This window comes from Pseudomonadales bacterium, from assembly GCA_024234615.1.
GTDB lineage: Bacteria > Pseudomonadota > Gammaproteobacteria > Pseudomonadales > IMCC2047 > JAJFKB01.
This window is the reverse complement of record JACKNY010000003.1, coordinates 633,704-680,787: the sequence shown is the minus strand read 5'-3', so window position 1 is coordinate 680,787 and position 47,084 is coordinate 633,704. Positions and strand designations below refer to the sequence as shown.

Here is a 47,084-nt window from a genome sequence, read left to right as displayed (position 1 = left end):
GTTTTTCAAAATGGTGCCCAGGAGAGGACTTGAACCTCCACGACCTTGCGATCACTAGCACCTGAAGCTAGCGTGTCTACCAATTTCACCACCTGGGCATTTTGAGGCATAGATAGAGGCGCGCACTTTACTGCCGAGAGGCAAAATTGTCAATGGATTTTGCTACTGTTAGCAAGCTAATCCCGCTACAATGCAGGCGTTCACCCAAAAGAGACGACTGATGCCTCGATCCAAAAAACCAGCTTCCGATCCCTTCGCTAAACGCGAAGCCGCAAACTACGATAAACCAATCCCCAGTCGCGAGTTTATTCTTACTCATCTAAAAGAACGTGCCGGTCCAGCGACCCATGAGTTACTCTGCGTTGAGCTCGCTTTAGAGGACGAAGCTTCGATGGAAGCGTTGCGGCGACGCCTGAACGCCATGCAACGCGATGGCCAGTTGATGCAAAACCGGCGCGGGGCGTTCGGCTTGATTGATAAGATGAATTTGTTGAAGGGCCGGGTGCAGGGAATGAAAGACGGCTATGGCTTCTTTATTCCCGATGGCGGCGGCGATGATCTTTATATTAGTAGCCGCCAAATGAACAAGGTATTGGATGGCGACAGGGTGCTGGTGCGCCCCTCCGAGTTTGAGCACCGCGGCAAAAAAGAAGCGGTCATTGTAGAAGTGTTGGAGCGCGCTCACCAATATCTGGTCGGGCGCTACTTCAAAGACAATGGCGTTGGCTTTGTGGTACCGGAAAATCCACGTATTAACCAGGATATATTAGTGTCGGAGGACTCTCCCTGCAAAGCCCGCAAAGGCCAGATGGTGAGTGTTGAAATCACTGTCTATCCGAGCAAACGCAATAATGCAGTTGGGCGAGTGGTTGAGATTCTGGGTGAGCATATGGCTCCCGGTATGGAAATCGATGTGGCGTTGCGTACTCATTCAATTCCTTTTGAGTGGCCCCAAGAAGTTACCCAATCTTTGCAAAAGATTGACAAGCAAATCACAGCCTCGGAATTACAGCAGCGCATCGATCTGCGAAAACTTCCTTTTGTCACTATTGATGGTGAAGATGCGCGTGATTTTGACGATGCGGTTTATGCTAAAACTGATAAAAACGGCTGGTTGCTCTACGTTGCCATTGCGGATGTCTCCCACTACGTCACCCTAGGATCGCCCCTGGACCAGGAGGCGCACCTGCGCGGCACCTCGGTGTATTTCCCCGCTCAGGTGATCCCGATGTTGCCGGAGCTGCTCTCCAATGATCTGTGTTCATTAAATCCCCATGTCGATCGCCCGGTTATGGTCTGCGAGATGAAGCTCAATTCCCAGGGGGTGATGACCGACTATTGCTTTTTTGAAGGGGTGATTCAGTCGCAAGCACGGTTGACCTATACCAAAGTCAGCCAAATGCTCGAACATCAAGACAGTTCAGAAGGACAGCAACTACGAGACCAATATCAAACCGTAGTGCCCGCCCTGGAAACGCTATATAACCTATACAAAACCTTACGCGCAGCGCGCGAACTGCGTGGCGCGATAGATTTTGAAAGCGTGGAACAGCGCATTATCTTTGGTACGGAGCGTAAAATTGAGCGCATCGTCCCCGTGCAACGAAACGAAGCGCATAAGTTGATCGAAGAATGCATGCTCTGTGCTAATGTCGCCGCGGCTACCTTTTTACAGCAGCATAAGCTGCCTGGGTTGTATCGTATTCACGAGACCCCCAGCGCCGAAAAACTAGCCAAGCTCCGCGAATTCATCGGCGAATTGGGCCTAAGCCTGAGCGGTGCCGACAAACCCAGCGCTAAAGATTATCAAAATTTAGTGTTACAAATTACCGAGCGGCCAGATGCCCATCTGATCCAAACAGTGTTGTTGCGCTCGATGATGCAAGCAGTCTACAGCCCTGATAATGTGGGGCATTTTGGTCTCGCCTATGAAGCTTACGCACACTTCACCTCCCCCATTCGGCGCTATCCAGATTTGTTGGTGCATCGTGCGATTCGCTCCGTGATTCGCAGTAAAATGACCTCCTCCCATGTACGCCGGGTTGAAGGCGCAAAGGCAATTCAACGTGCCCGTATTTATCCCTATCAGCAACCGGACATGATTCATCTTGGCGAACACTGCTCACTTACTGAGCGGCGTGCCGACGAAGCCGTGCGTGATGTCGTGCTCTGGTTGAAATGCGAGTATATGCTCGATCATGTTGGCGATACCTTTGCTGGAGTCATCAGCGGCGTCACCGCCTTTGGTTTGTTTATCGAGCTGCAAGATATCTATGTGGAGGGCTTGCTGCATGTCAGCGCCCTGGATAACGACTACTATCATTTCGACCCTGCCAAACACCGACTCACTGGCGAGCGCACGCATTTTAGCTATCGCTTGGGCGATAGCATTGAGATCAGAGTAGCGCGCGTCGATCTCGACGAACGTAAAATTGATTTTGAACTATTACCCCAGGAAAAGAAAAATTCTGGTAAACCAAAAAAAGGCGGTAAACGCACCTCTAAAGGCAAGGGCTATAAAGGTAAACGCAAAGGTAATTAGCGGACTAACCAAAACCTATGACGAACGACCCCGAAACCAAGAGCCTAGTTTACGGCTTTCATCCAGTGCAAGCCTTGCTGCAACGCAGCCCGGAACGCATAGAACAATTATGGGTGCAAAATGACAAGTTTAATTCGCGCATTAGACAGCTATTAAAAGTCGCAAATCACAAACAAGTTCCCGTGCTCCAAGTCGAACGTGAAGAGCTGGATACTTTGGTGGATGGTAATCATCAGGGTGTTGCAGCACGTTGCGCTGCCCGCCAAGAGTTCGACGAAGGCTATCTGGAAGATTTGTTAGATAACCTAGAACTAGCGCCGCTATTGCTCGTATTAGATGGTGTTACCGACCCACATAACTTAGGCGCTTGCCTGCGCACAGCTGATGCGGCTGGCGTCAACGCCGTAATCGTTCCCAAGGACAATAGTGCTCCCATCACCTCCACCGTGAGTAAAGTTTCATCAGGGGCGGCGGAAACATTGCCCTTTGTTCGTGTTACTAACCTCGCCAGAACATTAAAATGGCTTCAGGCACGGGGGCTATGGATTACTGGCGCCGCCGTCGATGAAAGTGCACAAGTACTGTATTGCGCTGACCTCACCGGCCCCCGAGTACTGGTGATGGGCTCCGAGGGGAAAGGTATGCGCCGACTGACACGAGAAACTTGCGATGAGCTGGTCTATATCCCAATGGCGGGGGAGGTGAGCAGCCTCAATGTTTCTGTCGCCACTGGCGTATGCCTGTTCGAAGCGGTACGGCAAAGATCACAACCACAAAAGTAGCGCTTTCCCCGCCGCTTCTAATTAAAACAAATGATAAATTGTTTCAAGCGCTTGCATCTGGCTGGCTGGTTGTCTAGAATGCGCCGTTCTGAAAAATATACCCTATTAACTCCTTGCCTCACTAACCTTATGTTGGGAGGCTGCCTAATCCGTAAGGAGAGACAATGCGACACTACGAAGTAGTATTCCTCGTGCACCCTGACCAAAGTGATCAGGTGTCGGCCATGATTGACCGTTACACCTCTATCGTCAAGGACAGTGGCGGACAAGTTCACCGCCTGGAAGACTGGGGGCGAAGACAGCTTGCCTACCCCATCAATAAAATTCACAAGGCACATTATGTGCTGATGAATATCGAATGCAACACCGAAGCACTGAACGAACTAAACTATTCCTTCAGATTTAACGATGCAGTGATTCGCAATCTGGTTATCACCTGCAAAGAAGCTGTCACCGGCATTTCGCCAATCAAAGCCAATGAAAGCCGAGAAGACCGCTCCGAAACTAGGCATAAGCCTCGATCCGTCGAAGACAATAACGAGGACTCTATAGATTCCTCAGACAACGTAGAGACGGATGATGATGCAGAAGAGGAAGAAGGTTCCCTAGAAAAAAGCTAGGTTTTTCTTTTATCGAGCAGGTACTCTTTTATTTAGGTTGATACCAGACCCACAAGTTTCAGGAGAATTCAAATGGCCCGTTATTTTCGTCGCCGTAAGTACTGCCGCTTTACTGCGGAAGGCATTAAAGAAATAGATTACAAAGATTTAGAAACGTTAAAAGCATTTGTGACCGAGACCGGGAAAATTGTACCCAGTCGTATTACTGGCACTAATGCACGCTACCAGCGCCAGTTGGCAACCGCCATCAAGCGGGCAAGGTATCTCGCCCTGCTGCCATATACGGATGCGCACGAGTAGCAACCAAATATAGCCGTGCGTGCACTCGCTGAATACGCAATGCGTGGCCGCACTCAGGCCGTTACTGTTGCTACCCTAAGCGCCGCCGTACCTTTATTTTTTTGGCTAAGTGCTGGCATTGTTGCTCTGACGGTTCTGCGCAAAGGTGTCACAGAAGGATCTAATTTATTTTTGTGGGCGAGCTTCCCTACTATTGTTTGGGTCGTACTGCAAAAGGATCCAACACCGCTGATCGTCATCGCAGGCAGCGGACTACTAGCCATTGTGTTAAGAACGACGGTATCCTGGGCTTACACTCTGTTAGCGGGAGTATTGTTAGGAATAGGACTGAGCGCGTTGATGCCGATCCTGTTACCAGAAGTGGTAGCGGAAACTATTAAAATCAGCAAACAGGTATTAGCGGAGTTAGCCGCTGAAATCAGCGCCGAAACTGGGCGACATTTGGACGATTGGCTGTATCGCTTATTTGCTGGAATATTAGGCAGCGTCCATCTGTTTGCCATGACCGGTTGTTTGATACTTGCGCGTTGGTGGCAAGCATCACTGTACAATCCTGGTGGATTTCGGACCGAGTTTCACCAGCTAGTGTTGCCGAAGGTGATTGCGCTACCCATGATCTTGATCATGGTTTTCGGCGGCGGTATACATCCTATAGTTTTGGGTTGGATACCGGTGATGTCGGTGCCCTTTATTATTGCCGGGATTGCACTCGTGCATGGCGTTTTGGGTATTCGCAAACTGCCAGCACAATGGTTGCTGGCTTTTTATATTTTAGTGTTTTTTATGGGGCCATACCTTTATCCCTTATTAATTGTCATGGCCTTTTTAGACAGTATGCTGGATTTTCGGCAGCGTATTCGGCCTAGTGCTGAGTAGTTATTGCAACATTGAGCTCGCCTTAATCCAGCAAAGAGGCTTATAGAGGAAATCACGATGGAAGTTATATTGTTAGAAAAAGTTGGTAAATTGGGCAATCTGGGCGATAAAGTCGCAGTAAAATCAGGTTACGGCCGCAACTACCTTATCCCCTACGGGAAAGCAGTGTCTGCCACGGAGCAGAACTTGGCAGACTTCGAAACTCGTCGTGCCGAGCTTGAAAAAGCTGCTGCTGAAGCTAAAGCCTCTGCGGACTCACGCTCACAAGGGCTTGAAGGCAAGGAAATCGTTATCACTGCGAAAGCTGGTGAAGAAGGTAAACTCTTTGGTTCCGTCGGTACCAAAGATATTGCAGACGCAGTTTCAGCCGCTGGTAATTTGGTAGAAAAGCGTGAAGTTCGCATGCCAGAAGGTCCTATTCGACAGGTCGGCATGTACGACATCAACATACAGTTACATACTGATGTAATGGTCGCTGTAAAAATTATTGTTGAAGCAGAATAACGCTTAGCAACCTCTTTCTTTCGGAAAAGAGGTTGATAGTGACAGTCCTCCAGTTGACTATTCAGACTGGAGGATGTTCCCTATCTGCCATCAGGCACGCATTCAGTGCCCATCATTATTAGCTGTATGCCCCTATGCTCCCGTAAATACACTTCCGTAAAACAGCCGTCATAAATGCCGCTGCTTGAGGTGTTTTAGGCTTCACCCCTTTTTATCCAAAAGATTGCTTGTCGGGAGACATTAATGGACAATAAACCTTTAGCGGTTTTGCCTTTTTGTTGGCGCTGATCACTCAACCTTAAGTACAAGGTGACTCCATTTTCGTCATTCTTATCACCACCAAAAAGACAACTCCCCAAACCAACGTCATCCAATTAATGGCCCCTTAACAGCCGTATGACTAAACCAGCCCTAATCGACCGCGAAACCTCTGCGCTCAAACTGCCGCCTCATTCTATTGAGGCGGAACAGTCCGTGCTCGGTGGTCTGATGCTAGATAATAATGCCTGGGATGCCGTATCTGAGGTAGTGGTCGATAAGGACTTCTACCGGCAGGAACATCGGTTGATCTTTCGAATGATGTCCAAACTGGTCGAAAATACCAGCCCTCTGGATGTCATCACGCTCTCGGAGGCGCTCAGCAAAACCAATGAGCTTGAAGCTGTCGGTGGCCTCTCTTATTTGGGTGAGCTCGCCAAAAACACCCCCAGCGTTTCAAATATTAAAGCCTATGCGGACATCGTACGCGAACGCTCAATTTTACGTCAGTTAATTTCTGTCGCCAATGAAATTGCTGGAGATGCCTTCGATACTGGTGGCCGTAGTAGCACCGAAATATTGGATGATGCTGAGCGCAAGGTCTTCCAGATTGCTGAGGAGCGCCCCAATACTGTCGGACCAAAGGAAGTAAACCCTCTCTTAACGAAGGCCATTGAAAGGATCGACGAGCTCTACCATTCCGATAATGCCATTACCGGATTGAGCACTGGCTACAGCGATATAGACACTATGACTGCCGGTCTTCAGCCTTCAGATTTGATCATTATTGCAGGCCGCCCTTCGATGGGGAAAACTACTTTCGCGATGAATATCGTTGAACACGCGGTTATCCAAGGAGACAAACCGGTCATTGTTTTCAGCATGGAAATGCCAGGAGAGTCGCTCATTATGCGTATGCTTTCTTCTCTTGGCCGAATTGATCAAACCAAAATACGTACCGGCCAACTAGATGATGATGATTGGCCAAGACTCACTTCGGCTGTTAGCCTGCTCAAGGATAAAAAACTCTTTATTGACGACACGCCTTCATTGTCACCGACAGATGTACGTTCACGAGCCCGTCGTATTGCCAGAGAGCACGGCCAGCCTGCCCTTATCATGATCGATTATTTACAGTTGATGCAAGTTAAAGAACGGAGTGAAAACCGAGTTGGTGAAATTTCCGAAATATCCCGCTCTTTAAAAGCGTTAGCCAAGGAGCTGCATGTCCCGGTGGTTTCTTTATCACAGCTCAATCGAAGCCTGGAACAACGCCCCAATAAACGCCCGGTGATGTCCGACTTGCGCGAGTCAGGCTCGATTGAGCAGGACGCTGATGTTATCGCCTTTATCTATCGTGATGAAGTTTACAACGAAGATAGCCCAGATAAAGGTATCGCAGAAATCATCATTGGCAAACAACGTAATGGCCCCATCGGTACAAGGCGCCTAGCCTTTATTGGCAAATACACTCGCTTTGAAGATTTGGCACATGGCAATTATGATGAGTATTAGAAATACGCCCACACAACTCGTACACTAACTTACCCTAATTCAAATTTCCCTCGGATATGCATCTGTGACTCGAGCTACCCAGGCGCTCATTAATCTAGCGGCATTACGCCATAATTTTGAACTGGTTAAGCAGTACGCACCCAACCAGAAAATAATGCCCGTCATTAAGGCCAACGCCTATGGCCACGGCATGGTTCAGGTAGCACAGGCACTTGCTCAGGCCGATGCCTTCGCTGTCGCCATTATTGATGAGGCAGTTGAGCTACGCGAAGCTGGCATCCGCTCACCGATTACCGTACTTCACGGGGTAGCCAACCTTGAAGAGCTTAAACTGGCAGAACAGCTGCACTTAGACCTGGTGGTACACCAGCTTAACCAGATTAAATTGCTGGAAAGCATCACCTGCACGAAACCCTTTACCATTTGGCTCAAACTGGACTCCGGTATGCACCGTATCGGTATAACACCAGCACAGTTTCAAGCTGCCTACCAGAGGTTACATGCTTCACCCAATGTGACGCAGGTTCGTTTAATGAGTCACTTCGCCTGTGCTGACGATCCCGATAACCCCATGACAGACAAGCAATGCCAACTGTTTGACCAGCTCACCGGCGGTATAGATGCCACTAAGAGTTTAGCAAATTCAGCGGCTATCATGGCTTGGCCAACAACTCATAAAGATTGGGTCCGACCTGGTGTGATGCTTTTTGGCGCATCTCCACTACTTAATTGGCGCCAACACAATAGCGCATTAAAACCGGTAATGACGCTAAAATCGACCATTATTGCAATACAAGAATTGAACGTCGGCGAAACCGTTGGTTACGGGGCAAACTGGGTTACCAAGCGACCTAGCCGTATCGCAGTGGTCGCTATCGGTTACGGAGATGGCTATCCACGCGCTTTGCCGAACGGAGCCCCCATACTGTTAAACGGAAAAGTTGCAGGCATAGTTGGGCGCATATCAATGGATAGTTTTAGCATCGACATTACCGATTTCCCCGACACTCAGGTTGGGGCATCAGTTACGCTTTGGGGCCAGGGGTTAGCGGTAGAAAATATTGCCGAACTCGCAAATACTATTCCTTATGAACTGCTCTGCCAAATATCCCTGCGGGTACCTAGAGCCTACGTGGAAATTTAAAATTATTCTGCTATCCTCAGCATAATAGATTTAAAAATAATAATGCTGGAAGGGAGCCCTGTTTCGGGTCGTGTTTTTCAATACTTGCTCGGGTAGAGCATCAAGAAGGTACACTATGGTCAGCGCCGCTGAACTTGCTCAAAAATCTAGCCAACTATTTTCTTTACCTGATATTTATCTGAAGCTTTCAAGCATGATAAAAGACGGGCACTCCACCGTTGATCAAATGGCGGAGCTCATCTCATTAGATGCAGGCCTTGCTGCCAGACTACTGAAAATCGCTAACAGTCCGTTTTATAATTTTCCAGCACAAATTGAAACGATTCCCCGGGCCATTACCCTGATCGGCTCGAACGAACTAAGTAATTTGGTGCTAGCGACATCAGTGGCTTCATCCTTTGCGAATATCGACCCTAACTTGGTGGATATGGACAGTTTTTGGCGGCATAACGTCGATACCGGCTTAGTCATGCGGTTCTTAGGTAAAACCGCACAAGTAAGAGATGTCGAGCGTCTGTTCGTAATTGGCCTACTACATAATTTGGGCAAACTAATGGTGCTGGCAGGCGTACCGGACGCTGCGCGCCAAATTCTCGAAGTGACCGTGGAAGATTGTCCACAGCGACAGGAGCAAGCTGTGCTTGGTTTTACCTTCGCCGAATGCGGTGCCGAATTGCTTAAAATATGGCAACTGCCGGAGACACTGGTAGACGCAGTGCGCTATCAGCACGAACCGCAAAATGCACAAATCGATCTACAGGCTGCGGCCTTACTGCATATCGCTAGTCGCGCGGCAAGCTGGATGGAACAGGAAACCAAGAATACAGAGGGGGTCGATCACATTCAACTCATCGATCCTTGGGTATGGGGTTATACCGAGCTGAACTTGGAAGATATGGATGAAGCCATCGAGTTTGCTCAGATCGAAGCTTGGAATCTATTAGGCTTGATTAGTTCTTCACTACACTAGTACCAGCCAATCTTCGAGCATCTAGCGGCTCTTCCTCATCAAGAAACACCTAACTCATGTAGGATTGCAACAAGTGTCTCCAGCTTGCTTTCAGCAATAGCGCCGAACCCTTTGTACGACTCGTCAGTACTCTTAAACCAATACCAAAGCATATCGATATAAATATAGATCGCATAATTATTAAGAAAACGTTGGTGCGTAATCACATCCGTTGGACCACCCAGGTAATATCTCAACAGTTGCTGCAATTGCTCCTCATTGAACTTTAAATTGTGCACCACCACGGCTATATCAAAAAGCGGATCCCCCATTGCCGCATATTCCCAATCAATCAAAAATAGCTGCTTTCCGTTATCGATAATATTTCCTAATACCGGATCATTATGGCAGAGGCAGCGAGTAGTAAACTTCCTGGCAGATTCACGCATCAGCCTGTTCATGGTTTCCTCTAGCGCTTGGAAGCGTTGAGGAACTACTAAAAATTGGGCTTTAATGCCGCGGAGATAACGCTCCGTCACATCCGTTGGGATAAAGTATTTACCAATGCCGGGCAGCGCATGAACGCGCTTTAACAGTTGCGCAAGACGCTCAATATTCCGTTCCGTTTTCGCTTCTTCTACACACCAGTGATTACCTTCAAGATATTTGGTTACCAGTACTCCTTGACTGGGCGCACAATAAACGACCAACGGACCAAGTCCAGCCTGCTCAGCTATTCTTAGTGCAACTTGCTCATTCACACGATCCAAACCCATCGCTCGGCTATTACGGGCGTTTAAACGCAATATACAACGCTCAGCACCAGCCTGAACCAGAAAGCAATCGTTAGTTAAGCCGGCATCCAGCGGTTCTAGTACGAAGGGGGGAGTAGAGCAGTCAATGTGTTTCCAGTGCGGGTAGGTTTGAAGCGCTTGCTCCAGCTCTACGCGTGGTGCCTGATAATGCTCTTTCCCTGAGTTTGGTAGTGTCGTGTCCATGCGATTAGCCCGAAAATTACTATGACAATATAGACCATAAACAACAATGCGTACAAATAGAGTTGTCGATCGAGATATAAAAAAATCGATATACTGTCAATTGCTAACCAATAAATCCAGTTTTCAAGTACTTTTTTGGCTACCATGTAGGTGGTGACAATACTACCCCAGGTGGTGAAAGAATCCAGGTAGGGCCAGGCTGCTTGCGAGTTTTCTGTGAGTAAGTAGCCGGAAATTGCCGAACAGCCAAGCACCCCGGCAATCGCCATCAGATGTATAGGTAGCGACCAGGTACTAATAGATAGCTGACCCTGATGGCGAGCGCCATACTTCCACTGATACCACCCATACACAGCCATCATCAAATAATAAATTTGTAACGCCGACTCCATCAGTAAATTGACGTTCCAAAATATGTAAATGGATAATGCCGTGCCTAGAAATGCTGCATACCAACACAAGATTTTTTCCTTCATCGCCAGCAACAGATAAGCCACGCCCAAAGCAACAGCACTCAACTCCAATAATGACATAGCCTGCACTGCGGCATTTATTGCCGCCAGATCATCACTCATAACCGCTTGCGAGCCGGGTATCGCCGTGTAGGAATTTAGTTGCAAACACTACTTTACCGTAACGTTCAAAGGAGTATTTGATTGCTGCCTGAAGCAACGCCATTACCTGATCAAATTCACCAAATAACTGCGTACTCATGCTGTTAGTCTTCACTTCCACCGCATCGCTGCGATTGAGCATCTCAATAAAATCACTGATCGCCGGTAAAAACTCATCCCGCAAGGGGTACATACTGATTTCTACTGAAATTTGCATTCCCTACCTCAACACTAGTAACCGAGTGTTTGCGCAAACAACCACTCGGTATTTTAGAAAATTAAAAACGATATTTACCCGTCACCCCGAAAACCCGCGGCTCACCCAACTGCACATAGGTATGAGTGGCATAAAAATCACGCGGGTCATTACCAAAGCGGAAGCCACGTACGCCGTAGTCCTTGTCTAGCAGATTGCGACTCCACAAGGATAAATCAAAATGCTCTCCACGATACCCCAGGGTTAAATTAACCAATTCAAAAGCCTCTGACTTGGTGTCATGGCTGTTGGAATAGTAAAACTCATCTTTCCCCTCCACCTCTAACCGAGTAAAGAAGCGCTGTGTAAAATCCAATTGAGCTCCCAAATTAAACTGGTACTTCGGCGCATGCGCTTGCTCGCGACCTTTTTTGTTCACTAGGCCTAAGTCTACATCATCGACAAGAAAAGTATCTCCCAGCTCCGTTTCCAACAGCCCAACACTGACAAATAATTGTAGGCCTTCCGTTGCTTGCCAAGTCGTTTCAATTTCCAGCCCATAGTTTTCGCCCTGTTTAACGTTGTCGATATAACCGGCAAATTGCACCCCATCGACAACCCAGGCTTTGAGCTGCATATCGCTGCGATCCATACGGAATAACGACAGCCTTGTCTGTAGACGATCCTCGAAATAGCTGCCCTTCAAACCTAATTCAAAATTAAGCAGTGTTTCCGTATCAAATGCCAAGTGGTCTGTCAGAAAATTAACCAGGGTCGGCGTCCAACCACGCAATAAGGCCTTACCTAAAGCGTTGCCATTAACTGAGCCTGCCTTATAACCTCTCGACACCAACGCATAGAGCATACTATTGTCATTGAGTTGATACTCCAGACTGATTTGCCCCCCCCAGAGATCTTCATCAGGAGTGCTGTTAATACCAATATTATCCTGATAGTCATGCTCAAACTGCTCCACACGCGCCCCGACCTTCAAAATCAAATTGTCCGCCAATTGTGATTCTAGCTCACCATAGAGCGCCAGCGTTTGCATTTCAGAATCACTTTCAAACAGCGGTACATCACCATAGGTATAGGCTCTTTCAAGTTGTTCTTCCTGATCCTCAAAATAGAGCCCAATCACCCAGCTAGTTGAACCATTGAAGATTGAGCTTGACTCCTGTGACAGCAACCGTAAGTCAAAACTCAACTGATCACGGTCGCGCACATAGTTATCCACCGAATGATATTCCCAGGGATGAATGCCGACAAAGCTCCAATCTTCATCGTAACCGTATTTCAGATCGGAGTCCTGGTAGGCCAGCACCGTTTCCAGTGTGACACCTGCCTGCATTTCCCAAACGGCCTTGATTGAAACAGCCGTGCTTTCTTGGCAGTCTTCGCCTGGCTCATCCGATAAGGTATTACGGTTATTATCTAATGAGAAGGCATCGTAGCCGTTATCGATATCAGCATAAAACAGTGACAAATCAAAGCTGATGTTATCCGTTGCCAGCCAGCGTAATTTACCACGCACCGTCAGCTCGTCCCGGTTGTTGGTATCCTCTTTGTTGAGATATTTATTGTCGATAAACCCATCACTTTGATATTGCTGAATCGCAACCCTTCCGAGCAAAGTTTCAGTTAGTGGACCACTGATAACTGCCCCAGTACTCCAAGTATCATAATTTGCCGCACTCCCTTCCAACACTCCCTCAAATGTCTCGGTGGGTTGATTTGACGTTAAATAAACCAGCCCCGCCAAGGCATTATTACCAAAGCGCGTGCCTTGCGGACCACGTAGTATTTCGACTTGCTTGATATCAAACAGAGTACCCGCATTGCCAATACCACTGAAATCCATATCGTCAATCATCACACCAACTGATGGATTGACCGGATCCACAAACTGACTGCGTTCACCGATCCCGCGCAATTGAATGTAGCGGCCACGGGAAGCACCAGCAGCATAATTAACGTTGGGTGCGGCGTTGAGTATTTCATCAAAATGTCGCGCATTCCGAGCGGCGATAGTCTCACTGGACACAACACTCAAACTGGCGGGAATTTGCATCAACTTGACATCGCGGAAATCCGCATTGACGATAATTTCTTCGATAGCGCCATCCGCTAGGGCCAGCGCAGGCAGAAAGGCTGCAGGCAAGAGCAGCTTAGTTCTCAATAAAGGTTTAAGTTTCATCTCTGTGTCTCCTTAAAATTGCTAAAAGAGACCCGGAGTGCGAAGCGCAGAATGTATCTATTGAAAAGATCCCTATCCCTACGCCGGCATTAACCGGATCAGGTTCAAAGGGTTTATGTCGCACTCAAACGCTTACGCTTTTGCTGACGACAAATCTCAGGCTGGAAGCCACCCCTAGGACTGTTTGTTTATCTTACGTCGATACGCAAGATAAACGAGCGCATGCTAATATTTTTTGCGCAACCCGCATTATCAGCGATAGCACACCATTAAGTAAATAATCAAATGTATTAAAATTTTGGCTTTCTATGGTCTTAACTTGCGCCAAGTAGCCGATCCTGATCTTTACGCTGGACATCTGGAAAGTGGACTTATATTCTTCCTTCACACCCTTTTTTCGGGCCAGGATTAGACTCTAATCACCCTTTTTGCGAATTTTTATCGGAAATCTAATGACCAGTAAAACACAAACGATCTATTACACATTGACTGATGAAGCGCCATCTCTCGCAACCTGTTCACTACTTCCTATCGTGAGGAAGTTTACATCTGCCGCTGGCATCGAAATAAAATTGAGTGACATTTCTCTGGCCAGCAGAATCCTTTCGCTCTTTCCTGAAAGATTGACTGAGGATCAGAAAGTAGCTGATGGTCTCGCTTTTTTAGGTGCGCTAACTCAGGATCCAGATGCAAACATCATCAAGCTGCCCAATATCAGCGCTTCTATTCCGCAGCTGAAAGACTGTATAGCCGAGTTACAATCACAGGGCTACAACATTCCCGATTATCCGGAAGCACCCAGCAGCGAAACTGACCTGGAGATTCAAGCAAGATACGCCAAAGCGCTCGGTAGTGCGGTAAATCCGGTTTTACGTGAAGGTAATTCGGATCGCCGCGCTCCAGCAGCAGTCAAAGATTATGTCCGCAAATTCCCCCACTCGATGGGCAAGTGGCGAAAATCCTCCTCTTCTCATGCTGATTACATGCGCGGAGGTGATTTCTTTTCCAGCGAAAAGTCCATCACCATGGAGCAAGCGACCGATGTTCGCATTGAGTTCGTTGCTAAAGATGGCACCATAGAACTAAAAAAAGAATTATCTCTGGAGCAGGGCGAAATCCTCGATGCCATGTTTATGAGCAGCAAAGCACTACGACGATTCTTCGAGGAAACCCTGGAGGACGCCAAAGAGTCCGGGGTGATGTGGTCTTTGCATGTAAAAGCAACCATGATGAAAGTATCCCACCCCATAGTATTTGGCCATGCGGTAACTGTTTTCTACAAAGACATATTTAAAAAATATGGCGAGCTATTCGCCGAACTAGGCGTAAATCCAAACAATGGTTTGAGCAGTGTTTATGACAAAATCGCTAGCCTACCCCGATCAAAGCGCGAAGAGATTGAAGCCGATATTCAAGCAGTTTATGCCTCTCGCCCAGAAATGGCGATGGTTGACTCGGTAAAGGGCATCTCCAATCTACATGTACCCAGTGACGTTATTGTCGATGCCTCAATGCCTGCTATGATTCGCAGTTCAGGCCAAATGTGGGGGCCGGATGGCAAACTCAAAGACACCAAAGCCGTCATGCCAGAAAGCACCTACGCACGTATTTATCAGGAGGTGATTAACTTCTGCAAGACCAACGGCGCGTTTGACCCAACCACTATGGGCAGCGTACCTAACGTGGGCTTAATGGCAAAAAAAGCGGAAGAGTACGGTTCCCACGACAAGACCTTCGAAATTAAGCAAGATGGCACGATGCGTATCGTTGATAGCACCGGCAAGGTTTTGATGCAACACGAGGTGGAAAAGGGTGATATATGGCGCGCCTGCCAGACCAAGGATGAACCCGTACGTGATTGGGTTAAACTCGCAGTCAGTCGTGCGCGTTTGTCCGACACTCCCGCCGTATTTTGGCTCGATGCAGAGCGGGCCCATGACATGGAACTGGCGAAGAAGGTGAAAGAATACCTCAAAACTCATGATACTGAGGGCCTGGATATTCATATCATGTCCTACGACTACGCCATTCGCTATTCAATGGAGCGTTTGATCCGCGGCAAGAACACCATTTCCGTTACTGGTAATGTTCTACGTGACTATCTAACCGACCTATTCCCAATTTTGGAGTTAGGCACCTCTGCGAAAATGCTCTCCATTGTGCCAATGTTGGCGGGTGGCGGCATGTATGAGACCGGCGCGGGCGGCTCCGCTCCGAAACACGTGCAGCAGGTTGAAGAAGAAAACCATTTGCGCTGGGACTCCTTGGGTGAGTTTTTAGCGCTAGCTGTTTCCCTGGAAGATATGGGAATGAAGCAGAATAACCCCAGAGCAAAAATCCTAGCCAAAACCCTGGACACCGCTACCGGAAAATTACTCACCAATAACAAATCGCCATCTCGCAAGACTGGTGAATTGGATAATCGTGGCAGCCACTTTTATCTGGGCATGTATTGGGCTCAGGAGTTAGCAACTCAAACCGACGATTCGGAACTTGCCGCTCAATTTGCTCCCTTCGCAAAAGAGCTCGCTGAAAATGAAGAACAGATTATCCGGGAGTTAAGTGAAGCTCAGGGCCACCCGGCTGAATTAGGCGGCTACTACCACGCGAAAAGAGAGACGGTTAAAAAGGTGATGCGCCCTAGCGCTACCTTGAACGCGATATTGAATGAGGCATTAATTCAGTAGCACTATGGGCAGGTGATGGTCGCTTAGTTATTCCAACGATCATCGCCTGATGCCATAGCTATTCTTCCAGCTTGATATCCACCATCAACTCATTCGCCAAATTTTCCAGCTCATCTTGTACAGCACTGAGCGAGGTGGTGGATGGCACCAATAAGCGGGCATTGGCAATAAAGAGGCTCTCACCTGACATCGATGCATCCTGACATTCGGTGTCCAACTCTTCGACATTAATATGATGCTTCGCCAATATCCGGGTAATATCCCGCACAATCCCAGGGCGGTCCTGACCTACTAATTCCAGAGAAAACTCGCGCGCACCTTCAGGTCGTGGTAACGCCGTAGTTCGCTCCACCACAATCTGCAGTCCGGTTAAGCTCAATGATTTTAGGTCAGCAATCAAATCATCCACTTGGCCATCCGGTACATTTGCCATCAAAATTCCAGCAAACTTTCCAGCCAATGACAGCATACTGCTCTCTGTCCAATTACCACCGTGTGACGCCAAGGTTTGCGATAAGGTTTCTACTATGCCCGGGCGGTCATTGGTGATCACAGTTAATACGATGGACGTCGACATAGGCAGATACGCTTGGTTAGGGTGTCTCAATTAGCAGGCTTCTTGGTTACCCATTATAAATAGAGCCTTGTTAATTTACCATCATCCCTGCGTATTCGGTTTACCTCAACAAGTATTTAATCAGATGACAAAATCGCTGGAAATTTTATCTGCCTCTGGAACGTAATACCATTCCGCCAAACCAACTGCTCAGGTCTCTGGCAAACTTGACTTGACCAAGGGCAATCACAACAGCCCCGGTCAAAATGCCCGGCAACCCTTCATAAACCGCATGATGCCAACCCATATACCGCCAAAATAGCGCGACAGATAAGCCCAAAATGGCTGCCGCAATGCTCAATCCCTGTCCAGGCTTCCAGCCCACACAAAGGGCTAAGAGCAATGGTGCGAAGGCACTAGCAAGCCCAGACCAGGACATAATCACCAAGCTAAAAACACTTTGATTATTGGTTAGCGCCAATAGTAACGCACAGCCGGTAATGGCAATGGTGGTGAGTTTAATCAAGAGAGGTCGTTCAATGTTCTTCGGTAATAAATCATGGGTAACGGCAGCAGAGCAACTCAACACCAGTGAATCTGCAGTAGACATAGTCGCGGCGAAGATTCCTGCCAGAATCAGCCCAACCAATATCGGCGGCAGTAGTTCAAGCGCCATTGTGGGTAAGGCAAGTTCTGCATCAAAACTGCCAGTATCCACCAAATACAGACGCGACAGCAGACCAACGCCGGTTGCCAGACAGTAGAATCCAGAAAACCATAAGTAATACCAAATGCGTGCTTTGCGCATATTATTGTCATCATCAAGCGCCATAAAACGAACCATCACATGCGGCTGTCCGATAACTGATAATCCTGCAAATAACCAGCTGACAGCAAACAACACTCCTCCGGCCACCCCTGGCAGTGCTAAATCTTTAGGGAACCAATCAAGAAAACCATCCACTTTTCCCATGCTGACAATAACACTATCAACGCCACCTAGTGCCACTACGCTAACAACTAACAATAGCGCCATAGCGATAAGCATCACACCCGATTGCGCAGCATCAGTCCAGATGGAAGCCCGAATACCACCCGCGAAACAGTAAAGCGCAACCATTATTGCCCCAATGACCGCCCCGGCCCAAAGCGGCCAATTGAACAACACATGCAGCGCTTTACCACCCGCAATCAACTGCGCACCGGCATAGGCCATCAAAAAAATCAAAGAAATAATCCCGATGAGGCGCTGAAGCTTATCGTGATTTCCTCCATACCAATGACTAAGCACACCGGCATAACTGACTTCCCCGCTACTGGCCGTTGCTTGGCGCAGGCGTGAGTGAACAAACAACGATGCTAAAAAATCACCAACAATCCACCCTATCATCAACCAAATTGAAGCTAGCCCGGTCGCATAGGTATAACCGATAACCCCGATAAACATGTAGCCGCTATTGTTGGTCGCCACCGCAGATAAACCAACCAGCCACGGCTGAACAGTGCTATCCGCAAGATAATAATCATGCCGAGTTCCCCGACTTTTAAAAATTGACGATAGACCAATCGTCGTAAACATCAGCATGAACCCAAGAAAGGAAAAGATAATCTGTATCGAGGCGGATTTATCTATCATAGACTTAACCTTGAGTTCGGATTGGGCTAGGTTTTTTGATTTGTTAGTTTGGCGTCATTTGAACCAAATTTATCAAATAGTGGCTGTATAGCTTTAACGGCAGTAATACCTTTCTTGCCCCTGTTTTTCAGCAGGCAAGGGTGTTTGATGCAATGACAATCCATCGAACAATCTGGTCTGATCACGCAAGGCAAATCGCTTTTCCGTGTTCGTGCACCTCAACCAGACATTGATGAAGACTTTTAATCGCTAGCTCATAATCATTTTCGTCGACGACAAATTGCATATCTACCTGCCGCATAGACTGATGCATGGCTTGCACATTAATTTTCTGTTCAGCCAAAGCAGTAACCGCCTGGGCGAGAATTCCTGTCACCTGCATATCACTGCCGATAGCCGAGACGATAGCCGACTTTCGCTGATTAAGCTCAGCATCGGGATAGATTTCTTCCAGCACTTTTTGTAATCGTTTCATGGTTTTCAAGTTAGTCGAAAGGTAGTGCGTAATCGTATTGGCATTAATATCTTTCGCCAAAAGATGCACTTTAAAACGACGCAATACCGCTAAAATTTCACGGTCATAAAGATCGATTTGTCCGACCATATCCTGATCAAACAGCTCCAAGGCATAGACGCCCTTGCACCCGGCTATGATTTCAACACAGGGACTATTACTCACATAATCGGAGGTAATTAACGTGCCGGCATGCTCAGGCTCAAAGGTGCTCTTAACTCTCAGTGGAATATTATTCTGCCGCAATCCTTTCGCTGCTTTCGGGTGAATGGCCTCCATTCCAAGATTAGCCAGTTGATCGGCCACATCGTAATTGGTACGCCCGATCGGCACCGCATTCTTTTCTCCCACTAGCCGGGGATCAGCACTGCTCAGGTGAAACTCCTTGTGGATGACCGCTTCCGCAGCACCGGTGAGCACGGCAATTCGACTAAAGGTCATTTCGCTATAACCACGATTGAAGCTTGTCATCAGGCCTTCTTTACAATGTGTATATCCGGTCACAATAGGAAGCTGTTTTGATAAATCAATCTCCCTAAATGCCTCCTGAATACGCTCATCTAATGAGATGTGGCGATCTGAATTCCAGCCACTTAAATCGACAAAACAGGCATTGATCCCGTCACGCTGTAACAATATCGCGGTGTTCCAGGCACTATGAACCTCGCCAATACTCGCCAGCAGCTCTCTGACGGTTCCTAAGTGCTGGTTTAAAGAAAAATGGCCATGGCCACACAGTCGTTGCAAATTGTCTAAACAGGCTTCGGCGGCATCAAGACGCTCACCAATAAATTGGTTAGCACGTTGCAATGCCATTTCATCGTGAAATAAACCGGCATTAATAGCCTGGAATTTCTCCCTTAACTTTTGTAAAGCAACAAGCCAACTTTCATCCTTCTCACTACCCGCGAACAGGGCATAAAGTCCAGGCTGACCTGATTTTTTATGCTCCAATAATGCATCGGTGATACCGGCATAGGCAGATACCACAAATATTCTCTGATAGTTGGTGTTTTTCCGAGTAGGTTTAAGCACAATATTATCGCGCACAGCCCGATAGTTACTCATCGAGGTGCCGCCAATTTTTTCTACACTATGACAATTCATACATTCCCTTCTATTATTCCGCGCAACCAATGCACAAGCGCGTCACAGGCACTGCCTGGAGGCGGGCGATAGGAATGACACAGCCACACTCGCTACAAAAACCCGCTTCCTCGGTATCAAGCCATTGCAAATTTTCTTTTAATTGCGCCAGTTCTAAGTGTTCACTATCGGTAACTTGGGAATTGACGGCTGAGGTTATTTTTATATCCATCGTTGCTGATTCATCATCCGATTGACTAACCAGTTTTTGTTGGCTGTGCTTTAAATCCGCTAGTTGCACCTCCAAATTGGTAATACGAGCGCAAATTTGTCGTTTGAGCGCATTACTCTCTCGGCTATTCATGGCCAGCCTCATCAATAGTTTTTGTCACGACGTCAATATGTTTTCGACTGCAAATATATTCCGGACGAGGTGGTTGATCGCAGTAAGGTTCCGTCACGCGATTACTGATGGCGTTATATACAAAAAAGGCGTTTGAGCGTGGATAAGGTGTAATATTACCGTTCGAGCCATGCATAATATTGCAGTCGAAAACAATGACGCTACCGGGCTTCCCTGTTGCCGCGACAATACCACCTGAGGCGGCAAGTTGACTTAGGCTTTTATCGTCTGGTATGCCGTACTCCTGTTTCTTCAGCGAGGCTTTAAAATGCTGTTTGGGTGTTTCACCTTCACAGACCACGTACTTTTTATGGGAACCGGGGATCAGCATTAACGGGCCATTATTTTCATCGTTTTCGGTCAACGTGATGGACATACTTAAGGCGCGCATCGCGGGCATACCATCTTCTACATGCCAGGTTTCAAAGTCCGAATGCCAATAAAACTCCTTACCGCGAAATCCCGGTTTGTAATTAAGGCGCGATTGATGGATATATATTTGATCATTGAGTAAATATTCAGCCAACCCCAGCAACCGAATATCCCTCGAGAGTTTATTGAAGAGAGGGCTGACTTCATGCACCCTGAACACAGAGCGTACTTCACCACTGTCTGACTCAGTGATCGTCTCTCCTGACGCTTTGACCGCCTCATCTTTTCTAAGTCGATCGAGCTCTTCCTGAAAAGCACTGACTTCTTCAGGAGTAAAAACATTTTCCAAAACAATAAAGCCCTGGTCGTTATATTGCTCAACGAGGCTTTTATCAATGGGCGCTGGTTTTGTTTCTGGCGCATAAACGGTAGGGTCCCGGCGGTCGAGAAGTTGAGCCTTCTGTACACCTCGGGAAGGGTAGCGATCACTTGGCTTACTATACCGATTTTCTGCTGTAGCGGTCATCACTGTCATTTCTCCCTATTCCTCTAACGCTGCGGCGGCCAACTCGTAGGCACCTTCTGCGTTATGCACTTCTTTACCGTTGAGCGGTGGATTGAATACGCAGGCCAATTTCATTTCCTTAAACGCACGCAATATATGCTTATCGTGTTGATCCAGGTTGTACAGGGTGCCGGGGTTAATAGGGTATTTCCTGCCATCTTCAACCGTCTCAATCTCACCCTCCCCGGAAATACAATACACAGATTCCAGATGGTGCTTATAATGCATCTGAAAATCTGCACCTTCATAAATGGTGGTAATATGAAAAGAAAAGCCCATATTGTCGCTTTTAAGCAACAAGCGAGTACTTTCCCAGTTACCGTCGGGGGAAATAATGCGGCGCTCAGTTTGTTCGGCTTTTTTTAGATCTCTCACTATCACAGTTACATTTCCTCATGTGCTAGATATTCAATTTCAATAATCATTTTTTGGATACCACTGACGGTGGCAATTTCACCATCATTAATGAGCCGTTGATCGCCTTGCTTTAAAATCTGACGTTCTGGCTCTGACATCAATCTTAGGTATCCTTTACCCACCACGCAGCACAGCAACAAACAACAACCTTCCACCCCTTGTGGCAGCAATTGCCGTTCACCAGGCCAAATTCGTATGGTTTCTTTTTCCCGTACCATGCTTTGATGGTGAGTTACAGGCAGCTTATTTCTCTATCTTCTTCGAAATAATCAATTTCTTCCGGAATTGAATCCTCTTTGGCACAGATTTCCTTGATCGCCCGCTCGACAATATCAATGCCTTTCTTTAGGTTTTCATCGCTAATAATTAACGGACAGAGAAACTTAACGACCTGATCATCTGCGCCACTGGTTTCAATAATCAAACCATTTTTAAACGCGTTATGCGTAATGGCTCCCGCTAGCTCACCATTAACGCAATTGAGCCCCTGAAACATTCCCCGGCCACGGGTTGTAAAATTTCCTTCACCATATTTTTCAGCAATGCTGTTAAGTCGCTCTGACATATATTGCCCTTTGCGCTTGATTTCTTTCGTAAAATTCTCGTCTGACCAATAACAGTCAATTGCTGCTTTGGCCGTCACAAAGGCAAAATTATTTCCCCGGAATGTACCGTTATGCTCACCAGGCTTCCAATGGTCCAGCTCTGGCCTGAACAACACCACGGCAAAGGGTAATCCGTAACCACCCAATGATTTGGACAGGGTAACCATATCAGGCTGAATCCCAGCCTCTTCAAAACTAAAATAGGTTCCCGTACGTCCACACCCCGCCTGAATATCATCAACAATCAAAAAGACCTTGTGCTTTTTGCAAACCTGTTCCAGCCTTTGTAACCATTCATTCGAGGCGACATTGATACCACCTTCGCCCTGAACAGTTTCGACAATAACCGCAGCAGGCAAATCAACCCCGCTACTGGAATCGGATAGCACCTTGTCCAGATAATCCGTCGTATCAATATTCTCCCCAAGGTAACCATCATAAGGCATCCGGCTGGTTCCATTGAGCGAAACCCCAGCGGCTCCTCGATGATGAGAATTACCGGTTGCAGCCAAAGCACCTAAACTGACGCCATGAAATCCATTCGTAAAGGAGATGACGTTCTCTCTGCCACTAATATTGCGTGCCAATTTAAGTGCTGCTTCGACGGCATTTGTGCCTGTCGGGCCGGTAAACTGCATCACATAATCCATACCACGCGGCTTTAATATTTTCTCATTGAATGTTTCAAGAAACTCACCTTTGGCCCGGGTATGCAAATCCAGGCCATGGGTGATACCGTCACTATTGACGTAATCGAGTAACTTTTTCTTAAATAACGGGTTGTTGTGTCCATAGTTCAAAGTGCCGGCGCCGGCCAAAAAGTCAAGGTACTGATTACCCTCCTCATCATAGAGAAACTCCCCCTGCGCCTTATTAAATACACGGGGAAATGACCGTGCATAGCTCTGTACTTCCGATTCGATCTCTTCAAAAATTTTCATGTGTTATTTTCCTTTAAATAGCTTTCCATAAGTTACCCATAGTGAACGTCTACCCGCTTTTAGAAACGAATTGGGCCAATTCGCGCCAATAACTCGGTATCGTGCTTACCCTCAAAATGTTTTTGCCGATCAAACATAACCGTACGCTCCAGTTCAGTGCCAAGTTCCACCGCTAACCGCTCAAATAAGGCCCAAGATGCCTGATTTGATTCAGTCACGGTAGTTTCCAGCCAGCGCACCTGAGCACATTGAGGTCGGTCAAGAATATGCTTTAGCATCCGGGTGGCTAAGCCCTGTCCTCGGCAACCTTTGTCTACCGCCACCTGCCAAATAAACAAGGTATCCGATCGTTCAGGAATAAAATGTGCGGAGATAAAGCCGACAAGAGCATCCTCCTTTTCGGCCGCAACGGAGGTGCCTGCAAAATGAGTACATTGCAGTAGGTTGCAATATCTTGAGTTCTTATCAAGTGGTTGGCATTGCGCCACAAGTTGGTAAAGCTTTGAACCATCCTCACTGCGGGGAAATCGAAGGTCAATATCATTTAAACCGATTGTCATTTATCCTTTTTTATTTAGCTTACTAAATATAAATTTTAAATTATTAAGAAAATAGTATAAAAAAACGCCATATATCATACAATAATGGCGTTTTTATTAAAACTGTTTATATTGTACACTAAGTATTTTTACATTGATACTGCTTGCTCAGGTTTATACACTATCGGCTGTCTTTACCTATATCGACACAGAAATCAAAGTGCTGACTCCATTGGTGACGAAGAAACCACACGGGTGATCAATATTCCGGTTTATAATACCCCTCTAATTTTACAAAGGGCTTTACTTTGCATCGAATTGAAGACGTATTAGTTGCTTTGCGACGAGTCATCAGAGCGACCGATCTACATTCAAAATATCTGGTCAAAACAACCGGCCTGACAACACCACAAATTTTACTTTTGCAAGCCATTAGGGATAAAGGCCAAGTGACTATCGGCGAACTGGCGAACGAGGTTAATCTTAGCCAGGCTACAGTAACTGCCATTCTTGACCGACTGGAAAAACGTCACCTCGTTTATCGGAAACGCTCTGAGCAAGATAAGCGAAAGGTTCACGCGAACCTAACAGACAAGGCGACACACATTTTAAAAAATTCCCCTATCCCTCTTCAAGATCACTTTGCTCGTCAGTTTGCAGAGCTTGAGGAATGGGAACAAAACATGATCATTTCTGCCGTACAACGGATTGCACAAATGATGGATGCTAACAATATTGACGCATCCCCGGTACTGGATGTGGGGACTTTGGATCGAACGGGGATTCAAACAGAATAACCACTTAATACAAACTGCGGAGGCATGCAGAGCACACTGCCTAGCATTATATGGCCTGCTAGAAACAGGGGTAAACACCCCCGGGAACTCACCACCATAAAATGGCCGGTTATCCTTGAAATTGTACCCAAAAGGCCTAACCCACCATTTCAACCCTGCTTCTGATGGAGAAAGTATGCGTTTATTGGTTATCTCTCTGTTGGCATTATTTCTTAGCCTAATGCTGATTACCGCTGGCAATGCCTATTTACTCACTCTATTGGGGGTTCGACTCGGAGACACCGGCATTAATCCGTTAAATGTAGGCCTCATTATGGCCTGCTATTCGATTGGATTTGCCGTCGGCGCACTTTACGCCGTCCCGTTGGTCAGGCGGGTTGGCCATATCCGGACATTTTCTGCACTTGCCAGCGCCTGCGCAATGGCCGCCGCAAGCTACCCTCTCATCGAAAATATTTATGTTTGGGCAGGATTACGGGCGATTGGTGGTTTCACTGTTGCTGGCATGCTCATCACCATTGAAAGTTGGTTTAGTGCTGTGGCGACCAATCAAAATCGTGCCACACTATTCTCTTTCTACTTAATTGCCTCCTATTCAGCCTCCGCCATGGCTCAACTTTTAGTTGGTGTCAGTGGCGCTGGCGGGGCAGCGCCATTTGTACTGGCCACTCTGCTTCTCATTGCGGCAGTGATCCCTCTATCTCTGTCCCGCCTGCAATCGCCAGAATTAGAGCAAGAGACACGTATGCCGCTTATCCGTCTTTGGCAAATAGCGCCGCTGGGGCTTACTTCAGCTTTTTGTGCCGGGTTGCTACTCGGCTCCTTCTATGCGCTGGCCCCTCTTTTTAGCAAAATGACTCAGTTAAGTACCGCCGAAGTTTCACAGTTAATGTTCGCGGCAGTCACCTTCGCCATGCTGCTGGCTTGGCCGCTTGGCTGGATCTGTGATCGCATGCAGCGCAGCACCATCATGCTCTTGGTCTGCCTGCTAGCAGCTCTTTTCAGCATGTTATCTGGCCTTGGAACTACCTGGGGGTTTTTGCTACGGGCGTTACTTGCCTCGCTAGTGCTCGGCTTAAGTGCCAGCATCTATTCAATTTCTGTCGCAATTACAAATGATTTAGTCGATAGCTCAGAGCGGGTAGCCGCCAGTTCGGCCCTGATGCTTAGCTATGGGCTTGGCAGTATCCTTGGGCCACTGGGAGGCTCTGTCTTAATGGAAAAAATTTCAGCTGCTGCATTTTTCTATGGTTTTTCCCTAATACTGATTCTGTTAGCCCTGTTTATCCGTTACCGTCAAACCCAGGTCTCCCCACTACCTGTTACAGAACAGGCACAGTTCATCGCTGCCGTTCCAGAAAACCAAGTTGCTGTTGATTTTGATCCGCGTTATGAACACACACCAGACATTCCGATTGAAGCACTTTTCCCTGAGGAAACAACATTGGAATAAATATCGAAGCCCGGCACCCAGACTAATCATTTCTCGCTCAAATAACCCGCGAAAACCGCTGCTCTTTTGTTGGCTGTTGATAGGCGTCAAATACCATAGCGATATTACGCAGCAATAAACGACCAAAAGGCTGAACGCTTATTTGTTGATCACTCAGCGTTACCAAATCATCCTCTTCCAAAGGCAGCAAGCGGTTTAATTCCTCTGCAAAATAAGATTTGAAATCAATTTGGTACTGCTTTTCTATGTCTTCAAAATTAACAACGCCCTGGCACATCAACCCCTGAATAACTGTGCGTCGCAATTTATCGTCATCGCTTAAACGGTAACCCTGGAACACCGCCAAGCGCCCAGCATCTATCGCTTTAAAATAACCTTTCTCAAACCGTTCATTCTGGCTATAAGCATTGTTAACTTTACCAATAGAAGTTACACCCATACCAATCATATCGGTATCCGCATGAGTGGAGTAGCCCTGGAAATTCCGCTGCAATGTGCCTTTTTCTTTTGCTCGCACCAGCTCATCATCAGGTAAGGCAAAATGATCCATACCGATATAAACATAGCCTGCTTCCTGTAAGCGATTAATGGTCAGCTCCAACAGGCCAAGTTTTGTCACAGCATCCGGCAGATTCTCAGCTTTAATCAGGCTTTGTGCTTTAACTCGATGCGGCAGATGGGCATAACTATAGATTGCCAAACGCTCTGGGCGCATGGTGATGATAGTATCGAGAGTCCGATTAAAACTGGCCACTGTTTGATGCGGCAAACCATAAATAAGGTCCATATTGATGGATTGATAGCCTGACTGTCGTGCGGCATCCAACACGGACTGAGTCTGCTCAATCGATTGTTGGCGATTAACCGCTTTCTGTACCTTTTCATCAAAATCCTGAACCCCAAGGCTGACACGATTAAAGCCAAACTCGCGCAACATAGCGATAGTATTTCCTCGTACCGCACGAGGGTCGATTTCAATTGAAAACTCTCGCTGATCCACCGGCGCCATATTAAAATGCTGCTCTGTCACCAACATCAATTGCTGTAATTGCTCATCGCTTAGAAAAGTAGGGGTGCCGCCACCAAAGTGAAGCTGGTTCACTAGGCGCTGATCGCTCACTAAAGCCGCCTGCATAGCAACTTCTTTGTGCAGGCGCTCAAGATAAGGAATAGCCCTATCAAAGGTATGGGTAATTATTTTGTTACAAGCGCAATAGAAACAGAGCGACTCACAATAGGGGATATGATAGTAAAGCGATAACGGGTTGCGCTGCAGGTTACTTTCCGCCAGCTCAGCAAGATAACCCTGTTCGTTAAACTCTGGGGAAAATTGAATGGCGGTTGGATAGGATGTATACCGCGGCCCAAAAGTATCATATTTTTTGAGCATATCCGCATCAAACCGGATCGCTTGGGACTTACTTTCTTTCATTTTTACCACTCTCTAGCAAAGCTGAAGTGCGACATCATCAACAGCAATGGGTGATTATCTAGCTTTCATCATGAATGACGCAACCTCTATTTCAATGGCCGCAATCCTTTAATCCTGTATTTTCAACAAAAGCTTACCTGGCAACAGCTCTCCTCACTTAATCTATCAGCGCCATTTCATCTGCTCAAGATGAATGATTTTTTCTGAATTCGGATAGTTTTCATTACTATTAGGATGTCAAATAGATGTGCTTGAAAAGCATAGCTATCAGATAATGCTAAAACGCAGGTAAAACACCATGAAAACGAAACAACTCATTCTTGGCGGGCGGGCACAAGTTAAGGTTGCCATTGCACAAATCTCCAGCCAATTCCTAAATCGTGAAGCCTGTATTACGCGCGCCGTGGAAGCCATTAGAGAAGCCGCCAGCAACGGTGCCGAGCTGGTCGTCTTTCCTGAAGTCTGGTTGGCCGGCTACCCCTATTGGACCGAAGGCTGGGACTCGAATATGCCGGAATGGGTTAACGGCAGAGTACGTTTTCATGATGCTGCTGTATTGATCCCCAGCGAAGATACCGAAAGACTTGCCAATGCCGCTCGTGATAACAACACTCATGTCGTGATGGGGTGTAACGAAATGGATTCAAGGCCTGGCGCTCAAACCATCTACAATACCCTTCTGTTTATCGGGCGCGAGGGAAATTTGCTGGGCAAACATCGTAAACTCATCCCAACATTTACGGAACGAATGTTTTGGGGGCAGGGCGATGGTCGCGACCTCGTTGTCTTTGAAACGGATATTGGCCGGATCGGTGGCTTAATCTGCGGTGAAAATTTAATGACAACCGCTCGAGCCGCTATGGCCGCTCAAGGTGAGCATATTCACATTGCGGTATTTCCCGGCTCTTTTGCCCTGCATACCGGGCCGCAGCTGGAAGAACCGGATAAAGCGGGGTACTTCTGGGGAAATTTCGCCGCCCGAGCCCATGCCATGGAAGCCGGAACTTTTGTGATTCAGGCGTGCAGCTTCATTGACGAGAAAGATATCCCTGACGACTTCCCCTACAAAGGAAAAATGAATACCAGTTATGCCCATGGTGGCAGCGCTATTATTTCTCCCTTAGGCGTACCGCTGGTCGAACCACAGTATGGCTCCCAAATTATCTATGGAGAACTACAGGCAGACATGATTAAAGCCGTGAAAGCCATTCTTGATAGCGTGGGTCATTATGACCGCCCGGACGTGCTTCGCCTGCTCGTCAGACGGGAGCGAGGCTGGGAAAGCGCCGATACCCCTGTTAATCCGCAGAATATTCGATGGAATGACAATGACTTACGTCGCGCCGCTGATCAGTATGATATCGATGAAAGCCTAGTTTACAAGGTAGTGGAGGATATCCAAAAATAATTCTTTACTCTACTCAGGTTGATCAATATTAGTGCTGACTCAGACTTAAGCTGTTAAAAAGATTCTCTAGCATTTACTGACCCAAACCCCCACCTCAAGGCTCGAATCCGCCGTCCCAATAAATGAACCCGCTATGGGGGGTACTGATTCGGGCAGCCTTGCTACCGCAACGGCGATATGATCCGTTCCGACGATTTTGCCAATCGTGGGGTCAAAACCCTTCCAACCTGCTCCGGGTAAATACACCTCAGCCCAAGCATGGGTTGACCCAATTTCATTGACTAATAGAGGCGCGTGCAGATAGCCGCTAACAAAGCGCGAAGCGAGCCCTAAACACCTCGCCGCCTGCATAAAAAGTAATGCAAAATCTCGACAAGAACCACTGCCGCAGGATAGTGTTTGAGGCGCCGTTTGTACGCCGGGCTCTTCCCGCGCACAGTAGGCCAAGGTTTGATAAATATATTCAGCAAGGCGCTGCAACAGCGTGTAGGATTGAATCTGTTCGTTGGTTTGCCAAAAATTTGTAATCCATTGATTGACCATTGCGATGGTGGCTTGCTCGGGTAACGCCATATAGGGAGACAGCAAGACTTTATCATCCGACTGATAGGAAAAAGGATAATTAATCGCGTAATCAGCCACTAAAAAATCGAGCGGTGCCTCATTGTACTGTTGGATAATAACCTCGCTCTCCACCACCAATTGGTTGGCAGGCAAATCAAATGTTGCTATAGCGACTGAATTCCCTTCCACGTCCCGATGCCAAAGCAAAGTTGCAGGAGGTGTGATCTTTAACTTTAAGGACTCGATCCGCAACTCATGGTCTTCCCTGGGGCGCAAGCGTAGGTTGTGCGGCCCTAGAGTCACATCTCCAGAATAATTGTAGTAAGTACGATGAATAATTTTATAGCGTTGCATGTTTCATTCCTGATTCTTAGCTCCTAATACCCTAGTACAATCGACATTACCGCCCTACCGATGCGTTCTGTCTTCATGAATTCGAGATACGCATACCTTCTGTGTGGTGGGGTACAAAGCAGGTCCAAACTGGTTGTACACAGCAACATCCGCTGCATCACGGCCATAACCAATAGCGACGTAACCGCCTTTCATTTCAGCTTGCGTCGCATCAAATGAATACCAGCGGCCTCCGACATAGGCTTCAAACCAAGCATGCAGGTCCATAGGCTCCAGTTCATACAGATAACCAACCACCATGCGCGCAGGAATACTAAGACTACGACACAAGGTGATTCCAAGATGAGACAAATCCCGGCAAACGCCCCATTGTCTGGAGTTGACTTCCATCGCTGATACCAGAATATCACTGCTCATCGGCTCGTAACGAATCGTTGTACGCAACCAATTTTCAATAGTCGCCACCTGATCATAACCCAACTGTTGCCCTGCGGTGATAGCGGTCGCCATCTGGCTGAACCGATCCGACTCACAATAACGACTGGGCAAGAGATAGCATAGAACAGCATCAGGCAAATACTGGATTTCCACAAACGGCGCGCCTGGCGCCTGATCCACATAGTCGGACGTCATTACCTCTGCTGCGGTGTGTACGACAAAAGTGCCGGAAGGTGCGATGAGGCGTTGACAGAGATTCCCATAACCATCCGTGAATTCAAAAGCGGGTACGCTCGGATCGAGTTTATATTCCTCACTTGCAATCCATTGCTGTGCCCCGCTGCGCGGGCGCAACATGAGAACAAAGGGTGTCGGTACAGTAATGTCAAATACCAAATCACAGCTTGTTCGCAACCACATGTGATAACTCCTGTGAGAGAAGACAAACAACTTGGACGGTACAGAAACAAAATGTTTCGGGCCGTGGATACACTTATAGAGAAGCAACCCCTTTTCAGCTTAACCGATTAATATTGTTAGACCCAAGAAGAATTGATAACAACAATTGAAGCTGAAAGCCATTCAAGATGAACAAAAATCAGGTTATTTCAGTATTATCACGTATTGAAAAAGTCTTCAGTTTGACTTTATTTTTTTACTAGGTAGACTCAGTTTTACTAGGTCACCAATCAGGCAAATTACGCTCAGAGTTTTTGTGATGTATAAGTTGGTTCGATTTTTTTCTTGGAGAGTTACTCTCACCTTCCCCATCTAACGGGCGCTCTCTTGCGCCCGCCGTAAGCCTTTAATTTTTTTACTCATCTAAATTTGACGGCCATTTGCTGGTCGTGAAGGAGTACTGTCTTGAACAGGGGAATCAGGCAACGCATTCAATCATCACTGAATCGCTGCATACAAAACTATTTTATCTCTACACCGCTGGATTTTACGTTATCACCAGTGCAACTAGCGGATGCTTTTTCTGCACTCGAGTACCCGTTACGCTCTATTCTAGAGCAAGCCCCACGGGTTTCTCTGCAATCGACTGTCACAGTGGAAAACCTGCTGACCGGAGAAATCACAGATTTCATACTGGTCGATCCGAAACAGCGTAAATTGGAGAAAGGACAACTGTCGTGCTTATCGCCTCTAGGTAGACGCCTTATGGGATGTGGCATTGGCGACAAGGTAAGGGTGAACTTTCTGGGCTCCCGGTTACAGGTTCGTATTCTCGCGATCGCTTAACCTTAATCATTCCCGAAATAGGAAGGAGGATATCGACATGCATGTTTCGCCAGAGTTTGTGAAATAAATATTAGATAAGATTGAATAGAGTGGTCAGCCGCAGTGCTTACCCCGAGAGAATTATCCAAGGAGTAATGACATGTCAAAGCTCAAAGAAAAGAAACAGCCGAAAAAAACCCTAAAAGAAAAACGCCTTGAGAAAAAAGATAAAAGGCGTCAACAGGCATAAACCTGTTATTTTTCCGACGGGGGTTCTGTCAGAGCCCCCGTTTCGATAATAGAGGATAACCAAAGAGCCTCGGATCAAACAGACTTTCGCATATGGACAGATTTGATAAAGCCATTCTCGCAATCCTTCAGCAAGACGCTACTTTGCCTGTAACGGTTGTCGCCAACCGCGTTGGGCTTTCAAAAAGTGCTTGCGGACAGAGAATTCAAAAACTGGAGAAGAGTGGAGTCATTACAGCACGACTTACGCTGCTTGATTCCTCAAAACTAAATTTACCCTTGACTACATTCTTAGTGGTACGTACCAACCGCCACGACCCGCATGGTTTAGATAAATTTGAGCGGGTCGTAAAAGAAATACCTGAAGTATTAGAAATACATCGGCTGCTTGGCGATATGGATTACTTAATTAAAGCGGTAGTCACTGATATGGACGGCTATAGTCGACTTTACAAACAACTGAACGAAGAGGCTAGCCTATACAGTCTCAATAGCAACTTTGTTATGGAAACCGTCAAAAATACAACGAATCTCCCACTCAAATACGTTTAAATCTATAGTCTGTTGATTTACAACGAGTTAATGGTCAGTATAAATTCGTGGTGCGCGTTTAGGCATGCGTGTCAGCAGTTCATAACCACTAGCTCCAGTCCATTTCGCGACTTCATTAACCGGCAATTGTTTGCCCCAAAGAATCACCTCATCACCAATTTCAACATCTGCCAACTCGGTGACATCAAGGGTTATCATATCCATGGAAACACATCCGATTAAAGGTACGCGTTGCCCATTAACCAATACGGGTGTGCCATTGGGGGCATTTCGTGGGTAGCCATCCCCATAACCAACCGCGACAGTGGCAACCTTTGTGGTTCGATCGGCTTGCCACTGTAAACCGTAACCTACCGACTCGCCCGCTTCAATCTCTCTGATATTGATGACAGCGGATTGAAATGTCATTGCAGGCTTAAGTTGATCACTCGCTGCATGACTGTATGGAAAGGGAGAATTACCATAGAGCATATAACCAGGACGATTCCAGTCTGCCCTGGCTTTTTCCCAACCCAGTATAGCCGCTGAATTAGCCATACTGATCGGCGCATGAAGCCCTGCTACCGCTCCTTGAAAGCGGTTTATTTGCTCATAGGTGAAATGACTGTCTAGCTCATCGCTGCAAGCAAAGTGCGTGGCTATCACCATTTCTGAATTGACATTGGCGCTATTGGCTAAGTTTGCGTAAACCTTTTTCACATCGACCGGAGATACGCCTAGTCGATGCATGCCCGTATCTACTTTAATCCAAACAACCACCGGTTTGGAAATTTTGGCACTAACGACCGCATCGACCTGTTGTTGGTTTCCAACCATCATCCAGAAATTGTACATAGATGCCAGATTTACTTCATCGGCCGAGAAAATACCCTCAAGTAATAAAATCGGTTTTTTAATTCCTGCTTCCCGCAACGCTATTGCTTCTTCGATACAAGCAACCGCAAAGGCCGGTACCTGTGGCTCGAGGGCCTTACTTATTACTGTCGCCCCATGACCATAGGCATCCGCTTTGACGACCGCTATCGATTTTGACAACGGCGCCAGCCTAACGGCAAATGTATAGTTATGACGAATTGCCTCAAGGCTAATCGATACTCTTGTAGGACGTGCCATTTAGGTTAGTTATTCCGAAGTTTAGGAAAAATTTTTAGCGCTGTGCAAAGCGAATAGCTCTGTATAAGGCCGGGATACCGTATTCTTAATAAGCGTACAATTTTAAGATTTTTTCAGCACCCCAACCTTTTTTCATATCCAAGACTATTAAGCTGCATAGCGATGAATGGAAAGCCCATCAGTATCAATCTCAGGCTTCTTGCCGGATATAAGGTCGCTCAACAGACGGCCCGAGCCACAAGCCATCGTCCAACCCAGTGTACCGTGACCAGTATTAAGATAAAGATTGGGAATGGTTGTCGAGCCCACACAAGGTGTGCCATCCGGCGTCATAGGGCGCAGGCCACACCAAAATTCGGCTTTGGATAAATCCCCAGCCTTGGGGAATAGATCTGACACCACATGCTCAACGGTTTCACGTCGGCGTTCTTTGAGTTCGTTGTTGTAACCAGTAATCTCTGCTGTACCGGCAACACGGACACGATTTCCTAATCGGGTTATCGCCACTTTATGCGTTTCATCCATAATGGTAGATACGGGCGCCGCACTCGCATCTACGATAGGTAATGTGATGGAGTAGCCTTTTACTGGATAAATTGGTGCCTTGATGCCTACCGCCTTAAGTAAAAGAGAAGAATAACTGCCGAGTGCCATTACATAGGCGTCACCCCTCACAACCCCTGTATCCGTTTCGACACCGCTGATCCTTCCACCCTCTGCTTGTAAACGGCGGATATTGATACCCATACGGAATTGAACCCCCATCTGTTGCGCCATTTTGGCAAGCGCCTGGGTAAACATAAAACAATCGCCTGTCTCGTCATTAACCAGCCTCAAACCACCGGCTACTTTCTCTTTTACATGTACGAGTCCAGGCTCCGCAGTAATACATCCTTGCCGATCTAATAATTCGTAGGGCACTGCGAATCTGTCCAGAATAGCCATATCGGTTGCAGCCGAATCCAATTGTTTCTGGTAGCGGAACAATTGTAAGGTGCCTTGACTGCGTTCATCGTACTGAATCCCAGTTTCAGCACGCAACGCTTTGAGGGAATCCCGGCTGTACTCAGCTAGACGCACCATACGGCTTTTATTGATTTCGTACCGTGCAGTAGTGCAGTTGCGGAGCATCTGAAGACTCCATGACCACATGGAGGGGTCCAGAGAAGGGCGTATGATCAAAGGGCTGTGCTTCATCATCAGCCATTTAACTGCTTTTAACGGAATACCGGGGGCCGCCCAAGGCGCCGAATATCCGGGCGAAACCTCTCCCGCATTAGCAAAGCTGGTCTCCATCGCGGGTTCAAGCTGACGATCGATTACGGTAACCTCATGTCCTTCCTTCGCGAGATAATAGGCATTCGTCACACCGATTACACCACTGCCAAGAACGATAATTTTCATTGAAGATTGCTCCATTAATGGATGACCAAAACTGTTGCAAAGCATACTGGAAATTGATTTATAGGTGATTGCAAATTCCACTAATTTTATGTATAAAAAAACAACTTATTACCTAATATATTAAATTAATTCGCATAAAATTCTATTTATGAAACTAGACTCAACTGATCGCAAGATACTGCGGGCTCTCCAGAATGATGGCAGACTAAGTAATTCGGAGTTAGCAGAGCGAATAAACCTATCCCCTTCCGCCTGTCTGCGGCGGGTCAAACAACTGGAGGAGCAAGGAGTTATTGCTGGTTATGTAATGTTGGTAAATCCAGCGGCCATCGGCAGACCAACAATCATCTTTGTAGAAATCACACTGAATAGCCAGAGCGTCCAGTGCCAGGAAGCTTTCGAGGCAGCGGTACGCAAGAACCCAGAGATTATGGAATGCTATTTAATGACCGGAGAGGCTGATTACCTGTTAAGAGTGGCGGCTGGCGGCACCAGTGATTATGAACGACTGCATAAAAATCACCTTTCCAACCTACCCGGTGTGGCAAGAATCAAGACCGCTTTTGGCATTCGTACCGTATGTACTAGTACTGCATATCCAATCGATTAATCTGACCAGATTCGTTCTAAAAAGATTGAAACAGAAAGTTTTGGAATATGGCATTAATGTAATAAACCGCCCCACCCACATCGCTAAGTATTTACCTTCTTACAGCTTTGCATTCAAATTGGAAGGCTTTAGGATGGGGAATTGGCGACTTTTAACAAAACCATAGCACCATCTAAAGAAACCATATCAACATACTTGATATTAAGATCATAGAGATTCGCTTCATGTCTACCACAATCAGGGCTGGCTTAACCCCCAGGACTGTGACTGCAAATCTATGCGGATTACCGCCCTCCTGCCTCTTTAAACTGCAGCCGTGCCGACAGATACCTCTCCTCGAAACATCGGATTTTGGTTTTCTCCAGAACCTCATTGTTACGGACTTTTCGCCGTTTTTCTCTACAAACTCATAAATTTTCCGTATATGGTATCCTCCCTTTTGTAAGACATTAGGCGAAAATAACAGGGGCCGGTTGTTATCCTATATTCCGCCTGTTAATAAAGCTTTTACTGAATAACGATTGAGCTTATCTGAAGAGCAGCCTGCATAGCTGAATGCTATCATCATCTCAACAGTTCAGCGCAAATGAGGCTACAAATCCATGAGTAAAATAGACGAGTACACTCCCCCCCGTGTATGGACCTGGGATAAATCGAGCGGCGGGAAATTTGCCAGCATCAACAGACCTATAGCCGGGGCGACACACGATAAAGTGCTACCTATTGGAAAGCACCCATTACAATTGTACTCGCTCGCAACACCCAACGGAGTGAAAGTCACCGTATTATTGGAGGAGTTGCTGGCACTGGGTAAAACTGGAGCAGAATACGATGCTTGGTTAATCGATATTAATAAAGGGGATCAGTTTGGCAGTGGATTTACAGCAATAAATCCGAACTCCAAGATCCCCGCACTGCTTGACCAAAGCACTTCACCGCCGACCCGAGTATTTGAATCGGGTGCCATCCTGGTCTATCTGGCCGAAAAATTTGATGCGCTGCTGCCAACGGAACCCTCCGCGAAAGCCGAATGTTTATCATGGTTGTTTTGGCAAATTGGTAGCGCACCCTTTCTCGGAGGGGGATTCGGCCACTTCTACGCTTATGCGCCGGAGAAGTTAGAGTACCCTATCAATCGCTATGCCATGGAAGTAAAACGGCAACTGGACGTGCTGGATCGCAACCTGGCCTCACGTCGCTACCTCTGCGGCGACGACTACAACATCGCTGATATCGCCAACTACGCCTGGTACGGCGCCCTGGCAAATGGAAAACTATACGAAGCGGGTGAGTTCCTTGGTGTAGAGTCCTATACCAATGTAGTGCGATGGGCGCAGGAAATCAGCCAGCGCCCTGCGGTACAACGGGGACGACGGGTCAATCGAATCTGGGGCGAGGAAGAATTACAGCTACCCGAACGCCACGACGCCAGTGATTTGGACTGAGTGCATTTTTGTCGACACGCTTGACCGCAGGCATGAGGCTCCCTAAGCTAGCATGGAACCCATGCAGCAGATTTATCAGTTTTCAATCTGTATGGATACCAATTCACAGCACATGCGAAGCCTGCCGCTCAAGCTCATTGATAAGTGCTGTGTCCAGCTCTAGCTGACGGGCGAGTTCCTGTAGGTAAGCTCGTTCCATATAATTCTCTTTATCGACAATTACCACACTGGCGAGATACATCTCGGCCGCCATCTCCGATGATAATGCAGAAGACGCAACCTCCGCAGGATCCAGCGGCTTTCTCAACTCCTGATCAAACCATTGCCGTAGTTGCACGTCATCACTCAGCTTAGCAATTTCCTTTCCAATCATCTCCTGTTCCCGATCATCAATATGACCGTCGGCCTTGGCCGCTCCGATCAGTGCCCGGAGTATTGCTTTACTGTGCTTATCCGCTTGCGGTCCACTGAGTCGATCAATTGTTTGGGGCTCATGGACAGGTATATCGGTCTGATTCCGCTGCCAGTTGCCATATGCCTTGTAAGCGATTGCACCCAACGCGGCCAGCCCGCCATACATAGCAACTGTTCCGCCTACTTTGCGGGCCTTTTTATTACCCAGTAAAAGACCTAAAGCACCCCCGGCAAGCGCTGCGCCTCCTTTCCCTGACAAAAAGTCGGATATCGAGTTGTTTTGACCACCCGCAGTCTTAGCTGCGGATTGATTACCGAGAAACTCACTGCCGGAATTAAAGAGATTGTCTATCAATTGACGAGCGTCCATAGAATATTCCTTACTAAAATATTAAAGAATTGAATGTTTTTTCACTTTAAAGAAGTATCAAGTCATCCCAACCAATTAACAGGCTAATAAACATCTTCACGATACCGTCCTGCCGCCTTGAGAGTGACCACATCAAGGTGGATCGGTGCGAGAATATCATCCAGCGCAGCCATCACACTGGCTGCCATGTCGCGACCACCGCAGACCAGAATCTGCGCGCCCATCTGTACCAAGCGACGAATATTAGGGCCATCGGCGACTATCTTATTTTGCACGTAGGCACTACCTTCACAGACCCGCGAAAAGGCGGTATTGAGTCCACTGAGCCGCTGATCCTTTAGATAGGTACTTAGTTCGTGTTCATACAAAAAGTCAGACTGAGGGTTACGCCCACCCCAGTATAGATAAGTTGGATGGTGCGCCTGATTATGTCGAATGAATCCGGCCAATGGTCCAATACCGGTTCCCGCTCCGACCAGGATGACAGGATTGTTGCCGGGAGCAGGGCGAAATCGTGGATTTCGCTGGATGAAAGCTTCAATAGTCCCACCCTTCTCCAGGCTATGCAGGAAACCTGAGCAAAGTCCATCCTGATGCCGGCGAACGCAAATCTCCAGCACCCCATCCTGAGAGGCAGACGCCAGGGAATAAAAGCGTGGTGCGTGGCTGCCCGGCGGCAGAATGCCCACCAAATCGCCAACTTCGAAGTAGGGTAATGCTGATTTTCTCAATAGACGACGAAAGCGGCCTGCCAAACCTGCGTTTTCGGGTGCCTTGAAACGGAGCACGGAAGTCGGAGCCTGAACTTCTGCACCGTAGTCCACCCGCTCCGCCAGTTTTAGTGTCATAGTGCGTTGGCGGGGCGGCGTATGATCCAAGATCAATGGAGTTCCTATTCGAGCGCCGATTGCCTCACCCCAGCGGGCAAAAGCCTGACTCGACTGACGATCAATGAGTTCGGTCAACTGCAGCGCTGGCCACCCCTTATTCTGTAGTGCGTCTGCGACCTCTTTTGCAAAGCGGCAGAACTGTGGAAACTGACGATCCCCAAAGCCCAGCACCGCATAGGGCAAAACGGGGGAATCCGGTATCTGCGCCAACTGATTGAGAAATTGGTTGGCCGATGCCGGGGCATCGCCATCAGCATAGGTTGAGGTCAGGATCAATAATCGCTCTGCCTGGGGATAGCTGGGCGCAAGGCTGTTCATTGGGGCAGTATGAACAATCTGTCCAGACTGACTTAATGCATCATGCAGTGTTTTGGCAAAGCCCCAGGTGCTGTTACCTTCGCTACCGACCAATATCACCGTATCTGCGCTCTGTGGTTCTGTATTATTGTCAATAAATGTGGCCGACTGTTTACGTTCCCACCAAATCCGAATACCGGTCCATGCCATCAGCGGCACAGTGAGTGCACTCAGGCCTAGTATTAAGCCGAGCCACCAGAGTCCTTCACCGGTGTGCAGCCTGTAAATAAACTCATAGAGTTTCTGCATGCTGCCGTACGGTTGGTAGGACAGTAATTGGCCTGTTGACTGATCAACAAATCCGCTACCCTGATGGGTTGTGATTGAGTAAACATCATTGTGATCGTTCGGGTACGGATAAACCAGCTCTCTTAGTTCGGTCACAGGAATGGCTTTTAATGCCGAGAGTGTATCAATTGGTGCCGGCATACCACCATTTACATTTTCCGGAAAAGCAGGCTCAACGGATTGATGCTCAGGTATCAACTCAAAGGTCACAGCTGACATATACAGACCAGTGGCGGCCGATAGCACCAGGGCAAGAACAGCCATCCGGCCCACCTGGCAGTGCAAGCGCTGCCTCAAAGAGCCTTGAGTCGGTCGAAAAATATGACGCCAGCCGCCAAACCGGTTGGCCAGCATGAAGGCACCTGAAATCGTTAACAGCAGCATAAGAAAAGCACCGATGCCTGCACCAACCCGCCCGGGCGTATCAAGCAGGTATGATCGGTGCAAATTTTTTACCCAGACCATCATGGCTGACGTTGAATAAGCGCCGATTGTGGTTCCTGTCATCGGGTCGATCAGATCAGCCCCGGCCTGATCACCGTCGGTAAAATAGACGATAATACTTCCCGAGGGGCTTCGCCGTATCTGTTCCGCTCCCGGATAACGATTCGCTATCATTCCGGTTAACTCGGCAACATTAATCGAGGATGAACCCCATACTTTGGCCTGGGTGCGTTCCAAAAACGGGTTAACAGATAGAACCGCACCTGTGATGGCGAGAACAACGACCAGCAATGCTGCCAGCAAACCAGACCATGAGTGAAATTTACGAAACATTGCAAAGCTCCCAATCAGCAAGCTTAAAATGAATAAGTGAAGGCTTTGATGTACCCGCGACCAGAGGTAGGTTTACCTACCCCTTCGGTGGTTAAAGCCACAACAACATCATTACGACTGTCGCGCATATCTTCGACCGCTGAATCCACTCTGATCTGAAAGCCTGAATCAATATAAGAGTCAGCCAGATCAAAGCTAATCTTTAATGTCCTGCCACTGGTAACGCTGGCTCCGGTCAGTCCGTCATATTCACTGGCACTAAGACGACTGCCTTGAGCCCAGCCGCTTAGATGTTTGTAATATTTGGATTTCTGTCCGGCGACCCATAAAGTATCCTGGTACTCACCTGCTGAATTGGTGAGATAGAGCGCCAGATAAGCGCCATTACCACCATAGTTTTTCATTTCAGTGACCAAGGTTATTTCACGCGCATAAGTCTGCATAGATACAAAATATGCAGTGACAAAGCTCAGTACAATAATCCAGACTTTCATCGCCTTATCTCCCTGGTTTTCACTCGATAGTGACCTTAGGTTTATTGGGTGCCCTATTATCTTCAAAGCCTATGCCATTTTCCGATTTTTGTCTGACACTAAGGTTTTCCAAGTAGTCGGAGGCATCTCCCGATCCTTCAAACTTAATTTCAAGTTCTACTATTTTTAACGAGGCCGGCGAAAATTTCGCCTCTACCTGATGACCATTTCGATCAAACCCTTTGACCTCATAACAGCCATCGTCCACTTTAATACGTTTAACTTCCCAGCCATTGTCTATCATCATCTGACGGAGCTGTTCCTTGGGTTGCCAGTCTGCGACAGGGTCTGTGCAGTCATCGTCTGCCAGGGCGGCGCCGCTAATTAAACATGAGGTGATAAAGGCAGTAATCAGTTTGTTTTTCATGGTGTCTCTCCTATTGATTTCATTATTTATGCTAAACCACTTTCCTAACATTAAGCTGAAAGCAATGCAGTTTTAGTTTTATCGCAACTCAAAAGCTTCCTGACGAAAAAGTAATGCCCCTGGTAACCTTTCCTGTAATTCCTTTTCTAATATTTTGGCCCAGCCTGTGGGCCCACAAAACCAGACTTCCATAGCGTCTTTCTTTGAATGCTGGGTCAGGAGCTGATCTGCCGTGAGTTTGTTGCCTTGATGGCTGTCATGTATATGCAGTTGAATACCGGGTAAACCGCTACAAGCCTTTTCTAAACGCGTAACAAAGGGGTCAGTTGCGCTATTACTCGTGCTGTAATGCATTTGAGCTACGGGTGAATATTCCGGCTGATTTTTTAGTTCTTCAAGCCAGGCTAAAAAAGGCGTTACACCAATGCCTCCAGCGACCCAGATTTGCGTGGCATTAGGCTTGCATTGTTTTAAGTTAAACTTTCCATAAGGGCCTTCAACAGTGATCGATTGACCAATTTTTAGTTGGCGGTCCAGGCGCTTGGTATAGTCGCCCAGCGCCTTAATCTGAAAACTGACTTGGCCGTTACCCTGATCTGAGCTGGCAATGGTAAAAGGGTGAGCCCCTTCGCTACAATCAAAGGTAACGAAAGCAAACTGTCCTGCACGATGCCCTTGCCATTTTTTCTCAAGCTGACACTCAACTTCGATGATGCCCGTTGCCGAGGTTGAGATTGACTTGATAGTGCCCTGAACCTGCCGAGACTGTCCCACCTTTCCTCGGAGGGACAGGATGCTGACGAAGCTTCCTCCTGTCAGCAACAGTGCCATCAGCAAGCCTACCGGTTGTTGCCACCAAACGAGGGGTGCTAACCAAACAGCGTGAAATACCAGTAATAGATAAAGTACAGGCATGGCACGATGTAAATAGCGCCAGAGTTTGTAGGGAAACCGTTTCCACAGGGTAAGCACGAGCATGGCAACAACCAGATAGACCGCCCATTCGCCAATCGCTTCAGCTCCATCTCTCATCATGTCGACAAAACCTGAAAAATCCTGCTCGGGTAAACGTCCAGCTCGTCCAAACATTGACTTAATCAGGTCATCACCCATTTCGATCAACCAGTGAAGCACTGCAAAAACGACCGCCAAAATACCCGTCCACTTGTGCAGGCGATAAATTTGATCAAGACCATTGAATGGCGCCTCTAACCAGGCTGGACGGATAGCCAGCATCATGGTCACTGACATTAAACCGATGGACAGCAACCCGCTAAGATAGAGGCTATTATCATAAATTTCCCATGGCAGCGAGGCAGTTGCTGTGGCGTTCATTTGGTAGCTCCAGCCCCAGACGATGAAAATTGTGACGGTTATTAGCACGAGCGTGATACTTAGTTTTTGATGTCTCATCTTAGCCATCCATTGATGCATTGAGTGCTCACTGTATCGTGCATTCCTGACAGCAACCTGAAAATACAAAATAAGGCTTAATCCACAAAGGCAATGAATGAACGGGGATGAGAATGTAAAACATCCAGTGTGTTGATATTATTTAAGGAGGCTCGGTTTAATTCTTATTCTTTCAGTTTATTGTCAGCAACTCGGGTTATGATCAGCTTCGCTGAGAAGATCTAGGGGAAAGAGATGCGTATATTATTGGTAGAGGATGCCGAAGGTTTAGGCGAAGTGATACAGGAGCAAATGACGGCTGAAGGTCATGCCATTGACTGGGTGCAAACTATTTCCCATGCCGAAACCAGCATCCATACCACCCACTATGATTTAATTCTTCTGGATCTGATGCTACCGGATGGCAGTGGCATCGACTTGTTAAAACAAATACGTCAATCCGGGGCGACAACCCCCGTGATTATTTTAACCGCCAGGGATCAAATTTCTGACCGTATCAAAGGGTTAAATGCCGGTGCAGATGATTACCTGTTAAAACCGTTTGATTTGTCAGAACTCTCCGCTCGCATAGCGGCAGTTGCTAGACGCTACGCTGGCAATCCAAACCCCCTGCTTCAGATTGGAGCATTGGAAGTCGACCTGACCAAGCACCTAGTTTCCCGCGCTGGCGTTGCGATCAATTTAACCGCAAGGGAATGGGCTTTGTTTGAAGCCTTGATCCAAAGGCCAGGCACTCTACTTTCGAAAGCACAATTAGAAGACCGTCTTTATGCGTTTGGAGCAGAAATCGAAAGCAATACCATTGAAGTATATATCAGTCGTCTTCGGAAGAAACTGGGGAAGGATCAGTTAGAAACGGTGCGGGGCTTAGGATACCGTCTGAGGCGCCCATGAAAACAAAAAGTCTTCAGAAAACCCTGGGAGTTGGCTTAACCGTTGGTATGACTTTACTGTGGATGGTTGCTCTTTTAAGTGCCATCTTCGTTGCACAAAGCAAACTTAATGCATTGTTTGATAGCGCACTGGCAGAAACGGCTCAACGTTTAATGCCGCTTGCCGTGGTTGAAATAATCAATACTGAAGACCCCAGACAACTGCAAAATATAATGCCTTTCGACGCCCATGATGAGCAGCTTGTTTACCTGATTCGTGACGAATTCGGTACAATTCTACTACAGTCTCATAACGCTGACCCGACGGTTTTTAATCAAAAACTACTTAAAGGGTTTAGCTCATCGGCGACGCACCGGTTTTATGGCGCGACAGCGGTACAAGATACCCTGCATATCGAGGTTGCCGAACCGCTAATTCAAAGACGAGAAGCCATCATCAAAATGGCCATCACTTTATTATGGCCGTTAGTATTACTTATCCCTCTTTGCTTTATAGGAACCTGGCTATTTGTCCGCTACAGTTTGCGCCATGTCCTTGCCTACCGTAATGAAATTGAATCCCGCGGCAGCAGCGATCTTTCACCGCCCAGAATGCAAGGCTTGCCAACTGAAATCCTCCCTATCGCTGAGTCTGTCAATAATTTACTGGATCGCTTACGCCGAGCGCTGGAGGCAGAACGATCATTTACGGCTAACAGCGCCCATGAATTACGCACACCAATTGCCACCGCTTTGGCACAAATTCAGAGGTTACAACAAGAAGTTTCGGCAGGACCCATCCAGGAGAGAATAACCAAAATTGAAACATCATTACGAGGATTATCCGGTTTATCAGAAAAATTAATGCAGCTGGCCAAGGCGGAAGGGGGCGGGCTTTTATCCACAGAACAACACGATCTTATTAGTCTGTTACAGCTGATCGTTGACGACCTACGGCGGTCACCCTCTGCCGCAAAGATGAACCTAACCCTACCGGAAAACGGAAAATTTATGTCCGTCATCGACCCGGATGCTTTTGCAATTCTAATTCGCAATTTATTGGATAATGCCATCAATCACGGGACTCAGAATCAACCGGTGGAAATAAACTTTTCTGCTACGGGTATATTACAAATTGTTAATGCCGGAAGCGTTGTTCCAGCAGAGACACTCGCGCAACTGCGACGACCTTTTGTCAGGTCAAATACGACGGCTCCAGGTTCGGGGCTTGGGCTGGCAATTGCTGACGCTATAGTCACAGGCCTAGGTGCGACTATGACATTTAATTCCCCTGCGACCGGCCGTACCGATGGGTTTGAAGTCAGGGTAGTTTTTCCGGTGATTAAAGATTGAATTTAAAGATCGCTCGACCGGCTACGGGTGGATTGGCGCCTACATATGACCCGCTAAAGTCACTAGTTATCAATCGCTTATAATGCCAGCGTCTTTTTGGCGCCACCAACTGCCAATCTACACCGATAATCACTAAGCAACGGAAACAAGTTTCCGTTTATGTACACTACTGAGGTAATTCGCCAAATGCTGGCTAATATCATAGGCATCATCAGTCACGCCATGAATAAAACTGGATTTACGTCGACGCATAAAGGGTAACCCCAGGATATACATCCCGGGTGCGTTAACTATGCCTCCGTCATGTATCAGCATTCCTTTACGATCCAACACGGGCAACTTGAGCCAGGAATAATCCGGTCGAAATCCAGTTGCCCAAATAATGGTTTTAATTTCTCCGCTGGCTAGATTCAGGTCAAGTCTTGGCGAACCACCGACATCTGTCGGCTCCAGACGATCAGGTTCACCAAATTTTGCCCCTAGGCCATGCGCCTCTATCCATTGATCAATTATGCTTAACAAACGCCCAAGTTTGAGGTCAGCTAATTTACAGACATTAGGCAGCGAACCCGCAAATTGTGCGGTGTGATCCCGAATACCGGACAAACGACCGACTATCTGTACGCCCTGGCTGGTCAAGCGGTTTAAGTCCAGCGCACGGTGTTCAGATGAGCCGGCTAACTGAGGTGAGGGTACCTGTCTGGCGCGAGTAATATCGTCCACTTCATCATAACGCTGATCAGACAGCCCCGTCGTTTCCATCCACCACAAAATATCTCGCCCGCGATAATAGCGAGGCATACGTACGTGCTCACCGACTGCGAGAATAACCTGACGGCCAGACTGTTGTATTTCATCAGCGAGCTGTAAGCCTGTTGCTGAAGCTCCAACCACTAGCACGCCGCCATCGGCCAATTGCGCCGGGTTCCTGTATTGATGAGGTGTGATTGTCGTTATCGTTCCCGCTAGCTGGCGACCGAATTCAGGGACCACCGGAATATTAAAGGCACCACTGGCAATAACCAAAGTACTACATACCCAGTCACCCTGTGTTGTCCTGACATGATAGCTTTGATCAACCCGGTGCACCGCAGTAACCGTAGTTCCACACTGTATCGGAGCGGATATCTGCTGCGCAAACTGGCCAATAAAGTCGATAATCTCAGGCATAGTCATATAGTCATCGGGCTTTAGACCCTGATAGCAGTGGCCTGGAAGGCGGGTTTGCCAATTAGGTGTTAACAGACGCAACGAATCCCAGCGCTCATGGCGCCAGGAATTCGCCACTTCACCACGCTCAAGAATCAGATGATCAATTGCACGTTGCGACAGGTAATAACTAATTGCCAGGCCCGCCTGGCCGCCACCAATAATAATGGTGGAGACATGACGGGCTCGTCGAAAACAAGGAGTATGGTTCATGACATTGTTTCAACCATAATATTAGTAGGGTTACTGAGGATATCGTAAACCGCAGAGCGTTTTTGCGATTGAGCGACCAAGGCTTCGATCTCTTCATGGGAGGCATCCGCCTTAATTTCAAATATGACGTTGATGGATTCAAAGCCGTTACGCACACCTTTGTCCATTCCCAACACACCCTGTACATCCATATCACCTTCGATCATTGCCTTAACACTATGCAACTGAATGTTGCGGTGCTGAGCAACAGAAGCCACTCCGGTTGTCAAACAGCTGGCTAACCCAACCAAAACATATTCAACAGGGGTAGCGCCTTGATCGTCGGCTGCAAAGGTTTCCGGGTGATCCGCATCAAAGGTAAAGCGCTTTTTGTGTCTCTGTTCTTCACCCAGGCCATAATACCCCTCGATCTCGGAATAACTGTGTGTCCCCTTGACCCAATGGCAGGTTGCTCGCCAAGTGAATTGAGCCGCTTCAGGGGTTGCTGAAAGCGCTTCACGAGCCTCCATCAAAGCACCTACGTTTACACCGTTATTGACGATTTTTGTGTACATGTTCATATTAATTCCTCTTCTATCCAATGGTTTTATGGTTATCCGTCCCGCGACGATAGCAGTTCGGAATATATCGTTGGGCCTGTCAATTATGCTGGCAGGCAAAGAGAGAATGCGCTGGTTACGTTTGATACAGCGTGGAAACTATCGTGGTTTTTGTTTTCTTGAGTTCTATTCGCTTGAAAGGTCGTTTTGGCGGCGCGCAGATTAGCAACCGATTAACGATGGTGGGCGCTAGCAAAAAACTCCCGGTTCTGTGTTATTGCGTTTCCGGCTTCAGATGTTGGCATGACCAAATCGCGTCAAATGGCATAGTTGCTTTTCTTTGAGCAATCCGTACGGATTCGGCATCGGGTGCCTGATAAAGACAAAACATATGTTTTTTATCCATGGAAAAGAAGGTGCGAATAAAAGTAACCTGGTGCATTTCGAGACACCAGGCACCTTTGTTCTCAAGTCCTTGCAATTCCTCAATACTCGCCGACTCGCTGAAATTTCTTTCCACAACAGTATTAATGGTACCTTGAACCCCGGCATCGTGAATGGAGCCAGTCCATATTATTTCACCGCTAGCACTATTAAGATGCAGTACTCTCCTGACCGCCTCCGCATCAG

At 47.4% G+C, this 47,084-nt stretch carries 46 protein-coding genes, 1 tRNA gene and 1 riboswitch (1 of these 48 cut by a window edge); of the genes, 19 read left to right on the top strand and 28 right to left on the bottom strand.

All coding sequences use genetic code 11. The features are described from left to right. Positions 1-11: 11 nt before the first annotated feature. Positions 12-98: transfer RNA gene (locus H6995_15935), tRNA-Leu, on the bottom strand. A gap of 122 nt (positions 99-220) precedes the next feature. Between H6995_15935 and rnr the strand changes: the two genes are divergently transcribed. The 6 genes from rnr (at position 221) to rplI (ending at position 5,624) form a co-directional block, all read left to right on the top strand. Continuing rightward, positions 221-2,542, top strand: coding sequence for a ribonuclease R (rnr, locus tag H6995_15930; protein MCP5216493.1), 2,322 nt, complete (start codon positions 221-223; stop codon positions 2,540-2,542). A 17-nt stretch (positions 2,543-2,559) separates the two neighbouring features. Next, a complete protein-coding gene (gene rlmB, locus H6995_15925; GenBank protein ID MCP5216492.1) occupies positions 2,560-3,324 on the top strand; it encodes a 23S rRNA (guanosine(2251)-2'-O)-methyltransferase RlmB in 765 nt (254 codons plus the stop codon). A 164-nt stretch (positions 3,325-3,488) separates the two neighbouring features. Then, entirely contained in the window at positions 3,489-3,944 is a 456-nt protein-coding gene (rpsF, locus tag H6995_15920) for a 30S ribosomal protein S6 (protein MCP5216491.1), read from the top strand. A gap of 72 nt (positions 3,945-4,016) precedes the next feature. Then, positions 4,017-4,244: a 30S ribosomal protein S18 gene (rpsR, locus tag H6995_15915; GenBank protein ID MCP5216490.1), complete on the top strand. Its 228-nt coding sequence runs from the start codon at positions 4,017-4,019 to the stop codon at positions 4,242-4,244. 15 nt (positions 4,245-4,259) lie between these two features. Then, positions 4,260-5,120 carry a hypothetical protein gene (locus tag H6995_15910; protein ID MCP5216489.1) on the top strand — a complete coding sequence of 287 codons (861 nt, stop codon included), beginning with the start codon at positions 4,260-4,262 and terminating at the stop codon, positions 5,118-5,120. Between the two features lie 57 nt (positions 5,121-5,177). After that, complete coding sequence (gene rplI / locus H6995_15905; GenBank protein ID MCP5216488.1) at positions 5,178-5,624, top strand: 50S ribosomal protein L9; 447 nt, start codon at positions 5,178-5,180, stop codon at positions 5,622-5,624. A gap of 194 nt (positions 5,625-5,818) precedes the next feature. Here the strand turns inward: rplI and H6995_15900 are convergent, their stop codons facing one another. Next, positions 5,819-5,998 carry a hypothetical protein gene (locus tag H6995_15900; protein MCP5216487.1) on the bottom strand — a complete coding sequence of 60 codons (180 nt, stop codon included), beginning with the start codon at positions 5,996-5,998 and terminating at the stop codon, positions 5,819-5,821. A gap of 22 nt (positions 5,999-6,020) precedes the next feature. Here H6995_15900 and dnaB point away from each other — a divergent pair, with 22 nt between their 5' ends. The 3 genes from dnaB (at position 6,021) to H6995_15885 (ending at position 9,511) form a co-directional block, all read left to right on the top strand. Continuing rightward, positions 6,021-7,397, top strand: coding sequence for a replicative DNA helicase (dnaB, locus tag H6995_15895; protein MCP5216486.1), 1,377 nt, complete (start codon positions 6,021-6,023; stop codon positions 7,395-7,397). Between the two features lie 64 nt (positions 7,398-7,461). Continuing rightward, positions 7,462-8,541 (top strand): alanine racemase, encoded by a 1,080-nt coding sequence (gene alr, locus H6995_15890; protein MCP5216485.1) that lies wholly within the window; start codon positions 7,462-7,464, stop codon positions 8,539-8,541. A 193-nt stretch (positions 8,542-8,734) separates the two neighbouring features. After that, positions 8,735-9,511, top strand: a complete 777-nt coding sequence (locus H6995_15885; protein MCP5216484.1) for an HDOD domain-containing protein — start codon at positions 8,735-8,737, stop codon at positions 9,509-9,511. Between the two features lie 38 nt (positions 9,512-9,549). Here H6995_15885 and H6995_15880 read toward each other — a convergent pair whose 3' ends face one another. From H6995_15880 to H6995_15865, 4 genes are all read right to left on the bottom strand, one after another. Then, positions 9,550-10,488: a phosphotransferase family protein gene (locus H6995_15880; GenBank protein ID MCP5216483.1), complete on the bottom strand. Its 939-nt coding sequence runs from the start codon at positions 10,486-10,488 to the stop codon at positions 9,550-9,552. Next, positions 10,434-11,063: a nicotinamide mononucleotide transporter gene (locus H6995_15875; GenBank protein ID MCP5216482.1), complete on the bottom strand. Its 630-nt coding sequence runs from the start codon at positions 11,061-11,063 to the stop codon at positions 10,434-10,436. Before H6995_15875 ends, H6995_15880 begins: the two co-directional genes overlap by 55 nt. Then, positions 11,056-11,319 carry a thiamine-binding protein gene (locus tag H6995_15870; GenBank protein MCP5216481.1) on the bottom strand — a complete coding sequence of 88 codons (264 nt, stop codon included), beginning with the start codon at positions 11,317-11,319 and terminating at the stop codon, positions 11,056-11,058. Before H6995_15870 ends, H6995_15875 begins: the two co-directional genes overlap by 8 nt. Before the next feature lie 61 nt (positions 11,320-11,380). Beyond that, positions 11,381-13,495 carry a TonB-dependent receptor gene (locus tag H6995_15865; GenBank protein MCP5216480.1) on the bottom strand — a complete coding sequence of 705 codons (2,115 nt, stop codon included), beginning with the start codon at positions 13,493-13,495 and terminating at the stop codon, positions 11,381-11,383. A 57-nt stretch (positions 13,496-13,552) separates the two neighbouring features. Then, positions 13,553-13,681: riboswitch (TPP riboswitch) on the bottom strand. Between the two features lie 266 nt (positions 13,682-13,947). Between H6995_15865 and H6995_15860 the strand changes: the two genes are divergently transcribed. Next, the gene (locus H6995_15860) at positions 13,948-16,182 is read left to right on the top strand and encodes an NADP-dependent isocitrate dehydrogenase (GenBank protein MCP5216479.1); all 2,235 of its coding nucleotides are present in this window, start codon (positions 13,948-13,950) and stop codon (positions 16,180-16,182) included. Positions 16,183-16,240: 58 nt separating this feature from the next. Here H6995_15860 and H6995_15855 read toward each other — a convergent pair whose 3' ends face one another. The 9 genes from H6995_15855 to ectA form a co-directional block, all read right to left on the bottom strand. Continuing rightward, positions 16,241-16,759 (bottom strand): ACT domain-containing protein, encoded by a 519-nt coding sequence (locus H6995_15855; protein MCP5216478.1) that lies wholly within the window; start codon positions 16,757-16,759, stop codon positions 16,241-16,243. Between the two features lie 145 nt (positions 16,760-16,904). Next, positions 16,905-18,347 carry a sodium/proline symporter gene (locus H6995_15850; protein MCP5216477.1) on the bottom strand — a complete coding sequence of 481 codons (1,443 nt, stop codon included), beginning with the start codon at positions 18,345-18,347 and terminating at the stop codon, positions 16,905-16,907. A gap of 208 nt (positions 18,348-18,555) precedes the next feature. Next, complete coding sequence (locus H6995_15845) at positions 18,556-19,995, bottom strand: aspartate kinase (protein ID MCP5216476.1); 1,440 nt, start codon at positions 19,993-19,995, stop codon at positions 18,556-18,558. Positions 19,996-20,008: 13 nt separating this feature from the next. Then, complete coding sequence (locus H6995_15840; GenBank protein ID MCP5216475.1) at positions 20,009-20,338, bottom strand: TraR/DksA C4-type zinc finger protein; 330 nt, start codon at positions 20,336-20,338, stop codon at positions 20,009-20,011. Further along, positions 20,331-21,275 carry an ectoine hydroxylase gene (thpD, locus tag H6995_15835; protein ID MCP5216474.1) on the bottom strand — a complete coding sequence of 315 codons (945 nt, stop codon included), beginning with the start codon at positions 21,273-21,275 and terminating at the stop codon, positions 20,331-20,333. Before thpD ends, H6995_15840 begins: the two co-directional genes overlap by 8 nt. A gap of 15 nt (positions 21,276-21,290) precedes the next feature. Then, a complete protein-coding gene (locus H6995_15830; GenBank protein ID MCP5216473.1) occupies positions 21,291-21,695 on the bottom strand; it encodes an ectoine synthase in 405 nt (134 codons plus the stop codon). 2 nt (positions 21,696-21,697) lie between these two features. After that, the gene (locus H6995_15825) at positions 21,698-21,949 is read right to left on the bottom strand and encodes a hypothetical protein (GenBank protein ID MCP5216472.1); all 252 of its coding nucleotides are present in this window, start codon (positions 21,947-21,949) and stop codon (positions 21,698-21,700) included. Positions 21,950-21,963: 14 nt separating this feature from the next. After that, positions 21,964-23,277, bottom strand: a complete 1,314-nt coding sequence (gene ectB, locus H6995_15820) for a diaminobutyrate--2-oxoglutarate transaminase (GenBank protein ID MCP5216471.1) — start codon at positions 23,275-23,277, stop codon at positions 21,964-21,966. Positions 23,278-23,336: 59 nt separating this feature from the next. After that, complete coding sequence (gene ectA / locus H6995_15815) at positions 23,337-23,837, bottom strand: diaminobutyrate acetyltransferase (GenBank protein MCP5216470.1); 501 nt, start codon at positions 23,835-23,837, stop codon at positions 23,337-23,339. A gap of 287 nt (positions 23,838-24,124) precedes the next feature. On the opposite strand from ectA, the gene H6995_15810 reads away from it, so the two are divergent. Next, on the top strand, positions 24,125-24,613 hold the full coding sequence (locus tag H6995_15810) for a MarR family transcriptional regulator (protein MCP5216469.1): 489 nt from the start codon (positions 24,125-24,127) through the stop codon (positions 24,611-24,613). 175 nt (positions 24,614-24,788) lie between these two features. Further along, complete coding sequence (locus H6995_15805; protein MCP5216468.1) at positions 24,789-26,066, top strand: MFS transporter; 1,278 nt, start codon at positions 24,789-24,791, stop codon at positions 26,064-26,066. Positions 26,067-26,103: 37 nt separating this feature from the next. Here H6995_15805 and hemN read toward each other — a convergent pair whose 3' ends face one another. Further along, on the bottom strand, positions 26,104-27,498 hold the full coding sequence (gene hemN / locus H6995_15800) for an oxygen-independent coproporphyrinogen III oxidase (protein ID MCP5216467.1): 1,395 nt from the start codon (positions 27,496-27,498) through the stop codon (positions 26,104-26,106). A gap of 298 nt (positions 27,499-27,796) precedes the next feature. Here hemN and H6995_15795 point away from each other — a divergent pair, with 298 nt between their 5' ends. After that, positions 27,797-28,906 (top strand): carbon-nitrogen hydrolase family protein, encoded by a 1,110-nt coding sequence (locus tag H6995_15795; protein MCP5216466.1) that lies wholly within the window; start codon positions 27,797-27,799, stop codon positions 28,904-28,906. Positions 28,907-28,972: 66 nt separating this feature from the next. On the opposite strand, the gene H6995_15790 is transcribed toward H6995_15795, so the two are convergent. Next, a complete protein-coding gene (locus H6995_15790; protein MCP5216465.1) occupies positions 28,973-29,824 on the bottom strand; it encodes a transglutaminase family protein in 852 nt (283 codons plus the stop codon). A gap of 54 nt (positions 29,825-29,878) precedes the next feature. Then, entirely contained in the window at positions 29,879-30,682 is an 804-nt protein-coding gene (locus H6995_15785; GenBank protein ID MCP5216464.1) for a transglutaminase family protein, read from the bottom strand. Positions 30,683-31,126: 444 nt separating this feature from the next. Between H6995_15785 and H6995_15780 the strand changes: the two genes are divergently transcribed. Beyond that, positions 31,127-31,507, top strand: coding sequence for a GreA/GreB family elongation factor (locus tag H6995_15780; protein MCP5216463.1), 381 nt, complete (start codon positions 31,127-31,129; stop codon positions 31,505-31,507). A gap of 321 nt (positions 31,508-31,828) precedes the next feature. Further along, positions 31,829-32,287, top strand: coding sequence for an Lrp/AsnC family transcriptional regulator (locus tag H6995_15775; protein ID MCP5216462.1), 459 nt, complete (start codon positions 31,829-31,831; stop codon positions 32,285-32,287). Between the two features lie 27 nt (positions 32,288-32,314). On the opposite strand, the gene alr (H6995_15770) is transcribed toward H6995_15775, so the two are convergent. Together alr (H6995_15770) and H6995_15765 are read right to left on the bottom strand one after the other, a co-directional pair. Then, positions 32,315-33,400 carry an alanine racemase gene (alr, locus tag H6995_15770; protein ID MCP5216461.1) on the bottom strand — a complete coding sequence of 362 codons (1,086 nt, stop codon included), beginning with the start codon at positions 33,398-33,400 and terminating at the stop codon, positions 32,315-32,317. A 147-nt stretch (positions 33,401-33,547) separates the two neighbouring features. Continuing rightward, positions 33,548-34,804, bottom strand: a complete 1,257-nt coding sequence (locus H6995_15765; protein ID MCP5216460.1) for a D-amino acid dehydrogenase — start codon at positions 34,802-34,804, stop codon at positions 33,548-33,550. A 148-nt stretch (positions 34,805-34,952) separates the two neighbouring features. Here H6995_15765 and H6995_15760 point away from each other — a divergent pair, with 148 nt between their 5' ends. Then, positions 34,953-35,414 carry an Lrp/AsnC family transcriptional regulator gene (locus H6995_15760; protein MCP5216459.1) on the top strand — a complete coding sequence of 154 codons (462 nt, stop codon included), beginning with the start codon at positions 34,953-34,955 and terminating at the stop codon, positions 35,412-35,414. Between the two features lie 602 nt (positions 35,415-36,016). After that, positions 36,017-36,859: a glutathione-dependent disulfide-bond oxidoreductase gene (gene yghU, locus H6995_15755; protein MCP5216458.1), complete on the top strand. Its 843-nt coding sequence runs from the start codon at positions 36,017-36,019 to the stop codon at positions 36,857-36,859. Between the two features lie 103 nt (positions 36,860-36,962). Here yghU and H6995_15750 read toward each other — a convergent pair whose 3' ends face one another. The 5 genes from H6995_15750 to H6995_15730 all read right to left on the bottom strand — a co-directional run bounded on the left by H6995_15750 (position 36,963) and on the right by H6995_15730 (position 42,190). Continuing rightward, positions 36,963-37,643 (bottom strand): tellurite resistance TerB family protein, encoded by a 681-nt coding sequence (locus H6995_15750; protein ID MCP5216457.1) that lies wholly within the window; start codon positions 37,641-37,643, stop codon positions 36,963-36,965. An 83-nt stretch (positions 37,644-37,726) separates the two neighbouring features. Next, entirely contained in the window at positions 37,727-39,955 is a 2,229-nt protein-coding gene (locus H6995_15745) for a PepSY domain-containing protein (protein MCP5216456.1), read from the bottom strand. Between the two features lie 23 nt (positions 39,956-39,978). Then, positions 39,979-40,449, bottom strand: coding sequence for a DUF2271 domain-containing protein (locus tag H6995_15740; protein ID MCP5216455.1), 471 nt, complete (start codon positions 40,447-40,449; stop codon positions 39,979-39,981). 19 nt (positions 40,450-40,468) lie between these two features. Continuing rightward, the gene (locus tag H6995_15735; GenBank protein MCP5216454.1) at positions 40,469-40,855 is read right to left on the bottom strand and encodes a PepSY domain-containing protein; all 387 of its coding nucleotides are present in this window, start codon (positions 40,853-40,855) and stop codon (positions 40,469-40,471) included. A gap of 78 nt (positions 40,856-40,933) precedes the next feature. Further along, the gene (locus H6995_15730; GenBank protein ID MCP5216453.1) at positions 40,934-42,190 is read right to left on the bottom strand and encodes a ferric reductase-like transmembrane domain-containing protein; all 1,257 of its coding nucleotides are present in this window, start codon (positions 42,188-42,190) and stop codon (positions 40,934-40,936) included. 312 nt (positions 42,191-42,502) lie between these two features. Between H6995_15730 and H6995_15725 the strand changes: the two genes are divergently transcribed. Further along, the gene (locus tag H6995_15725; GenBank protein ID MCP5216452.1) at positions 42,503-43,162 is read left to right on the top strand and encodes a response regulator; all 660 of its coding nucleotides are present in this window, start codon (positions 42,503-42,505) and stop codon (positions 43,160-43,162) included. Continuing rightward, positions 43,159-44,493 carry a HAMP domain-containing histidine kinase gene (locus H6995_15720; protein MCP5216451.1) on the top strand — a complete coding sequence of 445 codons (1,335 nt, stop codon included), beginning with the start codon at positions 43,159-43,161 and terminating at the stop codon, positions 44,491-44,493. The genes H6995_15725 and H6995_15720 overlap by 4 nt, the downstream gene beginning before the upstream one ends. A 132-nt stretch (positions 44,494-44,625) precedes the next feature. Here H6995_15720 and H6995_15715 read toward each other — a convergent pair whose 3' ends face one another. From H6995_15715 to H6995_15705, 3 genes are all read right to left on the bottom strand, one after another. Further along, positions 44,626-45,915, bottom strand: coding sequence for an NAD(P)-binding domain-containing protein (locus H6995_15715; GenBank protein MCP5216450.1), 1,290 nt, complete (start codon positions 45,913-45,915; stop codon positions 44,626-44,628). Beyond that, complete coding sequence (locus H6995_15710) at positions 45,912-46,475, bottom strand: OsmC family protein (GenBank protein ID MCP5216449.1); 564 nt, start codon at positions 46,473-46,475, stop codon at positions 45,912-45,914. Before H6995_15710 ends, H6995_15715 begins: the two co-directional genes overlap by 4 nt. 253 nt (positions 46,476-46,728) lie before the next feature. Next, positions 46,729-47,084: the 3' portion of a DUF4242 domain-containing protein gene (locus tag H6995_15705; GenBank protein MCP5216448.1), read on the bottom strand. The gene runs 166 nt beyond the window's last position; 356 of the gene's 522 nt are visible here — the last part of the coding sequence; the start codon falls outside the window, past its right edge; its stop codon occupies positions 46,729-46,731.

Bases quoted from the DNA above. Each gene is read 5' to 3' on its own strand.
- rpsF (MCP5216491.1), top strand. From the start codon at position 3,489: ATGCGACACTACGAAGTAGTATTCCTCGTGCACCCTGACCAAAGTGAT.
- H6995_15875 (MCP5216482.1), bottom strand. From the start codon at position 11,063: ATGAGTGATGATCTGGCGGCAATAAATGCCGCAGTGCAGGCTATGTCA.
- H6995_15760 (MCP5216459.1), top strand. From the start codon at position 34,953: ATGAAACTAGACTCAACTGATCGCAAGATACTGCGGGCTCTCCAGAAT.
- H6995_15840 (MCP5216475.1), bottom strand. From the start codon at position 20,338: ATGAATAGCCGAGAGAGTAATGCGCTCAAACGACAAATTTGCGCTCGT.
- H6995_15805 (MCP5216468.1), top strand. From the start codon at position 24,789: ATGCGTTTATTGGTTATCTCTCTGTTGGCATTATTTCTTAGCCTAATG.
- H6995_15710 (MCP5216449.1), bottom strand. From the start codon at position 46,475: ATGAACATGTACACAAAAATCGTCAATAACGGTGTAAACGTAGGTGCT.
- alr (MCP5216461.1), bottom strand. From the start codon at position 33,400: ATGGCACGTCCTACAAGAGTATCGATTAGCCTTGAGGCAATTCGTCAT.
- H6995_15870 (MCP5216481.1), bottom strand. From the start codon at position 11,319: ATGCAAATTTCAGTAGAAATCAGTATGTACCCCTTGCGGGATGAGTTT.
- rnr (MCP5216493.1), top strand. From the start codon at position 221: ATGCCTCGATCCAAAAAACCAGCTTCCGATCCCTTCGCTAAACGCGAA.
- H6995_15750 (MCP5216457.1), bottom strand. From the start codon at position 37,643: ATGGACGCTCGTCAATTGATAGACAATCTCTTTAATTCCGGCAGTGAG.
- H6995_15725 (MCP5216452.1), top strand. From the start codon at position 42,503: ATGCGTATATTATTGGTAGAGGATGCCGAAGGTTTAGGCGAAGTGATA.
- H6995_15765 (MCP5216460.1), bottom strand. From the start codon at position 34,804: ATGAAAATTATCGTTCTTGGCAGTGGTGTAATCGGTGTGACGAATGCC.
- H6995_15825 (MCP5216472.1), bottom strand. From the start codon at position 21,949: ATGGTACGGGAAAAAGAAACCATACGAATTTGGCCTGGTGAACGGCAA.
- H6995_15860 (MCP5216479.1), top strand. From the start codon at position 13,948: ATGACCAGTAAAACACAAACGATCTATTACACATTGACTGATGAAGCG.
- H6995_15745 (MCP5216456.1), bottom strand. From the start codon at position 39,955: ATGTTTCGTAAATTTCACTCATGGTCTGGTTTGCTGGCAGCATTGCTG.
- H6995_15865 (MCP5216480.1), bottom strand. From the start codon at position 13,495: ATGAAACTTAAACCTTTATTGAGAACTAAGCTGCTCTTGCCTGCAGCC.
- H6995_15790 (MCP5216465.1), bottom strand. From the start codon at position 29,824: ATGCAACGCTATAAAATTATTCATCGTACTTACTACAATTATTCTGGA.
- H6995_15855 (MCP5216478.1), bottom strand. From the start codon at position 16,759: ATGTCGACGTCCATCGTATTAACTGTGATCACCAATGACCGCCCGGGC.
- H6995_15775 (MCP5216462.1), top strand. From the start codon at position 31,829: ATGGACAGATTTGATAAAGCCATTCTCGCAATCCTTCAGCAAGACGCT.
- H6995_15845 (MCP5216476.1), bottom strand. From the start codon at position 19,995: ATGAATTGTCATAGTGTAGAAAAAATTGGCGGCACCTCGATGAGTAAC.
- H6995_15735 (MCP5216454.1), bottom strand. From the start codon at position 40,855: ATGAAAAACAAACTGATTACTGCCTTTATCACCTCATGTTTAATTAGC.
- H6995_15795 (MCP5216466.1), top strand. From the start codon at position 27,797: ATGAAAACGAAACAACTCATTCTTGGCGGGCGGGCACAAGTTAAGGTT.
- H6995_15785 (MCP5216464.1), bottom strand. From the start codon at position 30,682: ATGTGGTTGCGAACAAGCTGTGATTTGGTATTTGACATTACTGTACCG.
- yghU (MCP5216458.1), top strand. From the start codon at position 36,017: ATGAGTAAAATAGACGAGTACACTCCCCCCCGTGTATGGACCTGGGAT.
- H6995_15715 (MCP5216450.1), bottom strand. From the start codon at position 45,915: ATGAACCATACTCCTTGTTTTCGACGAGCCCGTCATGTCTCCACCATT.
- H6995_15720 (MCP5216451.1), top strand. From the start codon at position 43,159: ATGAAAACAAAAAGTCTTCAGAAAACCCTGGGAGTTGGCTTAACCGTT.
- H6995_15880 (MCP5216483.1), bottom strand. From the start codon at position 10,488: ATGGACACGACACTACCAAACTCAGGGAAAGAGCATTATCAGGCACCA.
- thpD (MCP5216474.1), bottom strand. From the start codon at position 21,275: ATGACCGCTACAGCAGAAAATCGGTATAGTAAGCCAAGTGATCGCTAC.
- ectA (MCP5216470.1), bottom strand. From the start codon at position 23,837: ATGACAATCGGTTTAAATGATATTGACCTTCGATTTCCCCGCAGTGAG.
- rpsR (MCP5216490.1), top strand. From the start codon at position 4,017: ATGGCCCGTTATTTTCGTCGCCGTAAGTACTGCCGCTTTACTGCGGAA.
- rplI (MCP5216488.1), top strand. From the start codon at position 5,178: ATGGAAGTTATATTGTTAGAAAAAGTTGGTAAATTGGGCAATCTGGGC.
- H6995_15885 (MCP5216484.1), top strand. From the start codon at position 8,735: ATGATAAAAGACGGGCACTCCACCGTTGATCAAATGGCGGAGCTCATC.
- H6995_15730 (MCP5216453.1), bottom strand. From the start codon at position 42,190: ATGAACGCCACAGCAACTGCCTCGCTGCCATGGGAAATTTATGATAAT.
- rlmB (MCP5216492.1), top strand. From the start codon at position 2,560: ATGACGAACGACCCCGAAACCAAGAGCCTAGTTTACGGCTTTCATCCA.
- hemN (MCP5216467.1), bottom strand. From the start codon at position 27,498: ATGAAAGAAAGTAAGTCCCAAGCGATCCGGTTTGATGCGGATATGCTC.
- dnaB (MCP5216486.1), top strand. From the start codon at position 6,021: ATGACTAAACCAGCCCTAATCGACCGCGAAACCTCTGCGCTCAAACTG.
- ectB (MCP5216471.1), bottom strand. From the start codon at position 23,277: ATGAAAATTTTTGAAGAGATCGAATCGGAAGTACAGAGCTATGCACGG.
- H6995_15740 (MCP5216455.1), bottom strand. From the start codon at position 40,449: ATGAAAGTCTGGATTATTGTACTGAGCTTTGTCACTGCATATTTTGTA.